Origin of the sequence: Aeromonas sp. INTO2, assembly GCF_049860605.1 — a bacterium.
Taxonomy (GTDB): Bacteria; Pseudomonadota; Gammaproteobacteria; order Enterobacterales; family Aeromonadaceae; genus Aeromonas; species Aeromonas caviae.
In genome coordinates this window covers 109173-150000 of the sequence record NZ_CP187588.1, presented here as the reverse complement: position 1 = coordinate 150000, position 40828 = coordinate 109173, and the positions used below count along the sequence as shown (strand labels likewise).

Genomic DNA, 40828 nt, shown 5'->3' with positions numbered 1-40828 from the left:
GAAATGGTGGAAGCACTGGCCGAACAGGTGCCGGGCGTGCTGCTGCTGACCGCCACCCCGGATCAGCTGGGCCACCAGAGCCACTTTGCCCGTCTGCGCCTGCTCGACCCCGAGCGTTTCTACGACTACGACGCCTTCCTCGCCGAGGAGCAGGCCTACGGTCAGGTTGCCAGCGCCGCGCAAGAGCTGCTGGATGGCGAGACCCTGAGCGAAAACGCCAAAGCCATCCTGGCCGATCAACTGACCGGTCTGGATCTCGGCGATGCCGCCGCCCGTCAACAGGCGGTCGCCAAGCTGCTGGATCAACACGGCACCGGCCGCGTCCTGTTCCGCAACAGCCGCGCCAATATTCAAGGCTTCCCCGAGCGTCATCTCAACGTCTACCCCATGCCGCTGCCGGAGCAGTACAAGACCGCCATCAAGGTGATGGGTATGATGGGTGGCAATGGCGGCGATCTGCAGACCCGTGCCCTGCGCTACCTCTATCCCGAGAAGATCTTCCAGCAGTTCGAAGGCGACAACGCTACCTGGACCCAGTTCGACCCGCGCGTCGAATGGTTGCTGGAACTGCTCCTCTCAGCCCGTCAGCAGAAGGTGCTGGTGATCTGCTCCGAAGCAGCCACCGCCATCGCGCTGGAGGAGGCGCTGCGCACCCGTGAAGGGATCCGTGGCGCCGTGTTCCACGAAGGGATGTCGATCCTCGAGCGGGACAAGGCCTCCGCCTATTTCGCCCAGCAAGAGGGGGGAGCTCAGGTGCTGCTCTGCTCCGAGATCGGCTCAGAAGGTCGCAACTTCCAGTTTGCCAGCCATCTGGTGCTGTTCGATCTGCCACTCAACCCGGATTTGCTGGAACAGCGTATCGGCCGACTGGACCGTATCGGTCAGCAGAATACCGTCGAGATCCACGTCCCCTATCTGGAAGGGACTGCCCAGCGCGCCCTGCAGCTCTGGTATCACGATGGTCTGGATGCATTCGAGCAGACCTGCCCGACGGCCCGCCCGGTGTTCGAAGCGGTGCGTGACGAGCTGTTCGAGCTGCTGGCCGCCAACACCGGCGAGCAGGGCACCCTCGACGCCCTGCTGGTCAAGACCCGCGAACTGCACGAACCGCTCAAGGCCCGGCTGGAACAGGGTCGCGATCGCCTGCTGGAGATCCACTCCAGCGGTAGCACAGCCGCCCAGCAACTGGTCGACAAGCTCGCCGCCGAAGATGACGACACCGGCATGATCTCCTTCGCCCTCAAGATGTTCGACGAGATCGGCGTCAACCAAGATGATCGTGGTGAAAATGCGCTGGTGCTGACTCCCGGGGATCACATGCTGGTGCCGAGCTTCCCGGGCCTGCCGCAAGACGGCATGACCATCACCTTCGATCGCAACACCGCGCTGTCACGGGATGACATGGCGCTGCTCTCCTGGGATCACCCCATGATGCGCGGCGGTATCGACCTGATCCTGGGTTCCGAGATCGGTGCCACCTCGGTCGCACTGCTCAAGAACAAGGCGCTGCCGGTCGGCTCCATCCTGCTTGAGCTGATCTTCGTTGCCGAGTCCGCGGCTCATCCCCAGCTCTACCGCTTCATGCCGCCGACGCCGATCCGTCTGCTGATGGACAAGAACGGCCAGAATCTGGGCGAGAAAGTGGCGTTTGATGCCTTCAACCGCCAGCTGACACCGGTCAACCGCCACCTTGGCAGCAAGCTGGTGACTGCATCCCAGCCGGTGATCCACGGCCTGATTGGCAAGGGCGAGGTCATTGCCAACGAACTGAAAGCCGGGATTGTCGACAAGGCCCGTGCCCAGATGGCGCAGACCCTGCAACAGGATCTGGACAGGCTGGAGGCACTCAAGGCGGTCAACCCGAATGTGCGCGACAGCGAACTGGATTATCTGCGCAATTTGCAGGCAGAATTGCACCACCTGATCGACCAGACCCAACTCAAGCTGGATGCCATCCGCTTTATTGTGGTTACCCATAACTGATAAAACGGTGCAGGCATCATCTGGTTGCTAACGACCAGACCCAACTCAGGCTGGATGCCATGCACTTTTTATCGTGGTTACCCATAACTGATGGGGGCTTGCCCCCGCTTTGACCCAAGATGCGAGACGCTATGTTTGTATACTCCCCGCCCCTGGAACCCTGGCTCGATATCCTGTTCAAGGACAAGGACATCATGGTAGTCAACAAGCCCACTGGCCTGCTGAGCGTCCCCGGGCGCGGCCCCGAGAATGAAGACAGCGTGCTCCATCGGGTCAAGCAGCAGCACCCCAAAGCGGCGGCTGCCCATCGCCTCGACATGGCGACTACCGGCGTGCTGGTGATCCCGCTCACCCCCAACTCCCACCGGGAGCTGAGCCGGCAATTCCGAGAGCGTGAGACCGAGAAGCACTACCTCGCCTGGGTGTGGGGTGAACCGGTGCTGGATGCGGGTGAAGTGGATCTGCCGCTCTGCGTCGACTGGCCCAACCGGCCGAAGCAGAAGGTGGATTTTGAGGAGGGGCGTCATGCCCTCACCCTGTGGCAGAAACTGAAGGTGGAGAACGGCAACAGCCTGATCAAGCTGACCCCGATTACCGGTCGCTCCCATCAGTTGCGGGTACACATGCTGGAGCTGGGTCACCCCATCCTCGGCGACAACCTCTACGCCAACCCGGATGCGCTGGCGGCTGCACCGCACCTTTATCTTCATGCGGCCAGCCTGACCATCAGCCACCCCCGCAGCGGCGAGCGGATGACCTTCGAGGCACCGGCCCCTTTCCCGGTCTGAGCCTGACAGGTAACAGCCCAATAAAAAGAAAGCCCCCATCGAGAGATGGGGGCTTTTTTATCGCTCAGACGCGGATATCGATCTTGCTTCCGAGGGAAGCGCTGGCCGATGTCGGCGCAGCCGGAGCGGATTGCGCTGCTGTTTCCAGCAGTTTCAGTGCGGATTCGCCTTCCTGGGTCTGCTGCTTTTTGGCCAGGCTGGCCACCATCAGTGCAGAACCGAACGACGCATTTGCAGAACTAGAAATATCCATTGTGTACCTCCTGCCAAGAGACTATCGGCCGGGCCCGGTGAGACATGAGCCATATCGTTCAACGCAGATATGCCTTGTCCGGCGAGCGCCGGGCCAACCAGCGCTCTTCCATCTCCAGCAATGTCTGATAGGCCTTTTCAGCATGCTCCGGGCGACTGAACAGATATCCCTGCCCATACAGATGTATGTCGGTCAATGAGCGCAGCACATCGAGCTGCCCCTGGGTCTCGATCCCTTCACATACCAGTTTCTTGCCAAGCATGGAGCCCATACGGCAGATGTTGGCGACCAGTTCGGCCGCCTCGATAGAGGTGTCGATACCCTGAATGAAGGACCTGTCTATCTTCACCTTGCTCACCGGCAGCTTCTGCAGATAGCTGAGGGAGGAGTAGCCGGTGCCGAAGTCGTCAAGGGCCAGATGTACCCCCTGCTGGCTGAGATCCTGCATCAACTGCAGCGAGTTCTTGACCTCGCGCATGGTGGTGTCTTCCGTCACCTCCAGCACCAGGCTGGACGCGGGAATATGGTGCTCCATCAGCGCTCTGGCCACCAGCTTCAGCAGGTTGCGCTGGTACATGCCCGGGGAGATGTTCACGCACATCTGCAAGTCCACCAAACCCAGGTGCTGCCACTGATGCAGTTGCTCACATGCGGTATTCAATACCCAACCACCCAGTTTCTCAGCCAGCTGAAACTCTTCCGCCACTTGGATCACCTCGTTGGGCGGGATAAAGCCAAGCTCGGGATGGCGCCAGCGCAGCAGCGCCTCCACGGCTTCACAGCGGCCACTTTCCAGATTGACGATGGGCTGGTAATAGAGCTCGAGCGCATTGTGCTCCAGTGCCATCACCATGTCGGAAGCAAGATGCTTGCGCCTGGCCGTCTCGTTGAGCAGGGAACTGTCATAGATGACATAGGGAACATGGGTCTTGCGGCTGTGAGAGAGGGCCTGCTCCGCCCGGCTGAGCAACTCCTGGGTCTGGTTGCTGTCGGTCGGGAAGAAGGCGATACCGATACCAACCTCAAGCCGAAAAGGGTAGTTGTCGATGATGATGTCTTGCTTGATGGAGTGGAGTACTCTGGCCACGAGCTCCCTGACCTGGCGAAGATCGCTCCCCTCCCGTTGCAGCATGGCAAGCTGATCTCCCCCCAAACGCGCCACCCACTCCCCGTTTTCGCACAGGGCGCGCAACCGCTTTGCCACCTCTTGCAACAGGAGGTCCCCTGTGTTGTAGCCAAACTTGCTGTTGATATCACGAAAGTCGTTGATGTCGACCAGCACCAGTCCGAAGGAGGTGTCACGGGTGACATAGGCATCCATCTTTTCCAGCAGCGCCAGCCGGTTGGCGAGCCCGGTGAGGGGATCGATCCTAGCGGTCCTGAAATGGCGCCTGGCTTCTCGCACCAGCAGGCCGCTGAGCAGAATGACGGACACCACCAGCCCCGACACCATGAACAGCAGGGCATTGCGCAACTGGCCAAAACGCGCGTCGTTGCCCGTATAGACGTTGATATTGTTCTGCATGACGGAAGCAAGAGAGTAAGAGAGGGGTTCCTGCAAGGGCGCCAGTGTCATCATGACTTGCTGGTAATCCGGCGTCCCCGGTTTGAGCCTGACCAAATCAGGCTCCAGCTTGCGGATACTGCTTTCGGTCAGTTTCACCAGCCGCAGCGTCTTCGGATTGTCCGCGAGGCTTTTTCTCAATTGGCCGCTCAGGAGGATGGGGGTACGACTCCAGAGAATGTCATAGCGGAGCAGCAGGGCTTCCTGGTCTATGCCGCCATAGTGGTAAATCTCGACGGCATTGAGAAAGCGGCCCAGCTCGAGCTGCAACTGCATCAATGCCCAGGAGACGTCATAGGTGTACTTCTCCATCACCCGGGTCGCATTTTGTATCTGCACCAGGCAATAGAGGGTGCTACCCGTGAACAACAGAATGGATAGATAAAGAACGCCGAGTAAGGGCCAGGCCCTGGTCTTCGCTTTCACCCAGTACTCCCGTAAACCACCGTTTTTACTGCTGAATGTCGATCGCACTCAGTTGCCAGATCATCATGTCGGTGAACTCGGAACGCCTGAGTTCGGGATGCTGATCCAGTGGCAGGATAAACCAGAGCGGCCCCTTGTCACGTACCCGCATGGTCATCCCGTCATCCTGCCAGGCCAGGATAGGATCGTATTGCTTGACCTTATCCCAGTTGATCCGGATCTGGAAACTGTTCAGGGCGGTGAGCGTGATGCTCTTGCCGTTGGCCTTTACCTCAGTCAGCACGTCCGCCAGTTTCGGCCCCACGTATTTGTGCGGTTTGTCCACCCAGGGATTGCTCGTCACCACCTCATGCTGCGGCAGCGCCTGGATCATGGCCATATCGAACAGCACCTCTCCATCTGCCGGATCGGCAGGGTCCAGATTCCCCGTCACCCTGAGAATGACCGGCCCCTGCGGTGTCGCCAGCGCCATGCCCGGCAAGGCCAGGAAAAGGAGTAACGGGAGAAGCCCTAAGTATCGCATGTTCACCTCAGATCATTTCACTATCAACAACTTCAGCTTAGTAGCACTAAAAAAAACGGCCCGCAAAAGCGAGCCGTTTGATGACTTGACGGGATTACATCATACCCATACCGCCCATGCCACCCATATCAGGCATGGCAGGTGCATCTTTCTTCGGCAGCTCGGAGATCATGCACTCTGTGGTGATCATCAGGCCGGCGACGGACGAGGCGAACTGCAGGGCAGAACGGGTTACCTTGGTCGGATCCAGGATACCCATGGCCAGCATGTCGCCGTACTGTTCGGTGTAGGCGTTGTAACCGTAGTTGCCTTCACCGTTCTTCACGGCATTGGCGATGACGGAGGCTTCTTCGCCGGCGTTGATGACGATTTGACGCAGCGGGGCTTCCATGGCGCGCAGGGCAACCTTGATACCGACGTTCTGGTCTTCGTTGTCACCACGCAGGGAGGCCAGCTTGGCAGCAACGCGCACCAGCGCTACACCACCACCGGCAACCACGCCTTCTTCCACGGCTGCGCGAGTGGCGTGCAGGGCATCGTCAACACGGGCTTTCTTCTCTTTCATTTCAACTTCAGTGGCAGCACCCACCTTGATCACGGCAACACCGCCGGCCAGCTTGGCCACGCGCTCTTGCAGCTTCTCACGGTCGTAATCGGAAGAGGTCTCTTCGATCTGCTGACGGATCTGGGCCACGCGGCTTTCGATCAGGGCAGCATCACCCACGCCATCGATGATGGTGGTGTTCTCTTTGGTGATGACGATGCGCTTGGCACGGCCCAGATCTTCCAGGGTCGCTTTTTCCAGCTCCATGCCCACTTCTTCGGAGATCACGGTACCACCGGTCAGGATGGCGATATCCTGCAGCATGGCCTTGCGGCGATCACCGAAGCCCGGCGCCTTGACGGCGGCCACTTTCACGATGCCACGCATGGTGTTGACCACCAGAGTCGCCAGCGCTTCGCCTTCCACGTCTTCGGCCACGATGATCAGCGGTTTGCCCGCCTTGGCCACACCTTCCAGCACCGGCAGCATTTCGCGGATGTTGGAGACTTTCTTGTCCACCAGCAGGATGAAGGGGTCATCCAGTTCGACGGAGCCGGTTTCCGGTTTGTTCACGAAGTAAGGGGAGAGGTAGCCGCGGTCGAACTGCATGCCTTCTACCACCGCCAGCTCGTCGTCCAGGCCCTGACCGTCTTCCACGGTGATGACGCCGTCACGACCGACCTTGTCCATGGCTTCGGCAATCAGCTTGCCGACCTTCTCGTCGGAGTTGGCGGAGATGGTGCCTACCTGGGCGATGGCATTGTTGTCGGCGCAGGGGGTGGACAGAGCTTGCAGCTCGGCAACGGCAGCCACAACGGCCTTGTCGATACCACGCTTCAGATCCATGGGATTCATGCCGGCGGCAACGGCCTTCAGGCCTTCGTTGACGATGGCTTGAGCCAGTACGGTGGCAGTGGTGGTACCGTCACCGGCGGCATCATTGGCCTTGGAAGCGACTTCCTTGACCATCTGGGCACCCATGTTCTGGAACTTGTCTTCCAGTTCGATTTCACGGGCAACGGAGACGCCATCCTTGGTGATGGTCGGGGCGCCGAAGGACTTGTCCAGCACCACGTTGCGGCCTTTCGGGCCCAGGGTCACCTTGACGGCATCGGCCAGGATGTTGACGCCTTCCAGCATTTTGATGCGAGCTTCGTTGCCAAACTTAACTTCTTTAGCTGCCATGTTCTTCAATCCTTAAATCAATTCGGGAAAAGAGGGAGGGTGATTACTCTTCGACAATCGCCAGGATGTCGGTCTCGGACAGGATCAGTACGTCCTGGCCATCCAGCTTTTCGGTCTTCACGCCGTAGCCTTCGTTGAAGATCACCTTGTCACCCACCTTGACGGCCAGTGCTTTGACATCCCCATTGTCCAGAATTCGACCAGTCCCCACGGCAAGAACTTCACCACGGGTGGACTTCTGGGCCGCAGTGCCAGTCAAGACGATGCCGCCAGCGGATTTGGCTTCAGCTTCGATGCGCTTGATGATGACGCGGTCGTGCAGTGGACGAATTTTCATCGATAACTCTCCCAAAATGAGTCTCTGTGTTGCTTGAGGAATGGCCGCAATCGGCCAAATTTGTCATGTCCCTGATCTGGGGCAACAGGGCTAGCCCTTCAAGGGCAAATACAAAAAAAATATTTTCACGTACTATGAATACCTTCGATGGATCACCCATCCCCAATCAGGAAGGCGGATGGAGACGGCCAGCATTCAGGCCCAAAGCACCTAGAGACTCTGCCTTGAGCCGACCCAATCCCATGCTGACCGCCCCCATGACACCCATGCTGCTGCGCATGACGGGCCCCATGATCCTGGGCATCATCGCCATCCTGGCCTTCAACCTGGTCGATACCTTCTTTATCGGCATGCTGGGTACCCAGGCGCTGGCCGCCATCAGTTTCACCTTCCCGGTCACCTTTGTCGTCACCTCCCTGACCATGGGGCTGGGGGCGGGCCTGTGCGCCCTGCTCGGTCATGCCCTGGGGCAGGGTCGCCATGACGAGGCAGCCCGCATCACCACAGACTGTCTGTTCCTTGCCGTCATCCTGGTGAGTCTGCTCGCCGGGCTGGGGGCATTGACCATTACCCCTCTGTTCACCCTGCTGGGGGCCAGCGCCGAGCTCATCTCCCTCATCCACGACTACATGCTCATCTGGTATCTGACCGTCCCCATGCTGGTCGTGCCCATGGTCGGCAATGCGGCCATCCGGACGACGGGGGATACCAAGACCCCCAGTCTGGTGATGGGGGTCGCCGGTCTGGTCAACGGCGTGCTGGATCCTCTGCTCATCTTCGGGCCGGGCCCCTTCCCCGAGTGGGGCATTCGGGGAGCCGCCATCGCCACTTCCCTCTCCTGGCTGATGGCCATGCTGGTCAGCCTCTATATATTGCGCCACCGCGAGGGCCTGCTGCGCTGGCGCCTCTCCCCGCGCCCGCAGTTGCTGGCCCACTGGCGCGCCCTGCTCCATGTGGCGGTGCCCGCATCGTTTACCAACATGCTCAACCCACTGGCCAACGCCGTGTTGATGATCATTTTCGCCGGGCTGGGAACCGAGGTGGTCGCCGCCTACGGCGCGGCATCCCGGGTCGAGGCCTTGCTGCTCATCGTGATGATGGCGCTCTCCTCCGTGCTGGCTCCCTTCATCTCGCAGAACTGCGGCGCCGGGAATCCGGCCCGAGCCAAGGCCGCCCTGCTGCTCTGCATGCGCTTCGCCCTGCTGTTTCAGCTTGGGGTCTACGCGCTGACCTGGCTTCTCGCCCCCTTCATCGCCGATCTGTTCAGCGATCATCCGCAAGTGGTGCGACTCATCGTGCTCTATCTGCATCTGGTCCCCATTGGCTACGGTTTTCAGGGCATGGTGATGCTGCTGGCATCGGCGCTCAACGGCGTCAGGGCATCGGCGGTGTCACTGCTGATAAACGGCATCAGACTGTTTGTCTTCTTGCTGCCGGGGGCCTGGCTGGGGGCAAAACTGGGGGGAGAACAGGGGATCTATCTGGGGATGCTGCTGGCGAACCTGGCCGCCGGATTGCTGGCATGGGGGTATGCCCGCCACAGATTCGAGCGGCTGTGCCATCAGGGGAGATCCTGACGGCACAGCCCGAGGCTCGCGATTACTCTTTGCGTTCGAACTCCCCTTCGATGGTGTTGCCACCCCCTCGCGGGGATTGTCCGGGCCTGTCATCGCCGGGACCCGGCTCGAACGGCTGCTGGCGAGCCTGGAAGCCCCCCATCTGCATCCTGAACTGATTGCTGCCAATCAGCTTGTCGGCCAGCATGTTGCGCAGCCAGGGCTGCAGCAGCAGGATGCCGACAATATCGCTCACAAATCCCGGGATAATCAGCAGCAAGCCCGCCAGCGCCAGCATCATGCCCCCCATCACCTCGCGGCCGGGCATCTCCCCCAGCTGCATCTTCTGCTGGGCAGTGAGCAGGGTCTTGATCCCCTCGCTGCGCACCAGCGACGATCCCAGCACGGCGGTCAGCACCAGCAAGCCAACGGTCGGCAAGGCCCCGATCACGGAGCCCACCTTGATCATGACGGTGAGCTCCAGCAATACCAGCCCGACCAACAACAGTAACAACTTGCCCATAGCAACCTCGGAGCGATGAATGAATGGACCCGGGGTGTCCGGTCGGCAGCCGCACATCGCTGATGCTGATGCTGACGCGCCGGGTTCAGGTCTTCTGACATTAACATGGGGCTGGTTGATCATTTTTCAAGCCTCTCCTGCCGCAGGCCCCGGAATACGGATAAATATTTGTCTGCCCAACTGGGATTGAGGTGGTTGTTCTGTCAAAGTTAATCGCCCGATTGCAATATCTGTTTAATGACCATAAGAAATTTGAGGTTGCCTCAAATTTAGTGATCCAGGTCTAATATCGGATACCTCAATTGGGGTAACATCAACACCAGTCATTGCACAGGGAGCAACTGGCTCCCAACTGCCCCACCCGATGTGTGGTGCTTCAGGATGAAATGTGCGTAGGGAAATCGCGACCACTCGGTGAGGATCGTTTCCATTTATTTGATTTCTGAGGCATAACAATGAGCGACATCAAGAACGTCCGCATTGAAGAAGACCTGCTGGGCACCAAAGAAGTTTCCAACGACCTCTACTACGGCGTGCACACCCTGCGCGCTGTTGAAAACTTCAAGATCAGCACTCAGAAGATTTCTGACGTTCCCGAGTTTGTTCGTGGCATGGTCCTGACCAAGAAGGCGGCTGCACTGGCCAACGGTGAGCTGGGCACCATCCGTCCCGAGATCGCAGACAAGATTGTCGAAGCCTGCGACCTGATGCTGAACACCGGCAAGTGCTTCGATCAGTTCCCGGTCGATGTCTATCAGGGCGGCGCCGGTACCTCCGTCAACATGAACACCAACGAAGTGCTGGCCAATATCGCCCTCGAGCTGATGGGACTTGAAAAGGGTCGCTACGACGTCATCAACCCCAACGATCACGTCAACAAGTGCCAGTCCACCAACGATGCCTACCCCACCGGTTTCCGCGTGGCCGTGGTCAACAGCACCGACACCACCCTGCACGCTCTGGAAGCCCTCATCGCCGCCTTCGATGTCAAAGCCAAGGAATTCAAACATATCCTGAAAATGGGCCGTACCCAGTTGCAGGACGCCGTGCCCATGACCCTGGGTCAGGAGTTCCACGCCTTCGCCGTCACCCTGCGTGAAGAGATCAAATCCATCAAGCGTTGCCAGGAGCTGCTGCTGGAAGTGAACCTGGGCGCCACCGCCATCGGTACCGGTCTGAACACTCCGCCCGAGTACTCAGGTCTTGCCATCAAGCGTCTGGCCGAGATCACCGGTCGTGCCTACGTGCCGGCAGAGGACCTCATCGAAGCGACCTCCGACTGCGGCGCCTATGTGATGCTGCACGGTGCGGTCAAGCGTCTGGCCATGAAGCTCTCCAAGATCTGTAATGACCTGCGTCTGCTCTCCTCCGGCCCGCGCACCGCGCTCAAAGAGATCAACCTGCCGGAAATGCAGGCTGGCTCCTCCATCATGCCGGCCAAGGTCAACCCGGTCATTCCGGAAGTGGTCAACCAGTCCTGCTTCAAGGTATTCGGCAACGACGTCACCATCACCTTCGCCGCCGAGGCCGGTCAGCTGCAGCTGAACGTCATGGAGCCGGTGATCGGTCAGGCCATGTTCGAATCCCTGAGCCTGATGGAAAAAGCCTGCATCTCCCTGCGCGAGAAGTGCGTGGAAGGCATCACCGCCAACCCGGACATCTGCATGAACCACGTGCTGAACTCCATCGGCATCGTGACCTACCTGAACCCCTTCATCGGTCACCATGAAGGCGACATCGTCGGCAAGATCTGTGCCCAAACCGGCAAGAACGTCCGCGAAGTCGTGCTGGAACGCGGCCTGCTGACCGCCGAACAGCTGGACGAGATCCTCTCCATCGAGAACCTGATGAACCCGCAATACAAAGCCAAGCGTTACACCCGCGAAGCCACCGTATAAGCGAGCAGATGGGCCGGGGTTATCCCGGCCCATTTAAAGTCAATTCCCGAGCGGTCTCTCCACAGCCCCATCGGGAATTGGCTTTTCAGCCTAATAAAACCTAAAAAAACTGGAAAATGGAGTGTTCGCTATGATTGGAATCGAGTTACTTGTCGTGCTCGCCGCTATTTATCTGGGGGCCCGGATAGGCAGCATAGGTATCGGCTTTGCCGGTGGTCTGGGGGTACTGGTACTGACTTGGGGGCTGGGCATGCCCATCCCGAGCGATCAGCTGGTGACCTATCTCCCGTGGGACGTGATCATGATCATCGCGTCCGTCATCTGCGCCATCGCCTGTATGCAGCTGGCCGGCGGGATGGATTATCTGGTGCACCTGGCCGAAAAAGCCCTGCGCAAGAATCCCAAGCACATCACCTTCGCCGCGCCGGTCGTCACCTACCTGATGACCATGCTGGCCGGTACCGGTCACACCGCCTTCTCCACCCTGCCGGTGATCGCCGAAGTGGCCAAGGAGCAGGGCATTCGCCCCTCCCGTCCGCTCTCCATCGCGGTCGTTGCCTCCCAGATTGCCATCACCGCCTCCCCCATCTCGGCGGCCGTGGTCGCCTTCTCCGGCATGCTGGAGCCGCTTGGCGTCGACTACCTGACCCTGCTGGCCATCTGCATCCCGTCCAGCTTCATCGCCTGTCTGCTGGGGGCCTTCATCGCCAACCTGCTGGGCAAGCCGCTGGATCAGGACGAAGTCTATCTGGAGCGCAAAGCCAAGGGACTCATCAAGCTGCGCGGTACCAGCCAGGTTGAGATCAAGCCTTATGCCAAGCTCTCCGTCGGCATCTTCGTCGCCTCCATCGTGGCCGTGATGGCCTATGCCACCGCCATCTCCGGCAATGTCGGCCTCATCAGCAATCCGCCGATCCCCCGCGATGGCGCCATCATGGGCATCATGCTCTCCGCCGCCACCCTGATGGTCCTGTTCTGCAAACTGGACGCGGCCCAGATCACCAACATGCCGACCTTCAAGTCCGGTATGTCCGCCTGTATCTGCGTGCTGGGCGTAGCCTGGCTGGGCAACGTCTTCGTGAAGGGCAACATGGTGGAGATCCAGGCGTTCGCCGGCGATCTGCTGAGCCAATACAGCTGGCTGCTGGCCGTGGTGCTGTTCTTCTCCTCCATGCTGCTCTACTCGCAAGGTGCCACCACCAAGGCCCTGATGCCTGCCGCCCTGGCACTGGGTGTCAGCCCGCTGGCGGCCATCGCCTCCTTCGCCGCCGTGAGCGCCCTGTTCGTGCTGCCGACCTACCCGACCCTGCTGGCCGCGGTCGAGATGGACGACACTGGCTCCACCCGCATCGGCAAGGCCGTGTTCAACCACCCCTTCTTCATCCCGGGTGTGGCCACCATCGCCATGGCTGTGGCGCTCGGCTTCTTCTTCGGTGGTCTCATCCTCTGACCGGTGAACCACCCCATGTAAAACGGCCCGAACGGGCCGTTTTTTTATGCCAGGCCACCGCCGGGCGCCCATGAAAAAGCCGCTCCCGGGAGCGGCTTTCGTCATCCTGGCGGCATCCTCAGACCGTGGTCTGGCGGGTACCGAAATAGTCAGCCAGGAAGTCGTCGAACGACAGACTGTCACTGCGTTCCCGCTCCCGCTGCTTGGCCAGGGAGTCCCGCGCCTCGCCGGCAAAGTAGGCCTCGTCCCAGTATTGCAGCTCGCCGGCCAGCATCTCTTCCCGGTAGCGGCTCGCCAGCGCATCGCCGAAGCAGCCGTTGTCCTGGCCGCTTGAAAGCAACTGCTTGAGCAGGCGGGCGGAGTAGGTCTGCTCGGGGTCGAGCAACTTCTCACGGTGCATCGCCAGCGTCTCGCGATAGCGGTTGCGACCGCAGCAGCGATCCAGCAGCGCTGCGACCTCGGCCAGCTCGTCGAACAGCTTGAGGCCGTACTCCTTGAGGCCGATGGCATTGCCCCGCTCATCTTCAAGCGTCAGGCCGGGGCGACGCCCCTCCAGCACCACCTTGTTCTGGTTGCGGCGGTTGCGGGCAACCTCGTCATCCGAGAGCTCGGGGGACGGGCGCAACAGGCACCAGACCAGGAAGAGATCGAAGAAGCGGATCTGATCCACCTCGATACCGAACGGGGTAAAGGGATTGACGTCCACCGTGCGCAGCTCGATGTATTCGATGCCGCGCTGCTCCAGCGCATCCGAGGGCTTCTCGCCGCTGCGGGGGGTGCGCTTGGGGCGGATCGGCGCGTAGAGCTCGTTCTCCAGCTGCAGCACGTTGTCGTTGAGCTGGCGGTACTCGCCGTTTACCTTGACCCCTATCCTGGCGAAGTCGGGATCATGGGTATTGATGGCCCGGCGCAGACTGCTCACATAGGCGGGCAGGCTGTCATGACTGATCTTGAGCCCCGCCTGGGCGCTGTTGGTGTAACCGAGATCGGACAGGCGCAGAGCCGTGGCATAGGGCAGGTAAAGAGTGCCCTTGCCGGTCTTCTGGAACGGCAGGCTGCTCTTGCGCCCCTTGAGGAAGGAGTCGCAGATGGCAGGAGACGCGCCGAACAGATAGGGCACCAGCCAGCCGAAGCGGTAGACGTTGCGAATAAGCCCCATGTACTTGTCGGAGATGAAGCGCTGGCTGCAGCAGCCCTCTCCCACCAGATCCTGCCACTCGCACCAGAAGCTGTCCGGCATGGAGAAGTTGAAGTGCACCCCGGCGATCACCTGCATCAGGCTGCCGTAGCGGTTCTTCAGCCCCTGGCGATAGAGGGTCTTCATCCGCCCGATGTTGGAGCTGCCGTACTGGGCCAGGCGGATGCTCTCCTCGTCACCGACGAAGCAGGGCATGGAGAGGGGCCAGATCCGCTCCTCTCCCAGATGATGAATGGTGTGGCGGTGAATGTCGCCGAGCTGCTCGATCAGGCTCTCGATGGAGTCGGTGGCCGGCGTGATGAACTCCAGCAGGCTCTCGGAGTAATCGGTGGTGATGTTGGCATGGGTCAGGGCCGACCCCAGGCTTCTGGGGTGATCGGTCTGGGCCAGGGTCCCTTCGGGGGTGATGCGCAGACATTCGCGCTCGATCCCGCGCCGGATCCCCTTGAGGGCGGTCACCCGTTCCGGGGTGCCCAGCGCAGCCAGCAACTCGGTGAGCGACAAGCTAGTAGTAGTCATATTCACGGCTCATGTGTGGCCGCCCCACCCGGGGCGGCACTTATTGTTGCGACGCCCCTCAGGGCAGTTGCAGTGGATAGATGGGAAGATGAAGCTCACTCAGGGGTTTTTCAAGCTTTTGCTTGTCTCCCACCACCACAATCACCATCTCGGCCGGATCCAGCCAGCGGGCTGCACTGGCCTTCAGCGTCTCGGGTGACACTGTTTTGATCAGGTTGTTCTGGGCCTGCACATAGTCCGGCTTCAGGTCGTACATGATCATCTGCAGCAGGAAGCCAGCCTTCTGCCCCAGGGTCTCGTAGGAGAGCGCATCCTGCTGGGAGACGGCGCTGCGCATGTAGGCCAGCTCCACCGGGGTCGGCCCGCTCTTGCGGTAGCCGTCCATCTCCTTGAGGAACTGGCGGATGGCATCCACGGTCGCATCGGTGCGCACGTTGGCGCCGGTCGCGAAGACACCCGCCTCGCGGTTGGCCTGGAAACCCGAGCTGGCACCATAGGTGTAGCCCTTGTCTTCCCGCAGGTTGAGGTTGATGCGGCTGTTGAAGTTACCACCCAGGTTGAAGTTCATCAGGTTGGCGATGAAATAGTCTCCCGTGGTGTCAAACGCCATGGCGCGGCGACCGATGCGGATCACCGACTGGGGGGCCCCCGGCTTGTCCACCAGATAGATGCCTGGCTTGGCCTGCTCTCCCCCGGGCTTGAGATCCCCCAGGGTCGGGGCGGCCCCCTGCCACTGGGTCAGGAAAGCGAGACCGGATTCCACCTGCTGGGCGGTCACATCACCTGTCACCACCACCTTGGCATTGGTCGGATTGTAATAGGCCTCATAGAAGCGCTTCACATCCGCCAGGGTCAGCTTCTCCACGTCCGCCAGCACCCCGTCAGAGGGTTGGCCGAGGCGGTTCTGCTTGCCATAGACCAGTTCGCGGAACGCCTGACCCGCCAGCCACTCGGGTTGCTGCTCGCTCTGTTTCATGCCTTGCAGCATCTGGGTCTTGAGCCGCTCGAAGTCCGCTTCCCGCAGGCCGGGTTGCAGCAGCACTTCCCGCACCAGCGCCAGGGTTTCGGGCAGCTTGTCCGCCAGACTGCTGATGGTGATGAGGTTGTTGTACTGGGCGCTGGAGACGCTGATGCTGGCGCCGAGTTTTTGCAGCTCGTCGCTCAGCTCGGCCTCGGAGAGGCGCGTCGTCCCCTGCTCCAGCATGGCGGCGGTAAGACTCGCCAGCCCCAGCTCTCCCTTGCCTTCGGCCCGGATGCCACCCGGCAGGGCGATCATGATGGAGACGGCCGGGATCTCGTCGCTGTGGGTGCCGATGATCTCTATCCCCTTGTCGAGCTTGCCACGCCAGATGGCGGGCACCTTGACGCTCACCGCATCGGCCGCCTTGGGCTGCACGCTGCGATCGAAGTCATCTTTCACCGGCCGCTCGGCCAGCACCTTGTCATGCTTGCTGTAATCCGGCAACTCCCGCTTGGCGGGAGTGAAGTTCGGGGTCGCGGCCTGCCAGTCGCTCTTGCCCTTGGGCACCACGCTCAGCACCACGGCAGGCTTGTTCTGGATGAACTTGTCGTAGGCAGCCTTGACGTCAGACCCCTTGACCCGGGCGATGGCATCCAGATTCTTGAACACATAGTCGGGATCCCGGGCCAGCACCTGCCCCATGGCAAGCTGGCTGACCTTGCCCTCGATACTGTCGAGTCCCCAGATGGCGGACGCGCGATAGCTGCTGATGGCCTTCTCCAGATCCGCGGGCTTGATGCCGCGCTGGGCGAACTCGCCGATCACCTTGTCCACCTCGCCCTTGAGGGTCTTGAGGCTGCCATCCGCCGCCGGATTGGGGTAGGCATAGACCGTCAGGGTACAGGCCAGCTCTTCGCAGGAGTGGGAGGCACCCGCCTCGATGGCCTTGCCGGTTTTCACCAGGGACTGGTAGAGCATGGAGCTGGCAGAGCCCCCCAGCACATCGGCAAAGATGTCCAGCGCCGGCTCCTGCGGGTCACCCAGGGAGACGGTCGGGTAGCTGATATACAGGAGCGGTAGATGCACCTTGTCTTCCAGCGTCACGTAGCGGGTTGCCGGCAGGGTGGCAGGCTGAGGCGTCGGTTCGGCCACGTCCGGACCGCGCGGGATGGAACCGAAGTACTGCTCAATCCAGGCCAGCGCCTGCTTGGTATCAAAGTCGCCGCCCAGGGTCAGGGTCGCATTGTTGGGGCCGTACCAGCGCAGGAAGAACTGCTTGAGGTCGTTGACGTCGACCCGGTCGAGATCCTCCACATAACCGATGGGTTGCCAGGAGTAGGGGTGGGTGCGCGGATAGAGTGCCTCCGCCACCCGCTCGCCCACCAGGCCATAAGGCTGGTTGTCGATGCGCTGAGCCCGTTCGTTCTTGACGGTGGCGCGCTGGATCTCGAACTTCTTCTGGCTCACCGCATCGAGCAGGAAGCCCATGCGATCCGCCTCCAGCCAGAGCACCTTCTCCAGCTGGTTGGCCGGCACGGTTTCGTAGTAGTTGGTGCGGTCCTTGTTGGTGGTGCCGTTCATGTCACCGCCCGCCTCGTTGATGATCCGCATGTGTTCCTGATCACCAACGTGCTTGGAGCCCTGGAACATCATGTGCTCGAAGAAGTGGGCAAAGCCCGACTTGCCCACGGTTTCCCGGGAGGAGCCGACATGATAGGTGACATCCAGATGCACCAGGGGATCGGAGTGGTCGGGAGCCAGGATCACGGTCAAACCGTTGTCCAGCTTGTACATCTGGTAGGGGATGCCGAGCTTGCCCTCTTGTTTGACCTGCTCGGACACCAGGGTCGGGGCCGCCAGCACGGGAAGGGAGAAGCCCAGCAGCATGCTTAATGGAATGAGTTTGTTCACGGGTACCTCGTGAGTAACAAAAAGGCTAGAAGATCTGACTGGCCAGCAGAAACACCAGGGCATAACGAAGCAATTTGCCGAGCCCGATCAAGATGAGGGAGCGCCAGAAGGAGAGGCGCAGCCAACCAGCCAGCAGACAGAGACCATCGCCGACCACAGGCGTCCAGGCAAGCAGCAGACACCAGTGGCCATGACGTTTGAGCCAACCAAGGGCTTTTTGTTCCCCACGGCCTTGAAAATCTTCCGGTTTTTTCTTGTGGGTGGCGAGCCAGCCGAGCCACCAGGTGGTCATGGAACCCAGGGTATTGCCCAGCGTCGCCCAGAAAAGCAGGCTGGTCATGCTCCACTCCCCCTTGACCGCCATGGCCCCCAGCAGCACTTCCGAGCTGCCGGGCAACAGGGTGGCGGAGGTGAAGGCGCTCAGAAACAGCCCTCCCAGCCCCATCCCGGTGAAGTCTATCATCCGGGCTGACCGTCTGCGGCGGACATGCGCAGCAACAGCTTGCCGCGCACATGGCCCTGCTCGATGGCCTGATGGGCCAGCGCCCCTTCTGCCAGCGTGTATTCACCGGAGACGGTGATCTTCACTTCCCCCTGGCGAAGCAGCGTCAGCATCTGGGTCAGCTGCGTTCGATCGGGATGGACCAGCATGCCGACAACCTCGACACCGAGCTCGGCCCCCGCGTCCTTGATCTGCTGGGCCGTGATGGTGGGTACCGTCACCAGACGGCCGCCCGGCTTGACGCAGGCCAGCGCCGCCTTGCCGCTCTCGCCCCCCACCAGATCCAGCACCAGATCGAACGGACCATCGGTGATCGCCTCGGTGCACCACCCGGCCTGGTGGTAATCCACCATCCGGCTCGCCCCGAGACTATGAAGGAAGCTGTGATTGTCGCCGCTTGCCGTGGCAACCACGTGGGCACCATAGGCGGCGGCAAACTGCACCGCCAGATGGCCGACGCCACCGGCACCGGCCAGGATCAGTACCCGTTGCCCCGACTGCAAGCCACCGTGCTCCAGCAGCCCCTGCCAGGCGGTGAGTCCCGCCAGCGGCAGGGCCGCTCCCTGCCTGAGGCTCACCCCATCGAGCTTGACCAGCTCCTCCTCGCGGGCCACCACGGATTCGGCATATGCACCGGCGGCGAGGGGAAAGCCCACCATGCCGCACACCAGTTCCCCCTCGGCCAGAGAGGTCACGCCGGGCCCCACCTTTTCCACCACACCGGCCACGTCATAGCCCGGCGTCCAGGGCAGGTTGTCCTTGTTCTGGGCGGCCGCCCAGCCGAGACCGGCCCGGGTCTTGGCATCGATGGGGTTGACCCCCGCAAAGCAGATGCGCACCCGGACCTCTCCCTCCGCGGGCACCTTGTCCAGGGAAGGGTTGAGCCTGAGTACCGAGGGGTCGCCGAATGCGGTAATCTGTAGCTGCGTCATTGCACAATCCATCCTGTTGATTGATCAAGGGTCAACAGAATAACAGCGAGGACACCATGGCTCGAATGTTTCTTATTCCTCTGTTGCTGGCCCTGGGGTGGTGGGCGTTTCTGCTCTACTTCCGCATCCCGCTCAAACAGGGGGCCAAGGGCTTTTACTGGATCATCGGCATCGGCGGCGGGCTGGCCGCCTTCCTCAGCCTGATGATGGTGCTCACTCACTAGGGTTCGGGGACAAGGGGGAAGAAGAGAAGATGCTGCATGGACTGAACCATCTCACGCTGGCAACCGGCGATCTCGACAGCAGCGTTGCCTTTTATGTCGACTTGCTGGGATGTCGCCCCAGGGTGAGATGGGCACGGGGAGCCTATCTCACCCTCGGCGATCTCTGGCTCTGTCTCTCCTGCGATCCCCCCCAACCGGCCAGAGATTACAGCCATGTCGCGTTTGGCATCTCGCCTGAACAGTTTCCAGCCTTCTGCGCCCGTCTGCGCGCGGCGGGCGTCGTGGAGTGGAAGAAGAACAGCAGCGAAGGGGATTCACTCTATCTTCTGGATCCCGACGGGCACCGGCTGGAAATCCATGCAGGCAACCTGGATAGCCGGCTCGCTTCCCTCAGACAGCAGCCCTATGAGGATCTGATCTGGTTCGACTGAGCCGGATTCATCCCTGCTCGGCACGAAGATGGTAGTGACGATTGCTGCCCTGCCCCAGCACGCCCTGCGCCAGCAGATGCTGGAACACCCGGTCCACCTCCTCCAGAGACAGTGACAATGCCTCTGCCACCTTGCGTTTGCTGCATTTGAGCTCGCCGCTCTCCAGCGCGCCGCGCACCTGGGCGACCACGGCTGGCTCGGGCACGGGTCTGCTGAACGCTGACGGCTCCGGGGTCGGCGCTGCGACCCGGGCCTCGGCTTGCGCCTTCTCTCGTTGCCACATCCATTGACGGCGGAAGCGGTTCTCCTCACCGATCAGGCTGACGAAAAAGGCACCAAACGCATCGAGCAGGATAGACAGGAAGCAGACCAGCAGGAACTGCACCTGGCCGATGCTCATGCCCACCCCGTCCGCCAGACTGCTCATCAGCCCCAGCATGGAGGACTGCTCCCCTAGCGGCTTGGCGTCCCGCTCCTGGCGCAGCTCGTCCTGACGCAGCCTGAGCTTGGTGTTGGCCTGCTGCAGACCGCTGACGCCGCTCGAGATACGCGCCATCTCGATGTATTTGCGGGCCGCCTCTTCGTTGAGCTGGATCTGCCGCTCTATGCTGGCTATCTGCTCGTCGAAACGGGCTATCTCCCGCTCGTGACGCGCCTGCTGGCTCAGGATGGTGTTGGTGGCGCTGTTGATGCCGCCGATACTGCCCCCGATGGAGATGGCGGCCAGCACGCTGTAGAACAGCAGCGACCAGAAGGCGCCGCCCAGATCCCGCCTCGCCTTGCACTCGCCGTACTCGTACCAGACGTAGAACTTGCCCAGCTCGAAGATGATGGCCAGCCCGCCGAACAGCCACTTCATCAGGGGGTTTTCGTCGATGGAGAGAAACAGCAGCAGGGAGAAGACGATGGAAGCCAGAATGGCCAGCCCGGTAAAACTGTAGACAGTCGTGAGGGCGAACCATCCCTTGGGATAACGCAATGCGGCGCAAGCCTGAGTAGTCATGATGAAACGGGAAACATCTGCAGGAAAAGTTGGCTGCCGATTATAGTCGCCACTCCCCCGGAGAGAAGGGCAAATCCCCGAATTCCCGCCGATGGACGATCAGCTGCCCAGAGTGCGACCAAAACGTGCAAATCCGCAGCAGAAAAACACTACAATCGACCCCGTACCTGAAGAACATCTGCGGTTATGCTCGGGTTAAGCCCGCCGCATTACACTCATTTCCACCGAACACGACTCGAGGACATCATGAACAGAACGACGGCTTTGTTGCTCTCTCTTTTTCTGATAACCGGTAGCGCCCTGGCACAGGACGAAGGGAGCCAGACCTTCTCCGTGGATGCGCTGACCTTCAATCTGGACTGGAATGACACGCAGTTTTACTGGTCCCAGAGCAACTGCTTCGATCTCGGGAGCGGTGACACGGCCGCCGCCGACTGCAAGAGGATCAACCTCAATCTGGAGGATGAGACGCAGCGCAACCAGCCCCCCAGCACCAATCAGATCAGCACGCAACCGGATCAATGATCCCCCTGACAGGAGCCTTGATGCGATGACCCACATGACCATGACTTCCCGCGGCGCACTGCTGCTCTCCCTGCTTCTGGTTCAGGGAATGGCCTTTGCTGCCCCCCCTTCCAAACACGATGACGACATCCGGATCTCCACCGACCAGGGCCGGGTAAGCCTGGATTGGGACGACAAGGAGTACGAGTGGTGGCAGCACAACTGCCTGGATGTCAGCGCATCCAGCTCAACTGCGACAACATGGATGGCAAATACCGCGACCATTACAACCGCAGCATTCACAGTGGCAACAACCCGGGTCAGGGCCATGACAAGCCCAGGAACAAGCACGGCGGCAACGGCCACCAAAAACACTGACCAGCATGCCCATGGACATGGTTGAGGGGCCTGTGGCCCCTGGAGTCATGTCCCCTACCAGTAGTTTTCCATGCTGATATTGCCGGGAGCGCGACGCAGGTTCTTGGCAAGCCCCAGCCCGAGCAGGGTCTGCTGAGTCTCTTTCACCATGGCGGGGTTGCCGCAGATCATCACCTGGCTCAACTCGGGGGAGAAGTTCAGCCCCACCCTCGCCTGCAAGCTGCCATCGACGATGGCTGCCGGGATGCGCCCTGCCATCGCCTCCGGCCAGGTCTCACGACTGACGAAGGGAACATAGCGAAAACGCTCGCCATGCTGCTCGGCAAAACTGGCGATAAGCGGCTGATAGCTGAGCTCTTCCCCTTTTCTCACCCCATGTACCAGCACCAGATGCTCGAAGCGGTCGAAGACCTGTCCTTCTGCCAGCATGGCGAGGAAGGGGCCGATGGCGGTGCCGGTTGAGAGCAGCCAGAGATCCCGTCCCGGGGGAATCTCATCCAAGGTCAGAAAACCGGTGGCCTGGGACTGCACCAGCAGGCCGTCGCCCACCTGCAGGGAACCGAGAGAGGGGCTCAGTTCACCGCCGGGGATCTCCACCAGATAGAATTCGTGATAGGGCGTGCCGGGAGGATTGACGAAGGAATAGGCACGCTGGACTCGACGCTCGCCCTGCTCCAGGGCCAGCTTGGTGAATTGACCCGCCTTGTAGGGGGCAAGTTCCGCCTCCACACGCAGGGAGAGCAGGGTGGGTGTCCACTCGATGCGCTCGATGACCCGACCTTCAACCCAGGCAGCCATAAAGGTTCTCCTCCAGAGGAACAGACCTTCACTTTACCCCTTGATCTGAAAATAAAAAACCCGCGCATGTGCGCGGGTTTTTCTGCAAGAACTGAACGCTATTACAGAGCAACAACCTGGATTTGTACGGTTGCTTTGACGTCAGCGTGCAGCTGAACAACAACTTCGTACTCACCGGTGTTACGCAGAACGTTGCCCATGCGGACTTCGCTCTTGGCAACGGCTACGCCGGCAGCAGTGATGGCTTCAGCCACGTCACGGGTACCGATGGAACCGAACAGCTTGCCTTCGTCGCCAGACTTGGAGGCGATGACAACGGCAGCCAGCTCACCCAGCTTGGCAGCGCGCTCTTCGGCAGCAGCCTTGTTGGCAGCCAGTTTGGCTTCCAGCTCAGCGCGACGAGCACCGAAGGCTTCGATGTTGGCCTTGGTGGCCATAACAGCTTTGCCTTGCGGGATCAGGTAGTTACGGGCATAACCAGCTTTTACGGAAACTTGGTCACCCAGACCGCCCAGTTTGGCGATCTTATCGAGCAGGATAACTTGCATTACCTTTCCTCTATAAATTTCGTTGAGTTAGGCGTAAGCGCCGGGCCGATTCTTACTTGTTGTGCAGATCGGTGTACGGCAGCAGAGCCAGGTAACGAGCACGCTTGATGGCGCGTGCCAGCTGACGCTGATACTTGGCGCGGGTACCGGTGATACGGCTCGGTACGATCTTGCCAGATTCAGTGACGTAGTTTTTCAGAGTAACGATATCTTTGTAGTCGATCTCGGTAACGTTCTCGGCGGTGAAGCGGCAGAACTTACGACGACGGAAATAACGTGCCATGGCCTTTATCCTCTAATGCGGTGATCTAAGAATTACTCTTCGGAAGACGCTTCAACAGCATCTTCGCGACGCTCGTCGTCACGACGGGTGAAGCGCTCTTCCTTGGCCTTGGCCATCGGAGAAACTTCAGTCACGGCGTGCTTGGTGCGCATGATCATGTTGCGGATAACGGCATCGTTGAAGCGGAAGTTGGTTTCCAGCTCATCGATAACGGCCTGTTCAGCTTCTACGTTCATCAGAACGTAGTGAGCCTTGTGCAGCTTGTCGATCGGGTAAGCCAGTTGACGACGGCCCCAATCTTCCAGGCGATGAATGGTACCACCAGCGGTGGTGATAGCGCCGGTGTAACGCTCGATCATGCCAGGTACTTGCTCGCTCTGGTCCGGATGAACCATGAAGACGATTTCGTAATGACGCATTTTAGCTCCTTACGGATTAATTCAGCCTCCGCCCAGGTGCAGCCAGACCTCGGAGGCAAGGAACATAGTGATGTTTAGACGCTGCTTTCTAGGGCGGCGTATTGTACGAAATCACCTCTCCCACTGCAACTGGCGAAGCAAGATGTTTTTCTCGATGAGCCCGATACAAAACTTTAATTGATAACAATTATCATTTAGATCCATACTCTCCTCATATCCCCACGGAGGATGACAGTATGCAACCTGCGCTCACCACGGCCATCCCGGCCCGCAAATTCAAGCTGACCCTGCTCGGCCCCGCCTTCATCGCCGCCATCGGTTATATCGACCCGGGCAATTTTGCGACCAATATCCAGGCCGGCTCCACCTTCGGCTATCAACTGCTGTGGGTAGTGGTGTGGGCCAACCTGATGGCCATGCTGGTGCAGACCCTCTCGGCCAAGCTCGGCATCGTCACTGGCAAGAACCTGGCGGAACACATTCGTGATCGTCTGCCCAGGCCCGCAGTCTGGGCCTATTGGGTGCAGGCCGAGATCATCGCCATGGCCACCGATCTCGCCGAGTTCATCGGCGCTGCGGTCGGCTTCAAACTGCTGCTCGGCATCACCCTGCTGGAAGGGGCCTGCATCACCGCCGTGGTCACCTGGGGGATCCTGATGTTGCAATCCCGCGGCCAGAAGCCGCTGGAGTTCGTGGTGGGGGGCCTGCTGCTGTTCGTGGCCGCCGCCTACATCGTCGAGCTGATCTTCTCGCGCCCCCACCTGCCGAGTCTGCTGGAAGGGGCACTCTTCCCCGGCCTCCCCAATGGTGATGCTGTCTATCTTGCCGCCGGCGTGCTTGGTGCCACCGTGATGCCCCATGTCATCTATCTCCACTCGGCCCTGACCCAGCATACCCAGGAGCAGGGCACGGTGACCCAGCGACTGCACAGCACCCGGGTCGACGTGGCCATCGCCATGACCATCGCCGGCTTCGTCAACCTGGCCATGATGGCCATGGCGGCTGCCGCCTTCCACAGCTCCGGCAATCAGCAGGTGGCCGAGCTGGAAACGGCCTACCAGACCCTCACGCCCCTGCTGGGCCCGGCAGCCGCCACCCTGTTCGGCCTCTCCCTGGTCGCCTCCGGCATCTCCTCCACCGTGGTGGGAACGCTGGCGGGGCAAGTGGTGATGCAGGGCTTCGTGCGCTTCACCATTCCGCTCTGGCTGCGCCGAGCCATCACCATGGCTCCCGCCTTCGTGGTGATCGCCATGGGCCTCAACACCACGGAAATTCTGGTACTGAGCCAGGTAGTGCTGAGCTTCGGCATCGCCCTCGCTCTTATTCCGCTGCTGATCCTGACCGGTGATCGCGCCCTGATGGGGGCACATCGCAATCACCCCGTCACCCAGGCCGTGGGGCGCCTCATCGTCGCCCTGGTGATCGGCCTCAATGCCTATCTGCTGGTCACCACCCTCTAACGCCATCTTGAGGCTCATTGACCCGGGTTGATGAGCCTTTTCGCACTTTCGCGTATGCTGCCCCTTTCCCTTCTCATCATCTCGTTGCGGGAGCCCTGCCATGGAACATACCCGAGCCAGCTTCGTACTGGGCCACCATCAGGAACAGGCCAGCGTCGTCTGTTGCAAACAGGGGGATCCGACCCTGCTGGTCACCGACCTCACCCCCTTTCATCCCCAGAGCCACCTCTGGCCCGATCAACCCGGTGACGTGGGCACAGTGCGCTGGGAAGGGGGGGAAGCGGCCGTGGGCCCCTGCCGCATGGGCGCCATCAGTCCCGAGGGCGAGCTGTTCGTGGATACGGAGATTCCGGTCAAGCGAGGGGCGGATGGGTGGGCTTTCGTGGTGGTGCATCCCCTCGCCGGTTCCCATCACCTTGCCATTGGCTCGCCTGTGGAACTGACAGTGGATGCCGAGGCTCGCCATGCCCTGAGCCTGGGCCACAGCGCCTGCCACCTGGTGGCACTGGCCCTCAATCGGGCGCTCACGCCCTATTGGCGAAAGGAGACAAGCGAGCTGGACGCTCTCGGGCAGCCGGATTTCGACCGCCTCGCCATCCAGCACTCCCGGGTCGAGCCCAGAGGATCAAAGGAGCAGTACCGGATCGGCAAGAGCCTTCGAAAAAAGGGAATCAACAGCGAGGCACTGCTGGCCGACCTCGACAGGATAGCGCTCCAGGTCAACGAGCAGCTGATGCGCTGGCTCAAAGAGGGAGGCGAGATCCGCCGCAGCCGGACCGGTGATGCCATCATCGATTCCCGCTACTGGCATGGCATGGTGGACGGTCGGGAGATCACCATTCCCTGTGGCGGCACCCATGTGGGCAATCTGACCGAGTTGGGCCAGGTTCAGGTGACGCTGGCCTCCAGTGAAGAGGGATTTACCCTCACCACCCGGGTCACCCCCTGAACCACCCCAGCCCTCCTGATGCCGCACCGCCCTGACCGGGGCGGTGTCCCGACAGAGAGACCGCAGGCAGATCAGCGCGGCGGTATCTCACCCCGGGCTGACGACCACATGGCCACGGGGTAGCAAAAAACCATGCGATGCACCACGGATGAGGGACCACTTACCCCTTTCCTGGCGCCTGACGATGTCAGGCAGGCTCCCTTCGCATCCCCATGTGAGGGATGTCATCTTCCAGATACCCTTCCCCTTCGGCCACGAAACCATGCTGGCCGTAGAAACCTTGCAGGTGGGCCTGTGCACCGAGCCAGATGCTGTGTGCAGGCCAGCGTACCTCGCACTCTCTGACCGCTTGCGCCAGCAGGCGGTGACCCAGTCCGCCCCCCCGCGACATGGGAGAGGTGACCACGCGGCCGATGGCAGCGCCGCTGTCATCACCAATGCCGGGTGCCATGATGCGGGCATAGGCCGCCAGGTGATCCCCCTCACGACCGAGCAGATGCAGCACGCCGTCACGGCGATCCAGCCCGTCCAGATCCTGGAAGGGACAGGTCTGCTCCACCACGAACACCTCGGCGCGCAGGGCAAGCAACTCATACAATTCATCCGTGGTCAGCTCGGACCAGGATTTCATACTCCAGTTCATGAATGACTCCTGTTTAATGGGGTCTGACAGCATAATCTTGCTCCCGACGAGGGGCATTAACCTTGGTTAAGTTGCCCCCCTTCTCATCCAATGCGGACATGGCCAGCAAAGAGCCGATCTCTGCCCTGGTTCATCGGCAATCCCTTCTGGCTCAACCCTGATCGCGCGTTTTCAGCCGCCTGCGGATGCGGCTCAGGCTGATGGGGGTGATCCCCAGATAGGCGGCAATCTGGTGATCCGGGACCCTGGCATCCAGCGCGGGGAAGCTTCGCAGAAAATGCTGATAGCGCGCCTCTGGGCCCCCGGTCAGCAGCAACAGCTCTTTCTCCTCCTTGATGCGCAGTTGCACTTCAAGGAGATGGTGATACCAGGCGGGCCAGCAAGGGAGTCGGCGCAGATCCGCCAGCGGGAAAAGTTGCAGCCGGCAAGGCTCCAGCGCCTCCACGCTGTAGCGGGCGGGCTCACCACTGAGCAGGTGGTGGAAGTCGAGAAACTCGTCCCCCTCCCAATAGAACTCCTTGATGTACTCGCGGCCATCCGCCAGCACCACCTTGGCCCGCAGCAACCCCTCCTCCACCCTGACCAGCAGCGCCGGACTGTCACCGGCATGCCAGAGGCAGGTGCGAGGGGGCAAGGTCAGGGAGCGGACAAAAGAGAGGAGGCGCTCGGCCTCCTGCTCATCTGCAACCCGTTCCCAGACAAAGGGGGGTCTGTCGGTCATCGTCGTGTCAGACGCGGCGCTGGCGCACGGCTTCGAACAGGCAGACACCGCTCGCCACCGAGACGTTGAGGCTGGATACCGCCCCCGCCATGGGGATGCTCACCAGCTCGTCGCAGTGCTCGCGGGTCAGACGGCGCATCCCCTTGCCTTCGGCGCCCATCACCAGCGCCATGGGGCCGGTGAGTTTGGCCTGATAGAGATCGTGATCCGCCTCGCCGGCGGTACCGACGATCCAGACGCCGCGCTCCTGCAGCTCGCGCAGGCTGCGGGCCAGGTTGGTGACCTGGATGAGCGGCACCACTTCGGCGGCGCCACAGGCGACCTTGCGCACCACGGACGTGAGGCCGGTGGCCTTGTCCCGCGGCACGATCACCGCATGTACCCCGGCCGCATCGGCACTGCGCAGACAGGCGCCGAGATTGTGCGGGTCGGTCACCCCGTCCAGTACCAGCAGGAAGGGCGCTGTCTCTTGCGCCGCCAGATCGTCCAGCAGACTGGCCAGGTCGTGCTCGGCCAGCTTGGGCGCTTCAATCACCTTGGCCATGATGCCCTGGTGATTGTTGCCTTCCGCCTTGTCATCCAGCGTCTTGCGGTTCACGCTCTGCACCCTGATACCGAGGGACTCCAGCTCAGCCAGCAGGGGATGCAGCCGCTCGTCATCGCGGCCCTTGAGAGCCCACACCTCGATGAAGCGCTCGGGGGTGCGCTCCAGCAGCGCGGAGACGGCGTGAATGCCGTAGATCAGTTCAGTACTCATTTAGTGCTCTTGGCCTTGTCGCGAGCCTTTTTGCTCGGTCGTCTGTTGCTGGGCTTGGCACGGCCACCCTTGTCGGATTTGCCGTGGTCCTTGCCCTCTTTGCGTTTCTCGTGGCGCTGGGCGCTCTTGGCCTTCTCTTTCTTGATCTCGGCCTGCTTGCGCGCCATCTCCTTGGCGTTCTTGCCGGTGGCCTTGAGGGGCTCTTCCACCATGACGAAGTCGATCTTGCGATCGTCCAGGTTCACGCCCATCACCTTGACCCGCACCTTGTCACCTAAACGGTAGCGACGGCGGAAGTTCTCGCCGATCAGCTGCTGGTGCAGGGGGTCGAACTGGTAGTAGTCGTTGGTGAGGGTGCTGACGTGCACCAGACCGTCGATGTGGATCTCCGCCAGACGCACGAAGAAGCCAAAACCGGTGACGCTGGCGATGACGCCGTCAAACTCGTCACCCACATGATCCAGCATGTACTCGCACTTGAGCCAGTCTGCTACGTCGCGGGTGGCATCATCGGCACGGCGCTCCGTCATGGAGCAGTGCTCGCCCATGGGGTCCACTTCTTCCAACTGGTAGTGGTAGCCACCGCTCGGGGTCCACTTGTGGCGCAGGTTGCCCTGCTGCTCCTTGGCGGTCTGGTACTTGATCGCCCGGTGCAGGATGAGATCCGGGTAACGACGGATTGGCGAGGTGAAGTGAGCGTAGGACTTCAGGGCCAAGCCGAAGTGACCGATGTTGTCGGCCTGATAGATGGCCTGACGCATGGAGCGCAGCAGCATGGTGGAGAGCAGTTCCGCATCCGGGCGCCCTTCGAATTTGGCGGCCAGGTCGGCAAAGTCCTTCGGCTCGGGCTCCAGGCCCCCCTTGAGCTCCAGACCCAGTTCGGCCAGGAAGTCGCGGAAACCGGTGAGGCGCTCCTCGCCCGGGCGGTCGTGCACCCGGAACAGGGCGGCGGCCTCGTTCTTCTCGATGTAGCGGGCGGCCGCCACGTTCGCCTGGATCATGCACTCTTCGATGATCTTGTGGGCGTCATTGCGCACCAGCGGTACGATACGGTCGATCTTGCGCTGGGCGTTGAAGATGAAGCGGGTCTCCTCGCTTTCGAACTCCACCGCACCGCGTTGATGGCGGGCATGCTTGAGCGCCTTGTAGAGGTTGCTCAGCTCCTCGATGTGGCCCACCAGCGGATCATACTGCTGACGCAGCTTGGGATCCCCGTCCAGGATCGCCGCTACCTTGGTGTAGGTCAGGCGAGCGTGGGAGTTCATTACCGCTTCGTAGAACTTGTAGCCGGACATGCGGCCGGCGGCGGAGATGGTCATCTCGCACACCATGCAGAGCCGGTCAACCTGCGGGTTCAGGGAACACAGACCGTTGGAGAGCACCTCCGGCAGCATGGGTACCACGAACTCGGGGAAATAGACCGAGTTGCCGCGCTGATAGGCTTCGGTGTCGAGGGCCGTGCCCGGTTTCACATAGGCAGAAACGTCCGCGATGGCGACCCACAGGCGCCAGCCGCCTCCACGCTTGGCTTCACAGAAGACAGCGTCATCAAAGTCGCGGGCGTCTTCCCCGTCGATGGTCACCAGCGGCAGGGCGCGCAGGTCGATGCGACCCTCTTTGGCCTTCTCCGGCACCTGCTCGCCGAGACCGGCGACCTCCTTGGTCACCTCTTCCGGCCAGGTGTGCGGAATGCCGTGGGTACGCAGGGCGATCTCGATCTCCATACCGGGCGCCATGTTCTCACCCAGGACTTCCAAGACGGTACCGACCGCATTGAAGCGGGCTGTGGCGCGCTGGTTGATGCGCACGACCACGACCTGGCTCTGGCGAGCCCCCTTGTTCTCCCCTTCCGGGATGATGATGTCCTGGCCGATGCGGCTGTCATCGGGTACCACAAAACCGACGCCGTTCTCGACGAAGTAACGACCAACGATGTCCGCCTCGCGGGATTTGAGCAGGCGCACCAGACGCGCTTCCTGACGACCCTTGCGATCGATCTCGGTCGGCTGCACCAGGGCATAGTCGCCATGCATCAGGCGCTGCATCTCGCGGTTGTTCAGGAAGAGATCCGCTCCACCACCCTCGGGGCGCAGAAAACCGAATCCATCTTTGTGGCCAAGCACATAGCCTTTGACCAGATTCAGGCGATCCGGCAGGGCGTAACATTGGTTGCGGGTGAACACGAGCTGCCCGTCGCGCTCCATGGCGCGCAGACGACGTCGCAAGGCTTCCAACGGCTCTTCATCGGTCAGCTTGAGGACCTTGGCCAGCTCTTCCCGGGACATGGGTTTCTCATGGCCCTTGATGAGCTCCAGCAGCATCTCGCGACTGGCGATGGGGTTTTCGTATTTTTCGGCCTCGCGTTGGAGGAAAGGATCTTTTTGAGACATAAGCAGGCCTTAGGGTAGGTAATAACGCAGACATTATATCGGAGGGGGGAGCTAATGGCATCCATCGACTGCCTTTTGGCCATTCTCTCTGTCATACTGGACACAGTTTGCAGGTATGTGAGACTCGGAACTCATGAGCAAGGACTCGTTCGCCCAATCTGCCGCCTATTTGAAACAGGCGGTTCCCCTGATGATCAAGTATCAAATTCCCACCACGCCGAACAACTATCACCTTTGGTACAGCTATGTCTCCGGCGACATGCCCGAACTCAACCATGCCGTCGATCAGGCGATAAAACAACAGGGGACCTTCTCCCTGACCACCTGTGAGCGTCTCTACCACCAGCACCTTGCTGCCCAGGACGAGCAGCAGATCGAGGCGATGAAACTCAACCTGGCGGCCATGGCCAGCGAGCTGAGTCACTCGATGCAGGATGCCATCTCCGATACCGGGCTGTTTCAGGAGATGCTCGACAAGAGTTTCGACAAGCTGAGCAAGATAGACGACGAGGGGCTCAGCCTGGAAGACACCATGGGGATCCTGCGGGATCTCGTGCGCGAATCGCGTGACGTACGCATGTCCACCCTCCACTTTCGCAACCAGCTCAGCAGCGCCGAGAAAGAGATAAAGGAGCTGAAACAGGCCCTGAACGAGACGAGGAAGCTGGCCACCGAGGACCCGCTCACGTCTCTGCTCAATCGACGCGCCTTCGATCTCGAGATGGACAGCCTCATTCGCAGCAAGCAGCCCTTCTCGCTGATCCTGACCGATATCGATCGCTTCAAGAACTTCAACGACGAATACGGACATCTGCTGGGGGACCAGGTGCTGCGCATCGTCGGCAAGCGGCTGCGAGAGGCCAGCAAGGAGGGCATAACCGCCTATCGCCTGGGGGGTGAGGAGTTTGCCCTCTTGGTGCCAAACCGCGCCCTGGCGCTGACCCGCCAGATGGCCGAGAGCCTGCGTCGCGTCATCGAGCGGATGTCGATTCTGGATCGCAAATCCGGGCGACGCATCGATCACATCACCGCCTCGTTCGGCGTGGGGGAATACATCCCTCAGGAGACGGCAGACACCCTGATCGAGCGAACCGACAAGCTGCTCTACAAGGCCAAGGAGCTGGGACGCAATCGGGTGATGCCACTGCCCTCCTGATCCCACCAGATGCAAAAAGGCCGGTCATTGACCGGCCTTTTTCATGCTTCCCTTATCGGGATCAGAGGCTTTTCAGCTTCTCTTCCGGCAGGGCCAGCTCGTCATTGTGGTTGACACCGATACCGCGCTCCAGCACATGGCGGGCGATGGCATGGGCCTCTTCCAGCGAATGCATGCTGTAAGTACCGCACTGGTATTCGTTCAGCTCGGGGATCTTGCCCTGATCCTGCACGGTCAGCACGTCGCTCATGGCGGCCTGCCAGGCAGCGCCAACACGGGCTTCATCCGGCGCACCGATCAGGCTCATGTAGAAGCCGGTGCGGCAACCCATGGGAGAGATGTCGATGATCTCCACCCCATTCCCATTGAGATGATCACGCATGAAGCCAGCAAACAGATGCTCCAGGGTATGGATGCCGCGCTCGGAGAGGATCTCCTCGTTCGGCACGCAGAAACGCAGGTCGAACACGGTGATGGTGTCCTTGTTCGGGGTCTGCATGGTCTTCGCCACCCGCACTGCCGGGGCGGCCATGCGGGTATGGTCGACGGTAAAACTGTCCAATAACGGCATTTCTGACTCCTGATTTGGTTACCAGAACCAGCCCCCGCTGGAGAGCTGATCCTTGCATTGTCGATACTGGGCACCGTAGCGCTGGGCACGGGCCTCCACCTTGCGGGAGACCTTCATCAGCCATCCCTTGCTGCGGTAGCTGCCACGTCGGTAGCCCCCCCAGCCTTCGTGATAATTGAGATACTGGCCATAGGCATCCCACTTGGACGTGCCGTTGAGCCGCTGTGCCTTGTGAGTGTACCAGCCCATGAAATCGATGGCGTCGGCAAAGTCGTCGCGATCGCTCCAGCCGTTGCCGGTTTCCCGCTGGTAGTCGGCCCAGGTTTCGTCTTTCACCTGGGCATAGCCGTAGGCTGAACTGGCCCGCCCGGTGGGGATGAAGAGGAAATACTGCATCGGCGGCTGGGCATCATGCACGAAGGAGGACTCCTGGTACATCATGGCCATCACTACCTGGACAGGTGTCCCCCACTTCTTGTTCATCTTGAGCGCCGCCTCGTGCCACTCGGGTTTCTCCCGAAAGATCTGGCACAGGTTTTCCGGCTGGGCCGGCGGCCGGGTACTGCACGCGGTGAGCGCCATCAGGCACGCCGCCACGACCCCGATACGGTACAACGACATCAGAACGACAGACTCTTGCTGTTCATCACAGGGCACATCCACCACATCAGATCGCGTCTTCGTTCTCTTCACCAGTACGAATACGAATGACGCGCTCCACCTCGCAGACGAAGATCTTGCCATCACCGATCTTGCCGGTACGCGCTGTGTTCTGGATGGCTTCCAGGCAGGCATCGAGATCCTCGTCCTGCACCACCAGCTCCACCTTGACCTTGGGCAGGAAGTCGACCATGTACTCGGCACCGCGATAGAGCTCGGTATGGCCCTTCTGGCGGCCGAACCCCTTGACCTCGGACACTGTCATGCCGTTGATGCCGATCTCGGCCAGGGCCTCGCGTACATCGTCCAGCTTGAACGGTTTGATGATGGCTTCAATCTTCTTCATGGTGACTCCTTACCAGTTCTGTTTGCCGAACCCGGACGTGATGGGGTAGCGGCGGTCCTTACCAAAGTTGCGAGCCGTGATGCGGGGGCCGACGGCGGCCTGACGGCGCTTGTATTCGTTGAGATCCACCAGGCGGATCACCTTGCGTACCACCGCCTCTTCGAAACCTTCCGCCACCATGTCGGCGACAGACGCATCCTCTTCCACGTAGCGCTTGAGGATGGCATCCAAGATGTCATAGGGGGGCAGGCTATCCTGGTCCACCTGATCCGGTGCCAGCTCGGCCGACGGGGGACGATCGATGACCCGCTGCGGGATCACGTACTCCACGCTGTTGCGATATTCGCACAGCTTGAAGACCAGGGTCTTGGGGACGTCCTTGAGCACATCAAAGCCACCCGCCATGTCGCCATACAGCGTGGCGTATCCCACGGCCATCTCGCTCTTGTTGCCAGTGGTCAGCACGATACGGCGGCGCTTGTTGGACAGCGCCATCAAGAGCACACCGCGGCAGCGGGCCTGCAGGTTCTCTTCGGTGGTGTCGCGGGCGGTCCCTTCAAACAGAGGTGCCAGCTGGGTCATGAAGCCTTCGAACATGGGTTCGATGGAGATGATGTTGAACTCCACCCCCATCCGCTCGGCCTGCTCCTTGGCATCCTCCACGCTCATCTGGGCGGTGTAGCGGAACGGCATCATCACCGCCTGCACCTTGTCCGCCCCGATGGCATCGGCCGCAATGGCCAGGGTCAGCGCCGAGTCGATACCACCGGAGAGGCCCAGCACGGCGCCCTGAAAACCGTTCTTGGTGACATAGTCGCGCACCGCCAGCACCAGGGCCTGATAGGTCTCGGCCAACGGCTCCAGCGGTGCGGCGGGTTCCCGCTCCTTCACCGGCTGACCATCGGCAAAGCGCACCAGCGCCAGCTCTTCGGCAAAGGGGGCAAGCTTGTGGGTCAGCTCGCCCTGGCTGTTGAACACTTTGGAGCAGCCGTCGAAGATCAGCTCGTCCTGGCCGCATACCTGGTTGAGGTAGATGAGCGGCAGGCCGGTCTGATCGCAGCGCTCGGCCATCAGCTCGCGGCGGATCCAGGGTTTTTCCTGATCATAGGGCGAGGCGTTGATGGTGAGCAGCAGTTCGGCCCCTGCCGCCTTGGCGGCCAGCGCCGGGCCCGGCTGCCAGAGGTCTTCGCAGATGAGTAGACCCAGATTGTGACCACGGAAGGGAACCACACAAGTCTCGGTCGAGACGGTGAAGTAGCGCTTCTCGTCGAATACCCCGTAGTTGGGCAAATCCTGCTTGAAGTAACGGGCAATCAGCTGGCCCTGCTCATAGAGGGAAGCCGCGTTGTAGAGCGCCTCTCCTTCACGCCAGGGATGCCCCACCAAAATGGCACAGTTGCCCTGCCATTCGACAACACGAGCCAACGCGGCTTCGACCCGGATCATCAGGTCGGCGCGCAGCAGCAGATCCTCAGGCGGGTATCCTGTCAGGGCCAGCTCGGAGCAAACCAGCAGATCGGCCCCTTGCTGATCGGCCTGGGCTGCCGCCGCCAGTACCTTGTCACAGTTATCTTCGATGGCGCCTACCGTCAGATTCAACTGGGCAAGCATCAGAGAGAGGGCTTTTGCCATGGCGATGCATCTTGAATTCGAAAATGATGGGGAATGATAAAGAAAAGGCGCTGGCTGTGCCAGCTCAACACTTGGGCTTTGCGCTGGTGTTCTGGCTGTCTGGAGATAAGATGTAACTAATCGAGGGAGATATTGCCATGATCAAGGACGAGAAAGGATTCACCCTGCTGGAACTGATGATCGCCGTCAGTCTGGGGGTCATCTTGCTTGGTATTGGTGCACCGGCCATGTCGAGCCTGCTCAATGAGAATGCCTTGAAATTTGAATCTCGCACACTCTTGAAATATCTGCGTTTTGCTCGTAGCCAAGCCATCGACAACCAGCAATCTGTCACTGTGTGCCTTGCCAATGCCAGTGACAATTGTGTCACCGCCAATCCGACCCAATTCCTCGTGTTCGTCGACGGTAATGGCAATGACATTTTCAATAACGGTGAGCAGATTCTGGCAAGAAGCCCTCAGCTATCTGACTCGCTGACTGCTGCAAACAATCGAACTTCCACTACCTTCAACCCTGATGGCACCAGCCTGGGTACCAATGCCACCATCACGCTGTGTCGTTCAGGAAATGCCCAGATAAATCTGGTCATCTCTCCCTCCGGCCGCACCACCCAATCTACCCAGGCAAATATCTGCCTCTGAATGAAGTCCTTCGCTATCGCAGTTGACGGGCATCCTGTTGCTGACCCTCTTTTGACTGGAAATTTTCCTCCGCAGTGCGGCATTCCAGGATTTTCTTCACAGGCTGTACCGCACCATCCACCTCGTATCCTCTTTGTTTGAATTTATCCTGCACCGCCTTTGGCGTGTTGTCTGCCACAGTACCGTGCAGGACAACCTTCTGGCCGTTAACCAGCTCGACATAACATTTTATGTCATCTGCCAAGACGGACCCGGATAACAAGAGGCACAAACCCAACACCCCGCTACGTGTTTTCATTGTGCCTCTCCTTCGTAGAGGTAAATTTTCTTGGGCGACATATCCATCTCAGCCTCCTCTGCCCCCTGGTTGCACTCTCCCGCTCCGGTACAACGCTCAGGCTCACCATCCCCTTCATCTTTCAGGATGACCTCTTCCCCGACACCGCCTCCAATAATGCGGATCTTGGCATCGTCTCCTGCATGCACCACCAAATCGTCGGCAACCTTGTTCTGTACTTCGACATAACGCTCAGGTGTCTGGTTGCCTTCAAGATCAACCACATAACGGAAGGAACTGCCATAATGCATGTCTACCATGTATTGGCGTGCAGCCCCGATGGATTGAATGGTGCATTGCTGGAACGACTGCACTTGCGGCAGGAACGAGGTGAAGTAAAGCTTGCCCTGAAGTACGACCCCGGCCCCCATGGATTTCTCACCCGGTTCGTTCAACCAATTGACCCACCCTTTGGCAGTGGTAATTCCCGCCTTGGTCGCCAATATTCCATCCGTGTTTGTCTGGGCAGACAAAGGATCAGAGGTCACATCATAAAGGTCAGTAATCAAGATGGGGCTTCTTGCCTGCGCATTGGCGGCACGCGGCACGACATCATAATCACGCAACATGAAATAGCCATTGCGGACGGTCGCTTCCGATGAGGGGCGATTGCGGTCTCCACTCCCAATCAGCACTGCATCAAAGGGACGATCCTGATAGGAATAGACCACATTCCCCCCCACAACAGTGCGGGTGACCTGCTTGTTGATGGTACGCACCACGATAGGCTGGGTGAAGAAACGGCGATCATCTGCTTGAGTGACATCCGACCCCAGGCTGGCAAATTTGAAGACGCTCCAGTCAGATTTGTTGGTGCCTGGGAGATCCATGCGCCAGATATTGCCCCCCGTATCACCCACATAGATGCGATCGACTTTGCCATCACCATCGCTGTCAAGCGTAGCTACCGACCCGGGCATACTGTCGGTCATCCCCGTGACTCTGAGGTTGCTGGTTGAAGTCGCAGCAGGGGTCGCACTGAATATCAGCGCCCCAGTATCGGCATTGACGATGTAGATACCTCTCCCCATGCTGTCACTGGTTCCCAATCCCAGCACGCTCTTGTTCACGTCATAACCGCCAGCAAAGATAAGCACGGGATCACTGACTCCCGGCACAAACGCGACTTCCGGCACCGACCAGGTCAGCCCCAGCTCACCAAAACCAGTCGTCAGACTGTTCAGACGCCATTTCAGTGTCGGCGTATCCGGGCTGGAAACGTTGAATGCATAATAGGCTTTGCCGCCGCTCCTCAAGCCGGTGAATACCCAGACAAAATCGCTCTCCGAGGATTTCAGCACCCCGTTGCGATTGGCATCTTTGATAAGGGCCACCGGAGAAGAGTCAACACCGTAGATATGTTCGGCTGATTCCGCATTGAGACGCAGTGCCTTCTGATTGGCCATGAACTCATAAGGTATCGCCGCCCAGCTTTCGTCTATGGTGCTCCCCATGTCCTTGAACATATGCAGGAAACCGGCATTGGTCCCAAACAGAATACGCAAGTCCGGTGCATCTGTCGGGTTACCGGATTGCGGGCCATAGTTCAGCACCAGGGGACGTGAGTGCAGGGGGTCACCCATGATATGGGTGCGGATCAGGGTTGATGTATCAAAGTCCTCATCGTCGACATCCAACCCCTTGGTCCAGTTGATCAGGGAATCGAGTTCAGTCGTCGTAACTGCCTGCATGAAGGTCATGAGCGCAGCTTCACTGCCAGCCTGCGTCACCAGATTTGCCTTGGTCAGCTGATCGAGACGGTTCTGGGCATTGTTGATGACATAGAGGCTGCGGTTGCTTTTCCCCGCCAACATCTCTTGCGCCCCACCTTCAGCCACCTTGTTGCCATCACGGCCGGATGACCAGAAAGTCTGGGCACTGTCGATGATGGTGCCATCAAACTTGATAGCAGGCAGTCCCCGGCTGTCAGCCACATAACCGTCAGGAGAAAAGATCAGTTTTTTCAGATTGCCTCGCCATCTGGGACCATCATCCGGCTCAAACATGGCGTAATAGATGTTGTTGAGACTGCGAGTCCGGTCAAAGTTGTTGCTGGCAATGGCGGGGGACACCAGCGAGGTATTGATCCGCAGGATCGCCAGCAGCGATGCCTTCAACGCATCACTCAAGGCAGAGGCGTTGGTTGCCGGATAATAAACGCCGCCACCACGACGGGCTGTTTCAGCAAGCAAATTACCGGCCCCGCTGATCGCCTCGTCACCAAACCCGACGGTAAAGGTCGTGACTGTCTGGGTACCAGGGGAAACGGCATTCACATCCTTGTGTTTCATATAGCCCGCCAATGCGGCCAGATAACTGCTGGACCTGTTCCCTGACCCATAAGTAACGGTAGTGCCATAAGCCGCTTTTTCATCGCTGGACAATGTATTTATCAATCCTTGGACAAAGGTATTGGCATCCCCGTCCTGAGTCGGCTCTCCATCTGTGATGTATATGACGTAACCGTTGTTTGAGCAGTTGTCATAGGGGGCTTGATAGGTACCTGTCGGGCTTTCGGCGGTCGTATCTCTCGTGCCTCCTTGCAAGCCATAAACAACGCTTCGTCCCCCGAAGAATCGATACGCCTCACTCAACGTCTCGCATAATGGTGTGTTGGTACTGGCTGTCAGGGCTTCGACCCGATCCAACAGATCCTGCTCTCCCGTCTTGCCATTTGCCAGTGTGACCTCACTGCCTAATATGTCTCTGACAATACGTCCGCCATTATTATCAGTGTCATCATTTCTATTAAATACTGCTAGGCCAAAGTCCACCCCAGGCGTGGATGAAATCAGGCCTTTCACCGCATCTTTGGCAATACGAAGTCTAGACTCCACTGAATATCCTGTTGGACCATAATACCAACGTATATAGTTGGCAGAATAAATGGTCACAGCCGTATTACTGGCATTGACGGCATTATTTTTGTTTGCCGTATAAAACCACTCGCCGTTTCTAGTACTGTCTTTATCTACTGGATAACCAGCCCCGACCGTCCAGCTGCCACTGTAGGGATTAGCCGGGTTACTTGATGTAATATCCTGCTTGCAATCTACCAGATTGATATCGTTCTCTTGATCACCACTGAGCGAATTCCATTTCCCACGACCACGATTTGGTGGGCTACCATTTGTAACTTCATAGCTCCACATTTGCGACTGAAAATAGCCAATGTTCGACAATGGCGCTTTTGAAGTCGCACAGGCATTCAGCCTATCAGAAAATCGCCTGCTGGTGTTGATCGCAGGAACGCTTCCATCTGTTGAAAAATAGATATAATTTTTGCTATTACCGGAATCCGGGTCATTACTCAGAGCGGGATATACCGTGGCTGGATTATAAACCTCTTTGATCTGCTCCATGGTATCTCTCATACTGCCGGAATTATCAAATACCAGCAGCACTTTAGGTCTGAAATCACCAGCCTTATTAAAGTCGTATATAAAAAGCTCGGTGTCATCGGCTCGTGTTGACGTCATGCCAAAAACAAGACTGCACCAGCATAAAATTGAACCGAATCGTTGTAACCACATATCCTTCGCTCCTATTTTGTGAGCAGTGGCTGTTCCACACCCGCAGTCCAGGTCAGCGGGCGAGAATATTTTCCATAATTGACACCGGCCTGTAGCTCGACATATTTGCATACAGGAATCACATTGCTGCTGCTGGCATCCACCTTGCGTTTGCAGACAGTTTCCGTGCGATTGGTGAGGGCCACACTGGCTGAATTATTGCTGCTATTGACACTGATGGCAGCACTCACCCCCAGCGCAGACCCCATGCCTGCAATCACCGTCGATATGTTATTGCTCTGTACCGCCGCTTCGATGATGCCTTCCAGTCTGTGTTCTGCCTGCCTGAAATTGGCCGCAGAGCCTGCCATCTTGAGATCCTGCCCGGAGGACTGCATCACCACCACGGCGATCAGCGTCAGAGGTACCAGGATGATCAGCGCGACGATCAGGGCTACGCCATGCTGTGATTTCATGAACCACCTCCAGTCATGACCACCGGGTTGCGTAGCGACACGCTGCTCTCCAGCAGCAAGCGACGAAACCCATCCCCATTGCCTGATACGCTGGTACTACCTACCTGATAGATGTTGTTGTTCACATAGCTGCTGGATGCTTGCGACGATCGCACCAGAATAAAAACACGGGCAGCAACGACACGCCCTTCGCTCCATTCCTGCTCGGTCACGTTTGTAGACGCGACATAGCGATCAATGACCCCATCGGCAACAGGAGTGTCGTCAACACCAAACAGCACCGTCATGCGCTCAATCCCTTCCGCCATGGGGCCTCCGATCAGAACCGAGCCCCCATTGGCAGTCAGGTAACGCTTTCTCAGTTCCGGGTTGCCTGCGGCATTGGGAGCGAGATAATAGATAAAGTGCTGATATTCCCAGAGCTGACGAGCCGGCATATCTGTCATCGTGGGCACTGTTTCTCCCCCTTTGAACATCAGCGCCGCTTGCGTCGTAGTAGCAAGATAGAAGCGATTGCCAGTAGCTGCGGCATCGGCCAGGGGCTGCCCGATCAATCGCTTGATGCTGATGACATCCGTATTGGCAACACGTGACGTCACGGGAATACAGGCAAAAGCCCCACCGTTAATCGCCCTGTTGTTGTCCACCCGAGCGACCCAGACCCCTCGATTTGTTCCCACGCTGGGTGGCAAGCTGCCACGCCCCAAATTGTCCAGACAATCGTTCGCCGAAAGCACCGCAGACCCGCTGCTGAGAGTCACGCCTTGCCCCGTTGCCATGGGGGAACCGGTGTAGTCCCCCCAGAAGCCCGCCCACTTCAGGTCCTGGGTCACCAGACGCATCGCGATACGACCGTTCTCCTGCAACTCGCTCTGATCGAAAGCATCCTCCGTTGTGGCACGGGAAGCCACGAAGATGCTCAAGCCACCACCGACC

General features: G+C 59.8%; 39 protein-coding genes and 1 pseudogene (2 of these 40 only partly in view). 13 read left to right on the top strand and 27 right to left on the bottom strand.

Features of this window, described 5'->3' with window-relative positions; all coding sequences use genetic code 11:
- A protein-coding gene (gene rapA / locus ACPW74_RS00830; protein ID WP_119196996.1) for an RNA polymerase-associated protein RapA crosses the window boundary here: on the top strand, nt 1-1983 show its 3' portion. Its footprint begins 885 nt before the window's first position; 1983 of the gene's 2868 nt are visible here — the last part of the coding sequence; its start codon lies beyond the left edge, outside the window; it ends in the stop codon at nt 1981-1983.
- Nucleotides 1984-2114: 131 nt separating this feature from the next.
- Nucleotides 2115-2771: a bifunctional tRNA pseudouridine(32) synthase/23S rRNA pseudouridine(746) synthase RluA gene (rluA, locus tag ACPW74_RS00825; RefSeq protein ID WP_109112877.1), complete on the top strand. Its 657-nt coding sequence runs from the start codon at nt 2115-2117 to the stop codon at nt 2769-2771.
- Between the two features lie 64 nt (nt 2772-2835).
- Here rluA and ACPW74_RS00820 read toward each other — a convergent pair whose 3' ends face one another.
- From ACPW74_RS00820 to ACPW74_RS00800, 5 genes are all read right to left on the bottom strand, one after another.
- On the bottom strand, nt 2836-3024 hold the full coding sequence (locus ACPW74_RS00820) for a hypothetical protein (protein WP_010673139.1): 189 nt from the start codon (nt 3022-3024) through the stop codon (nt 2836-2838).
- Nucleotides 3025-3082: 58 nt separating this feature from the next.
- The gene (locus ACPW74_RS00815) at nt 3083-5014 is read right to left on the bottom strand and encodes a putative bifunctional diguanylate cyclase/phosphodiesterase (RefSeq protein ID WP_029313817.1); all 1932 of its coding nucleotides are present in this window, start codon (nt 5012-5014) and stop codon (nt 3083-3085) included.
- 25 nt (nt 5015-5039) lie between these two features.
- A complete protein-coding gene (locus ACPW74_RS00810) occupies nt 5040-5537 on the bottom strand; it encodes a molybdopterin-binding oxidoreductase (RefSeq protein ID WP_162726575.1) in 498 nt (165 codons plus the stop codon).
- 94 nt (nt 5538-5631) lie between these two features.
- Entirely contained in the window at nt 5632-7266 is a 1635-nt protein-coding gene (gene groL / locus ACPW74_RS00805) for a chaperonin GroEL (protein WP_010673136.1), read from the bottom strand.
- A 43-nt stretch (nt 7267-7309) separates the two neighbouring features.
- Complete coding sequence (locus ACPW74_RS00800) at nt 7310-7603, bottom strand: co-chaperone GroES (protein WP_005309514.1); 294 nt, start codon at nt 7601-7603, stop codon at nt 7310-7312.
- 242 nt (nt 7604-7845) lie between these two features.
- On the opposite strand from ACPW74_RS00800, the gene ACPW74_RS00795 reads away from it, so the two are divergent.
- Complete coding sequence (locus tag ACPW74_RS00795) at nt 7846-9180, top strand: MATE family efflux transporter (RefSeq protein ID WP_232091065.1); 1335 nt, start codon at nt 7846-7848, stop codon at nt 9178-9180.
- A 22-nt stretch (nt 9181-9202) separates the two neighbouring features.
- Here the strand turns inward: ACPW74_RS00795 and ACPW74_RS00790 are convergent, their stop codons facing one another.
- Complete coding sequence (locus ACPW74_RS00790; protein WP_039040009.1) at nt 9203-9682, bottom strand: FxsA family protein; 480 nt, start codon at nt 9680-9682, stop codon at nt 9203-9205.
- A gap of 455 nt (nt 9683-10137) precedes the next feature.
- On the opposite strand from ACPW74_RS00790, the gene aspA reads away from it, so the two are divergent.
- Entirely contained in the window at nt 10138-11580 is a 1443-nt protein-coding gene (gene aspA, locus ACPW74_RS00785; protein WP_010673133.1) for an aspartate ammonia-lyase, read from the top strand.
- Between the two features lie 130 nt (nt 11581-11710).
- Nucleotides 11711-13030 carry an anaerobic C4-dicarboxylate transporter gene (locus ACPW74_RS00780; protein WP_010673132.1) on the top strand — a complete coding sequence of 440 codons (1320 nt, stop codon included), beginning with the start codon at nt 11711-11713 and terminating at the stop codon, nt 13028-13030.
- Between the two features lie 118 nt (nt 13031-13148).
- Here ACPW74_RS00780 and gshA read toward each other — a convergent pair whose 3' ends face one another.
- The 4 genes from gshA to ACPW74_RS00760 are packed head-to-tail and all read right to left on the bottom strand — an operon-like array spanning nt 13149 to nt 19053.
- Nucleotides 13149-14747, bottom strand: a complete 1599-nt coding sequence (gshA, locus tag ACPW74_RS00775) for a glutamate--cysteine ligase (protein ID WP_279981137.1) — start codon at nt 14745-14747, stop codon at nt 13149-13151.
- Nucleotides 14748-14805: 58 nt separating this feature from the next.
- Complete coding sequence (locus ACPW74_RS00770) at nt 14806-17619, bottom strand: M16 family metallopeptidase (protein ID WP_425858515.1); 2814 nt, start codon at nt 17617-17619, stop codon at nt 14806-14808.
- Between the two features lie 25 nt (nt 17620-17644).
- Nucleotides 17645-18082, bottom strand: coding sequence for a YqaA family protein (locus ACPW74_RS00765; RefSeq protein WP_029313803.1), 438 nt, complete (start codon nt 18080-18082; stop codon nt 17645-17647).
- Nucleotides 18079-19053, bottom strand: coding sequence for an NADP-dependent oxidoreductase (locus ACPW74_RS00760; protein WP_069784680.1), 975 nt, complete (start codon nt 19051-19053; stop codon nt 18079-18081). Before ACPW74_RS00760 ends, ACPW74_RS00765 begins: the two co-directional genes overlap by 4 nt.
- Before the next feature lie 56 nt (nt 19054-19109).
- On the opposite strand from ACPW74_RS00760, the gene ACPW74_RS00755 reads away from it, so the two are divergent.
- Both ACPW74_RS00755 and fos read left to right on the top strand, forming a co-directional pair.
- Nucleotides 19110-19277, top strand: a complete 168-nt coding sequence (locus ACPW74_RS00755; RefSeq protein ID WP_005308905.1) for a hypothetical protein — start codon at nt 19110-19112, stop codon at nt 19275-19277.
- 29 nt (nt 19278-19306) lie between these two features.
- Nucleotides 19307-19708 carry a fosfomycin resistance glutathione transferase gene (gene fos, locus ACPW74_RS00750; protein ID WP_279981135.1) on the top strand — a complete coding sequence of 134 codons (402 nt, stop codon included), beginning with the start codon at nt 19307-19309 and terminating at the stop codon, nt 19706-19708.
- A gap of 7 nt (nt 19709-19715) precedes the next feature.
- Here fos and ACPW74_RS00745 read toward each other — a convergent pair whose 3' ends face one another.
- The gene (locus ACPW74_RS00745) at nt 19716-20711 is read right to left on the bottom strand and encodes a Preprotein translocase subunit SecY (protein ID WP_210600321.1); all 996 of its coding nucleotides are present in this window, start codon (nt 20709-20711) and stop codon (nt 19716-19718) included.
- A gap of 246 nt (nt 20712-20957) precedes the next feature.
- Here ACPW74_RS00745 and ACPW74_RS00740 point away from each other — a divergent pair, with 246 nt between their 5' ends.
- Nucleotides 20958-21236 carry a hypothetical protein gene (locus tag ACPW74_RS00740; protein ID WP_279981134.1) on the top strand — a complete coding sequence of 93 codons (279 nt, stop codon included), beginning with the start codon at nt 20958-20960 and terminating at the stop codon, nt 21234-21236.
- A gap of 40 nt (nt 21237-21276) precedes the next feature.
- Nucleotides 21277-21593, top strand: a pseudogene (locus ACPW74_RS00735) (hypothetical protein).
- Nucleotides 21594-21647: 54 nt separating this feature from the next.
- On the opposite strand, the gene ACPW74_RS00730 reads toward ACPW74_RS00735, so the two are convergent.
- The 4 genes from ACPW74_RS00730 to rpsF all read right to left on the bottom strand — a co-directional run bounded on the left by ACPW74_RS00730 (nt 21648) and on the right by rpsF (nt 23641).
- Nucleotides 21648-22391: a ferredoxin--NADP reductase gene (locus ACPW74_RS00730; RefSeq protein WP_052814586.1), complete on the bottom strand. Its 744-nt coding sequence runs from the start codon at nt 22389-22391 to the stop codon at nt 21648-21650.
- A 101-nt stretch (nt 22392-22492) separates the two neighbouring features.
- Entirely contained in the window at nt 22493-22939 is a 447-nt protein-coding gene (gene rplI / locus ACPW74_RS00725) for a 50S ribosomal protein L9 (protein WP_010673120.1), read from the bottom strand.
- A 52-nt stretch (nt 22940-22991) separates the two neighbouring features.
- A complete protein-coding gene (rpsR, locus tag ACPW74_RS00720) occupies nt 22992-23222 on the bottom strand; it encodes a 30S ribosomal protein S18 (RefSeq protein WP_005313392.1) in 231 nt (76 codons plus the stop codon).
- A gap of 32 nt (nt 23223-23254) precedes the next feature.
- Nucleotides 23255-23641 carry a 30S ribosomal protein S6 gene (rpsF, locus tag ACPW74_RS00715; RefSeq protein WP_005331771.1) on the bottom strand — a complete coding sequence of 129 codons (387 nt, stop codon included), beginning with the start codon at nt 23639-23641 and terminating at the stop codon, nt 23255-23257.
- A gap of 236 nt (nt 23642-23877) precedes the next feature.
- Between rpsF and ACPW74_RS00710 the strand changes: the two genes are divergently transcribed.
- The gene (locus tag ACPW74_RS00710) at nt 23878-25101 is read left to right on the top strand and encodes an Nramp family divalent metal transporter (protein WP_052814587.1); all 1224 of its coding nucleotides are present in this window, start codon (nt 23878-23880) and stop codon (nt 25099-25101) included.
- A 100-nt stretch (nt 25102-25201) separates the two neighbouring features.
- Nucleotides 25202-26050, top strand: a complete 849-nt coding sequence (locus tag ACPW74_RS00705) for a hypothetical protein (RefSeq protein ID WP_167825818.1) — start codon at nt 25202-25204, stop codon at nt 26048-26050.
- A 187-nt stretch (nt 26051-26237) separates the two neighbouring features.
- Here the strand turns inward: ACPW74_RS00705 and ACPW74_RS00700 are convergent, their stop codons facing one another.
- From ACPW74_RS00700 to rnr, 4 genes are all read right to left on the bottom strand, one after another.
- Complete coding sequence (locus tag ACPW74_RS00700; RefSeq protein WP_182955297.1) at nt 26238-26693, bottom strand: GNAT family N-acetyltransferase; 456 nt, start codon at nt 26691-26693, stop codon at nt 26238-26240.
- A gap of 151 nt (nt 26694-26844) precedes the next feature.
- Nucleotides 26845-27414, bottom strand: a complete 570-nt coding sequence (locus ACPW74_RS00695; RefSeq protein WP_043153096.1) for a Crp/Fnr family transcriptional regulator — start codon at nt 27412-27414, stop codon at nt 26845-26847.
- Between the two features lie 7 nt (nt 27415-27421).
- The gene (gene rlmB, locus ACPW74_RS00690; protein ID WP_010673115.1) at nt 27422-28171 is read right to left on the bottom strand and encodes a 23S rRNA (guanosine(2251)-2'-O)-methyltransferase RlmB; all 750 of its coding nucleotides are present in this window, start codon (nt 28169-28171) and stop codon (nt 27422-27424) included.
- Entirely contained in the window at nt 28168-30561 is a 2394-nt protein-coding gene (gene rnr / locus ACPW74_RS00685) for a ribonuclease R (RefSeq protein WP_279981133.1), read from the bottom strand. The genes rlmB and rnr overlap by 4 nt, the downstream gene beginning before the upstream one ends.
- Before the next feature lie 133 nt (nt 30562-30694).
- Between rnr and ACPW74_RS00680 the strand changes: the two genes are divergently transcribed.
- The gene (locus tag ACPW74_RS00680) at nt 30695-31717 is read left to right on the top strand and encodes a GGDEF domain-containing protein (protein WP_010673113.1); all 1023 of its coding nucleotides are present in this window, start codon (nt 30695-30697) and stop codon (nt 31715-31717) included.
- Between the two features lie 61 nt (nt 31718-31778).
- Here ACPW74_RS00680 and luxS read toward each other — a convergent pair whose 3' ends face one another.
- Genes luxS through ACPW74_RS00660 form a run of 4 tightly spaced genes read right to left on the bottom strand, consistent with a single transcriptional unit; the run spans nt 31779 to nt 34926 of the window.
- Nucleotides 31779-32288: an S-ribosylhomocysteine lyase gene (gene luxS / locus ACPW74_RS00675; protein ID WP_010673112.1), complete on the bottom strand. Its 510-nt coding sequence runs from the start codon at nt 32286-32288 to the stop codon at nt 31779-31781.
- An 18-nt stretch (nt 32289-32306) separates the two neighbouring features.
- Nucleotides 32307-32909 (bottom strand): transglycosylase SLT domain-containing protein, encoded by a 603-nt coding sequence (locus ACPW74_RS00670; RefSeq protein WP_039039997.1) that lies wholly within the window; start codon nt 32907-32909, stop codon nt 32307-32309.
- Nucleotides 32910-32955: 46 nt separating this feature from the next.
- Nucleotides 32956-33294, bottom strand: a complete 339-nt coding sequence (gene glnB, locus ACPW74_RS00665) for a nitrogen regulatory protein P-II (protein WP_005308848.1) — start codon at nt 33292-33294, stop codon at nt 32956-32958.
- Between the two features lie 9 nt (nt 33295-33303).
- A complete protein-coding gene (locus tag ACPW74_RS00660) occupies nt 33304-34926 on the bottom strand; it encodes an NAD+ synthase (RefSeq protein WP_223933509.1) in 1623 nt (540 codons plus the stop codon).
- 137 nt (nt 34927-35063) lie between these two features.
- Between ACPW74_RS00660 and ACPW74_RS00655 the strand changes: the two genes are divergently transcribed.
- On the top strand, nt 35064-35567 hold the full coding sequence (locus ACPW74_RS00655; protein ID WP_223933511.1) for a GspH/FimT family pseudopilin: 504 nt from the start codon (nt 35064-35066) through the stop codon (nt 35565-35567).
- A 13-nt stretch (nt 35568-35580) separates the two neighbouring features.
- Here the strand turns inward: ACPW74_RS00655 and ACPW74_RS00650 are convergent, their stop codons facing one another.
- The 4 genes in view from ACPW74_RS00650 to ACPW74_RS00635 are tightly spaced (at most 11 nt apart) and all read right to left on the bottom strand, a layout consistent with a single transcriptional unit that may run on beyond the window.
- Nucleotides 35581-35865 (bottom strand): TapY2 family type IVa secretion system protein, encoded by a 285-nt coding sequence (locus ACPW74_RS00650; protein WP_041210962.1) that lies wholly within the window; start codon nt 35863-35865, stop codon nt 35581-35583.
- On the bottom strand, nt 35862-39437 hold the full coding sequence (locus ACPW74_RS00645; protein ID WP_424930771.1) for a pilus assembly protein: 3576 nt from the start codon (nt 39435-39437) through the stop codon (nt 35862-35864). Before ACPW74_RS00645 ends, ACPW74_RS00650 begins: the two co-directional genes overlap by 4 nt.
- 11 nt (nt 39438-39448) lie before the next feature.
- On the bottom strand, nt 39449-39892 hold the full coding sequence (gene tppD / locus ACPW74_RS00640) for a type IVa pilus pseudopilin TppD (RefSeq protein WP_279981131.1): 444 nt from the start codon (nt 39890-39892) through the stop codon (nt 39449-39451).
- Nucleotides 39889-40828: the 3' portion of a PilW family protein gene (locus ACPW74_RS00635; protein ID WP_081332015.1), read on the bottom strand. It continues 62 nt past the right edge of the window; 940 of the gene's 1002 nt are visible here — the last part of the coding sequence; its start codon lies beyond the right edge, outside the window; the stop codon is at nt 39889-39891. Before ACPW74_RS00635 ends, tppD begins: the two co-directional genes overlap by 4 nt.

Coding starts and splice junctions, on each gene's coding strand:
- ACPW74_RS00680 (WP_010673113.1), top strand. CDS start 30,695: ATGAGCAAGGACTCGTTCGCCCAATCTGCCGCCTATTTGAAACAGGCG.
- ACPW74_RS00670 (WP_039039997.1), bottom strand. CDS start 32,909: ATGTCGTTGTACCGTATCGGGGTCGTGGCGGCGTGCCTGATGGCGCTC.
- ACPW74_RS00780 (WP_010673132.1), top strand. CDS start 11,711: ATGATTGGAATCGAGTTACTTGTCGTGCTCGCCGCTATTTATCTGGGG.
- ACPW74_RS00645 (WP_424930771.1), bottom strand. CDS start 39,437: ATGTGGTTACAACGATTCGGTTCAATTTTATGCTGGTGCAGTCTTGTT.
- ACPW74_RS00695 (WP_043153096.1), bottom strand. CDS start 27,414: ATGACCGACAGACCCCCCTTTGTCTGGGAACGGGTTGCAGATGAGCAG.
- ACPW74_RS00710 (WP_052814587.1), top strand. CDS start 23,878: ATGCAACCTGCGCTCACCACGGCCATCCCGGCCCGCAAATTCAAGCTG.
- ACPW74_RS00795 (WP_232091065.1), top strand. CDS start 7,846: ATGCTGACCGCCCCCATGACACCCATGCTGCTGCGCATGACGGGCCCC.
- rnr (WP_279981133.1), bottom strand. CDS start 30,561: ATGTCTCAAAAAGATCCTTTCCTCCAACGCGAGGCCGAAAAATACGAA.
- ACPW74_RS00705 (WP_167825818.1), top strand. CDS start 25,202: ATGGAACATACCCGAGCCAGCTTCGTACTGGGCCACCATCAGGAACAG.
- rluA (WP_109112877.1), top strand. CDS start 2,115: ATGTTTGTATACTCCCCGCCCCTGGAACCCTGGCTCGATATCCTGTTC.
- ACPW74_RS00730 (WP_052814586.1), bottom strand. CDS start 22,391: ATGGCTGCCTGGGTTGAAGGTCGGGTCATCGAGCGCATCGAGTGGACA.
- ACPW74_RS00745 (WP_210600321.1), bottom strand. CDS start 20,711: ATGACTACTCAGGCTTGCGCCGCATTGCGTTATCCCAAGGGATGGTTC.
- aspA (WP_010673133.1), top strand. CDS start 10,138: ATGAGCGACATCAAGAACGTCCGCATTGAAGAAGACCTGCTGGGCACC.
- ACPW74_RS00755 (WP_005308905.1), top strand. CDS start 19,110: ATGGCTCGAATGTTTCTTATTCCTCTGTTGCTGGCCCTGGGGTGGTGG.
- luxS (WP_010673112.1), bottom strand. CDS start 32,288: ATGCCGTTATTGGACAGTTTTACCGTCGACCATACCCGCATGGCCGCC.
- ACPW74_RS00820 (WP_010673139.1), bottom strand. CDS start 3,024: ATGGATATTTCTAGTTCTGCAAATGCGTCGTTCGGTTCTGCACTGATG.
- ACPW74_RS00700 (WP_182955297.1), bottom strand. CDS start 26,693: ATGAACTGGAGTATGAAATCCTGGTCCGAGCTGACCACGGATGAATTG.
- ACPW74_RS00660 (WP_223933509.1), bottom strand. CDS start 34,926: ATGGCAAAAGCCCTCTCTCTGATGCTTGCCCAGTTGAATCTGACGGTA.
- ACPW74_RS00765 (WP_029313803.1), bottom strand. CDS start 18,082: ATGATAGACTTCACCGGGATGGGGCTGGGAGGGCTGTTTCTGAGCGCC.
- groL (WP_010673136.1), bottom strand. CDS start 7,266: ATGGCAGCTAAAGAAGTTAAGTTTGGCAACGAAGCTCGCATCAAAATG.
- ACPW74_RS00810 (WP_162726575.1), bottom strand. CDS start 5,537: ATGCGATACTTAGGGCTTCTCCCGTTACTCCTTTTCCTGGCCTTGCCG.
- rlmB (WP_010673115.1), bottom strand. CDS start 28,171: ATGAGTACTGAACTGATCTACGGCATTCACGCCGTCTCCGCGCTGCTG.
- rpsF (WP_005331771.1), bottom strand. CDS start 23,641: ATGCGTCATTACGAAATCGTCTTCATGGTTCATCCGGACCAGAGCGAG.
- fos (WP_279981135.1), top strand. CDS start 19,307: ATGCTGCATGGACTGAACCATCTCACGCTGGCAACCGGCGATCTCGAC.
- ACPW74_RS00650 (WP_041210962.1), bottom strand. CDS start 35,865: ATGAAAACACGTAGCGGGGTGTTGGGTTTGTGCCTCTTGTTATCCGGG.
- tppD (WP_279981131.1), bottom strand. CDS start 39,892: ATGAAATCACAGCATGGCGTAGCCCTGATCGTCGCGCTGATCATCCTG.
- ACPW74_RS00740 (WP_279981134.1), top strand. CDS start 20,958: ATGAACAGAACGACGGCTTTGTTGCTCTCTCTTTTTCTGATAACCGGT.
- ACPW74_RS00760 (WP_069784680.1), bottom strand. CDS start 19,053: ATGACGCAGCTACAGATTACCGCATTCGGCGACCCCTCGGTACTCAGG.
- ACPW74_RS00800 (WP_005309514.1), bottom strand. CDS start 7,603: ATGAAAATTCGTCCACTGCACGACCGCGTCATCATCAAGCGCATCGAA.
- rpsR (WP_005313392.1), bottom strand. CDS start 23,222: ATGGCACGTTATTTCCGTCGTCGTAAGTTCTGCCGCTTCACCGCCGAG.
- ACPW74_RS00790 (WP_039040009.1), bottom strand. CDS start 9,682: ATGGGCAAGTTGTTACTGTTGTTGGTCGGGCTGGTATTGCTGGAGCTC.
- glnB (WP_005308848.1), bottom strand. CDS start 33,294: ATGAAGAAGATTGAAGCCATCATCAAACCGTTCAAGCTGGACGATGTA.
- gshA (WP_279981137.1), bottom strand. CDS start 14,747: ATGACTACTACTAGCTTGTCGCTCACCGAGTTGCTGGCTGCGCTGGGC.
- rplI (WP_010673120.1), bottom strand. CDS start 22,939: ATGCAAGTTATCCTGCTCGATAAGATCGCCAAACTGGGCGGTCTGGGT.
- ACPW74_RS00655 (WP_223933511.1), top strand. CDS start 35,064: ATGATCAAGGACGAGAAAGGATTCACCCTGCTGGAACTGATGATCGCC.